57 protein-coding genes, 1 tRNA gene and 4 pseudogenes (2 of these 62 cut by a window edge) are annotated in these 55,469 nt (G+C 71.3%); 26 read left to right on the top strand and 36 right to left on the bottom strand.

Translation table 11 applies throughout. The annotated features are described in order from the left end of the window. The 3 genes from AC0665_RS32480 to AC0665_RS32470 all read left to right on the top strand — a co-directional run. A protein-coding gene (locus AC0665_RS32480; RefSeq protein WP_478706404.1) for a glycosyltransferase family 4 protein crosses the window boundary here: on the top strand, positions 1–712 show its 3' portion. It extends 554 nt beyond the left edge of the window; only the last 712 of its 1,266 coding nucleotides appear in the window; its start codon lies off the left edge, out of view; the stop codon is at positions 710–712. After that, positions 709–1,599 carry a transferase gene (locus AC0665_RS32475; protein ID WP_478608462.1) on the top strand — a complete coding sequence of 297 codons (891 nt, stop codon included), beginning with the start codon at positions 709–711 and terminating at the stop codon, positions 1,597–1,599. The genes AC0665_RS32480 and AC0665_RS32475 overlap by 4 nt, the downstream gene beginning before the upstream one ends. A 190-nt stretch (positions 1,600–1,789) precedes the next feature. Further along, positions 1,790–2,449 carry a YceI family protein gene (locus tag AC0665_RS32470; RefSeq protein ID WP_468412550.1) on the top strand — a complete coding sequence of 220 codons (660 nt, stop codon included), beginning with the start codon at positions 1,790–1,792 and terminating at the stop codon, positions 2,447–2,449. A 15-nt stretch (positions 2,450–2,464) separates the two neighbouring features. Here the strand turns inward: AC0665_RS32470 and AC0665_RS32465 are convergent, their stop codons facing one another. The 6 genes from AC0665_RS32465 to AC0665_RS32440 form a co-directional block, all read right to left on the bottom strand. Beyond that, the gene (locus AC0665_RS32465) at positions 2,465–2,962 is read right to left on the bottom strand and encodes a molybdenum cofactor biosysynthesis protein (RefSeq protein WP_478608465.1); all 498 of its coding nucleotides are present in this window, start codon (positions 2,960–2,962) and stop codon (positions 2,465–2,467) included. Between the two features lie 85 nt (positions 2,963–3,047). Further along, entirely contained in the window at positions 3,048–4,049 is a 1,002-nt protein-coding gene (locus tag AC0665_RS32460; RefSeq protein WP_478608883.1) for an MASE1 domain-containing protein, read from the bottom strand. 60 nt (positions 4,050–4,109) lie between these two features. Then, entirely contained in the window at positions 4,110–4,940 is an 831-nt protein-coding gene (locus AC0665_RS32455; RefSeq protein ID WP_468412546.1) for a PP2C family protein-serine/threonine phosphatase, read from the bottom strand. A gap of 159 nt (positions 4,941–5,099) precedes the next feature. After that, entirely contained in the window at positions 5,100–5,882 is a 783-nt protein-coding gene (locus AC0665_RS32450) for a DUF817 domain-containing protein (protein WP_478706403.1), read from the bottom strand. Positions 5,883–5,909: 27 nt separating this feature from the next. Continuing rightward, positions 5,910–6,524, bottom strand: a complete 615-nt coding sequence (locus AC0665_RS32445) for a hypothetical protein (protein WP_478706402.1) — start codon at positions 6,522–6,524, stop codon at positions 5,910–5,912. A 19-nt stretch (positions 6,525–6,543) separates the two neighbouring features. Further along, positions 6,544–7,542: an inorganic phosphate transporter gene (locus AC0665_RS32440; protein WP_478706401.1), complete on the bottom strand. Its 999-nt coding sequence runs from the start codon at positions 7,540–7,542 to the stop codon at positions 6,544–6,546. A 140-nt stretch (positions 7,543–7,682) separates the two neighbouring features. Here AC0665_RS32440 and AC0665_RS32435 point away from each other — a divergent pair, with 140 nt between their 5' ends. Then, positions 7,683–8,303: a DUF998 domain-containing protein gene (locus AC0665_RS32435; protein WP_478706400.1), complete on the top strand. Its 621-nt coding sequence runs from the start codon at positions 7,683–7,685 to the stop codon at positions 8,301–8,303. Between the two features lie 78 nt (positions 8,304–8,381). After that, a complete protein-coding gene (locus AC0665_RS32430) occupies positions 8,382–9,587 on the top strand; it encodes a glycoside hydrolase family 64 protein (RefSeq protein ID WP_468412536.1) in 1,206 nt (401 codons plus the stop codon). Positions 9,588–9,740: 153 nt separating this feature from the next. Here AC0665_RS32430 and AC0665_RS32425 read toward each other — a convergent pair whose 3' ends face one another. From AC0665_RS32425 to AC0665_RS32415, 3 genes are all read right to left on the bottom strand, one after another. Beyond that, the gene (locus tag AC0665_RS32425; protein ID WP_468412534.1) at positions 9,741–10,166 is read right to left on the bottom strand and encodes a DUF6003 family protein; all 426 of its coding nucleotides are present in this window, start codon (positions 10,164–10,166) and stop codon (positions 9,741–9,743) included. A gap of 106 nt (positions 10,167–10,272) precedes the next feature. Then, the gene (locus tag AC0665_RS32420; RefSeq protein WP_478706399.1) at positions 10,273–11,637 is read right to left on the bottom strand and encodes a Fic family protein; all 1,365 of its coding nucleotides are present in this window, start codon (positions 11,635–11,637) and stop codon (positions 10,273–10,275) included. 123 nt (positions 11,638–11,760) lie between these two features. Continuing rightward, a complete protein-coding gene (locus AC0665_RS32415) occupies positions 11,761–12,549 on the bottom strand; it encodes a restriction endonuclease (protein ID WP_468639761.1) in 789 nt (262 codons plus the stop codon). 1,244 nt (positions 12,550–13,793) lie between these two features. Here AC0665_RS32415 and AC0665_RS32410 point away from each other — a divergent pair. After that, positions 13,794–14,198: a DUF6193 family natural product biosynthesis protein gene (locus AC0665_RS32410; protein WP_478706398.1), complete on the top strand. Its 405-nt coding sequence runs from the start codon at positions 13,794–13,796 to the stop codon at positions 14,196–14,198. Positions 14,199–14,278: 80 nt separating this feature from the next. On the opposite strand, the pseudogene AC0665_RS32405 reads toward AC0665_RS32410, so the two are convergent. Beyond that, positions 14,279–14,541, bottom strand: a pseudogene (locus AC0665_RS32405) (FAD-linked oxidase C-terminal domain-containing protein); the annotation flags it as partial. A 194-nt stretch (positions 14,542–14,735) separates the two neighbouring features. After that, on the bottom strand, positions 14,736–16,070 hold the full coding sequence (locus tag AC0665_RS32400) for an alpha/beta fold hydrolase (protein ID WP_478706397.1): 1,335 nt from the start codon (positions 16,068–16,070) through the stop codon (positions 14,736–14,738). A gap of 68 nt (positions 16,071–16,138) precedes the next feature. Here AC0665_RS32400 and AC0665_RS32395 point away from each other — a divergent pair, with 68 nt between their 5' ends. Further along, a complete protein-coding gene (locus tag AC0665_RS32395) occupies positions 16,139–16,747 on the top strand; it encodes a TetR/AcrR family transcriptional regulator (RefSeq protein WP_478706396.1) in 609 nt (202 codons plus the stop codon). Positions 16,748–16,859: 112 nt separating this feature from the next. Here AC0665_RS32395 and AC0665_RS32390 read toward each other — a convergent pair whose 3' ends face one another. The 4 genes and pseudogenes from AC0665_RS32390 to AC0665_RS32375 form a co-directional block, all read right to left on the bottom strand. Beyond that, positions 16,860–17,060, bottom strand: a complete 201-nt coding sequence (locus tag AC0665_RS32390) for a hypothetical protein (protein WP_478608898.1) — start codon at positions 17,058–17,060, stop codon at positions 16,860–16,862. Positions 17,061–17,239: 179 nt separating this feature from the next. Then, a pseudogene (locus AC0665_RS32385) lies at positions 17,240–17,386 on the bottom strand (LLM class flavin-dependent oxidoreductase); the annotation flags it as partial. A 203-nt stretch (positions 17,387–17,589) separates the two neighbouring features. Beyond that, positions 17,590–18,111, bottom strand: a complete 522-nt coding sequence (locus AC0665_RS32380; RefSeq protein ID WP_478510733.1) for a DUF4232 domain-containing protein — start codon at positions 18,109–18,111, stop codon at positions 17,590–17,592. A gap of 259 nt (positions 18,112–18,370) precedes the next feature. Continuing rightward, positions 18,371–18,811 carry a MarR family winged helix-turn-helix transcriptional regulator gene (locus tag AC0665_RS32375; protein WP_468639775.1) on the bottom strand — a complete coding sequence of 147 codons (441 nt, stop codon included), beginning with the start codon at positions 18,809–18,811 and terminating at the stop codon, positions 18,371–18,373. A gap of 99 nt (positions 18,812–18,910) precedes the next feature. Between AC0665_RS32375 and AC0665_RS32370 the strand changes: the two genes are divergently transcribed. The 3 genes from AC0665_RS32370 (at position 18,911) to AC0665_RS32360 (ending at position 21,348) form a co-directional block, all read left to right on the top strand. Further along, on the top strand, positions 18,911–19,570 hold the full coding sequence (locus tag AC0665_RS32370; RefSeq protein ID WP_478608491.1) for a maleylpyruvate isomerase family mycothiol-dependent enzyme: 660 nt from the start codon (positions 18,911–18,913) through the stop codon (positions 19,568–19,570). A gap of 137 nt (positions 19,571–19,707) precedes the next feature. Next, on the top strand, positions 19,708–20,454 hold the full coding sequence (locus AC0665_RS32365; RefSeq protein WP_478608494.1) for an SDR family oxidoreductase: 747 nt from the start codon (positions 19,708–19,710) through the stop codon (positions 20,452–20,454). Positions 20,455–20,694: 240 nt separating this feature from the next. Then, a complete protein-coding gene (locus AC0665_RS32360) occupies positions 20,695–21,348 on the top strand; it encodes a TetR/AcrR family transcriptional regulator (protein WP_478510728.1) in 654 nt (217 codons plus the stop codon). Between the two features lie 93 nt (positions 21,349–21,441). Here the strand turns inward: AC0665_RS32360 and AC0665_RS32355 are convergent, their stop codons facing one another. After that, positions 21,442–21,840 carry a YybH family protein gene (locus tag AC0665_RS32355; RefSeq protein ID WP_478608497.1) on the bottom strand — a complete coding sequence of 133 codons (399 nt, stop codon included), beginning with the start codon at positions 21,838–21,840 and terminating at the stop codon, positions 21,442–21,444. A gap of 131 nt (positions 21,841–21,971) precedes the next feature. Here AC0665_RS32355 and AC0665_RS32350 point away from each other — a divergent pair, with 131 nt between their 5' ends. Both AC0665_RS32350 and AC0665_RS32345 read left to right on the top strand, forming a co-directional pair. After that, positions 21,972–22,268 (top strand): hypothetical protein, encoded by a 297-nt coding sequence (locus AC0665_RS32350; protein ID WP_478608499.1) that lies wholly within the window; start codon positions 21,972–21,974, stop codon positions 22,266–22,268. A gap of 132 nt (positions 22,269–22,400) precedes the next feature. Then, a complete protein-coding gene (locus AC0665_RS32345) occupies positions 22,401–23,528 on the top strand; it encodes a DNA alkylation repair protein (RefSeq protein WP_478706395.1) in 1,128 nt (375 codons plus the stop codon). A 142-nt stretch (positions 23,529–23,670) separates the two neighbouring features. On the opposite strand, the gene AC0665_RS32340 is transcribed toward AC0665_RS32345, so the two are convergent. The 4 genes from AC0665_RS32340 to AC0665_RS32325 form a co-directional block, all read right to left on the bottom strand. Beyond that, positions 23,671–24,477 (bottom strand): leucine-rich repeat domain-containing protein, encoded by an 807-nt coding sequence (locus tag AC0665_RS32340; protein ID WP_478608505.1) that lies wholly within the window; start codon positions 24,475–24,477, stop codon positions 23,671–23,673. A 159-nt stretch (positions 24,478–24,636) separates the two neighbouring features. Continuing rightward, the gene (locus AC0665_RS32335; protein ID WP_468412497.1) at positions 24,637–24,759 is read right to left on the bottom strand and encodes a hypothetical protein; all 123 of its coding nucleotides are present in this window, start codon (positions 24,757–24,759) and stop codon (positions 24,637–24,639) included. A 125-nt stretch (positions 24,760–24,884) separates the two neighbouring features. Then, on the bottom strand, positions 24,885–25,115 hold the full coding sequence (locus tag AC0665_RS32330; RefSeq protein WP_468412495.1) for a hypothetical protein: 231 nt from the start codon (positions 25,113–25,115) through the stop codon (positions 24,885–24,887). A 112-nt stretch (positions 25,116–25,227) separates the two neighbouring features. Then, on the bottom strand, positions 25,228–26,664 hold the full coding sequence (locus AC0665_RS32325; protein WP_478608508.1) for an amidase: 1,437 nt from the start codon (positions 26,662–26,664) through the stop codon (positions 25,228–25,230). A 109-nt stretch (positions 26,665–26,773) separates the two neighbouring features. On the opposite strand from AC0665_RS32325, the gene AC0665_RS32320 reads away from it, so the two are divergent. From AC0665_RS32320 to AC0665_RS32310, 3 genes are all read left to right on the top strand, one after another. Next, the gene (locus tag AC0665_RS32320; protein WP_478706394.1) at positions 26,774–27,625 is read left to right on the top strand and encodes a helix-turn-helix domain-containing protein; all 852 of its coding nucleotides are present in this window, start codon (positions 26,774–26,776) and stop codon (positions 27,623–27,625) included. A 377-nt stretch (positions 27,626–28,002) separates the two neighbouring features. Then, entirely contained in the window at positions 28,003–30,600 is a 2,598-nt protein-coding gene (gene rph, locus AC0665_RS32315; protein WP_478706393.1) for a rifamycin-inactivating phosphotransferase, read from the top strand. A gap of 132 nt (positions 30,601–30,732) precedes the next feature. Then, entirely contained in the window at positions 30,733–31,620 is an 888-nt protein-coding gene (locus AC0665_RS32310; RefSeq protein ID WP_478706392.1) for an alpha/beta hydrolase, read from the top strand. A 103-nt stretch (positions 31,621–31,723) separates the two neighbouring features. On the opposite strand, the gene AC0665_RS32305 is transcribed toward AC0665_RS32310, so the two are convergent. Then, positions 31,724–32,089 carry an STAS domain-containing protein gene (locus tag AC0665_RS32305; RefSeq protein ID WP_468412485.1) on the bottom strand — a complete coding sequence of 122 codons (366 nt, stop codon included), beginning with the start codon at positions 32,087–32,089 and terminating at the stop codon, positions 31,724–31,726. Between the two features lie 221 nt (positions 32,090–32,310). Between AC0665_RS32305 and AC0665_RS32300 the strand changes: the two genes are divergently transcribed. Continuing rightward, a complete protein-coding gene (locus tag AC0665_RS32300) occupies positions 32,311–32,781 on the top strand; it encodes an ATP-binding protein (protein WP_478608520.1) in 471 nt (156 codons plus the stop codon). Here AC0665_RS32300 and AC0665_RS32295 read toward each other — a convergent pair whose 3' ends face one another. Together AC0665_RS32295 and AC0665_RS32290 are read right to left on the bottom strand one after the other, a co-directional pair. After that, entirely contained in the window at positions 32,782–33,255 is a 474-nt protein-coding gene (locus AC0665_RS32295; protein ID WP_478608522.1) for a hypothetical protein, read from the bottom strand. It abuts the gene before it with no gap. A gap of 32 nt (positions 33,256–33,287) precedes the next feature. Further along, positions 33,288–33,776 (bottom strand): TetR/AcrR family transcriptional regulator, encoded by a 489-nt coding sequence (locus AC0665_RS32290; protein ID WP_478608885.1) that lies wholly within the window; start codon positions 33,774–33,776, stop codon positions 33,288–33,290. A 352-nt stretch (positions 33,777–34,128) separates the two neighbouring features. Between AC0665_RS32290 and AC0665_RS32285 the strand changes: the two genes are divergently transcribed. The 5 genes and pseudogenes from AC0665_RS32285 to AC0665_RS32265 all read left to right on the top strand — a co-directional run bounded on the left by AC0665_RS32285 (position 34,129) and on the right by AC0665_RS32265 (position 37,637). Beyond that, a complete protein-coding gene (locus AC0665_RS32285) occupies positions 34,129–35,328 on the top strand; it encodes a bifunctional class I SAM-dependent methyltransferase/NUDIX hydrolase (RefSeq protein ID WP_478706391.1) in 1,200 nt (399 codons plus the stop codon). A 123-nt stretch (positions 35,329–35,451) separates the two neighbouring features. Then, a pseudogene (locus AC0665_RS32280) lies at positions 35,452–36,084 on the top strand (MBL fold metallo-hydrolase); the annotation flags it as partial. A gap of 178 nt (positions 36,085–36,262) precedes the next feature. Then, positions 36,263–36,772 (top strand): peptide-methionine (S)-S-oxide reductase MsrA, encoded by a 510-nt coding sequence (msrA, locus tag AC0665_RS32275; RefSeq protein WP_468412475.1) that lies wholly within the window; start codon positions 36,263–36,265, stop codon positions 36,770–36,772. 308 nt (positions 36,773–37,080) lie between these two features. Further along, positions 37,081–37,343: pseudogene (locus AC0665_RS32270) on the top strand (aldehyde dehydrogenase family protein); the annotation flags it as partial. Between the two features lie 102 nt (positions 37,344–37,445). After that, positions 37,446–37,637: a hypothetical protein gene (locus AC0665_RS32265; protein ID WP_478608528.1), complete on the top strand. Its 192-nt coding sequence runs from the start codon at positions 37,446–37,448 to the stop codon at positions 37,635–37,637. 133 nt (positions 37,638–37,770) lie between these two features. Here AC0665_RS32265 and AC0665_RS32260 read toward each other — a convergent pair whose 3' ends face one another. From AC0665_RS32260 to AC0665_RS32210, 11 genes are all read right to left on the bottom strand, one after another. After that, positions 37,771–38,331, bottom strand: a complete 561-nt coding sequence (locus tag AC0665_RS32260) for a CGNR zinc finger domain-containing protein (protein ID WP_478608531.1) — start codon at positions 38,329–38,331, stop codon at positions 37,771–37,773. Positions 38,332–38,576: 245 nt separating this feature from the next. After that, positions 38,577–39,386 (bottom strand): endo alpha-1,4 polygalactosaminidase, encoded by an 810-nt coding sequence (locus AC0665_RS32255; protein ID WP_478608534.1) that lies wholly within the window; start codon positions 39,384–39,386, stop codon positions 38,577–38,579. Then, positions 39,383–40,045, bottom strand: coding sequence for a spherulation-specific family 4 protein (locus AC0665_RS32250; protein ID WP_468412467.1), 663 nt, complete (start codon positions 40,043–40,045; stop codon positions 39,383–39,385). Before AC0665_RS32250 ends, AC0665_RS32255 begins: the two co-directional genes overlap by 4 nt. Continuing rightward, entirely contained in the window at positions 40,042–40,944 is a 903-nt protein-coding gene (locus AC0665_RS32245; RefSeq protein ID WP_478608536.1) for an NAD-dependent epimerase/dehydratase family protein, read from the bottom strand. Before AC0665_RS32245 ends, AC0665_RS32250 begins: the two co-directional genes overlap by 4 nt. A 7-nt stretch (positions 40,945–40,951) precedes the next feature. Beyond that, positions 40,952–41,665, bottom strand: coding sequence for a nucleotidyltransferase family protein (locus AC0665_RS32240; protein ID WP_478608538.1), 714 nt, complete (start codon positions 41,663–41,665; stop codon positions 40,952–40,954). 67 nt (positions 41,666–41,732) lie between these two features. Continuing rightward, the gene (locus AC0665_RS32235) at positions 41,733–42,734 is read right to left on the bottom strand and encodes a GDP-mannose 4,6-dehydratase (protein WP_478706390.1); all 1,002 of its coding nucleotides are present in this window, start codon (positions 42,732–42,734) and stop codon (positions 41,733–41,735) included. Positions 42,735–42,771: 37 nt separating this feature from the next. Then, a complete protein-coding gene (locus AC0665_RS32230) occupies positions 42,772–44,190 on the bottom strand; it encodes a hypothetical protein (protein ID WP_478706389.1) in 1,419 nt (472 codons plus the stop codon). Then, positions 44,187–45,704, bottom strand: coding sequence for a GT4 family glycosyltransferase PelF (gene pelF, locus AC0665_RS32225; protein WP_478706388.1), 1,518 nt, complete (start codon positions 45,702–45,704; stop codon positions 44,187–44,189). The genes AC0665_RS32230 and pelF overlap by 4 nt, the downstream gene beginning before the upstream one ends. Before the next feature lie 98 nt (positions 45,705–45,802). Then, the gene (locus tag AC0665_RS32220; protein ID WP_478706387.1) at positions 45,803–47,929 is read right to left on the bottom strand and encodes a hypothetical protein; all 2,127 of its coding nucleotides are present in this window, start codon (positions 47,927–47,929) and stop codon (positions 45,803–45,805) included. 397 nt (positions 47,930–48,326) lie between these two features. Further along, positions 48,327–48,854, bottom strand: coding sequence for a hypothetical protein (locus tag AC0665_RS32215; RefSeq protein WP_363119650.1), 528 nt, complete (start codon positions 48,852–48,854; stop codon positions 48,327–48,329). A 326-nt stretch (positions 48,855–49,180) separates the two neighbouring features. After that, the gene (locus tag AC0665_RS32210; RefSeq protein WP_478706386.1) at positions 49,181–49,705 is read right to left on the bottom strand and encodes a P-loop nucleotide/nucleoside kinase family protein; all 525 of its coding nucleotides are present in this window, start codon (positions 49,703–49,705) and stop codon (positions 49,181–49,183) included. Between the two features lie 94 nt (positions 49,706–49,799). Between AC0665_RS32210 and AC0665_RS32205 the strand changes: the two genes are divergently transcribed. Continuing rightward, positions 49,800–49,874 (top strand) — tRNA-Leu (locus AC0665_RS32205). A 46-nt stretch (positions 49,875–49,920) separates the two neighbouring features. Here AC0665_RS32205 and AC0665_RS32200 read toward each other — a convergent pair. After that, on the bottom strand, positions 49,921–50,439 hold the full coding sequence (locus AC0665_RS32200; RefSeq protein ID WP_478706385.1) for a cupin domain-containing protein: 519 nt from the start codon (positions 50,437–50,439) through the stop codon (positions 49,921–49,923). Between the two features lie 481 nt (positions 50,440–50,920). Here AC0665_RS32200 and AC0665_RS32195 point away from each other — a divergent pair, with 481 nt between their 5' ends. From AC0665_RS32195 to AC0665_RS32185, 3 genes are all read left to right on the top strand, one after another. Continuing rightward, entirely contained in the window at positions 50,921–53,002 is a 2,082-nt protein-coding gene (locus tag AC0665_RS32195; protein WP_478608550.1) for a SpoIIE family protein phosphatase, read from the top strand. A 62-nt stretch (positions 53,003–53,064) separates the two neighbouring features. After that, positions 53,065–53,586 (top strand): hypothetical protein, encoded by a 522-nt coding sequence (locus AC0665_RS32190; RefSeq protein ID WP_478706384.1) that lies wholly within the window; start codon positions 53,065–53,067, stop codon positions 53,584–53,586. Positions 53,587–53,716: 130 nt separating this feature from the next. Further along, on the top strand, positions 53,717–54,571 hold the full coding sequence (locus tag AC0665_RS32185; protein WP_478706383.1) for a phosphotransferase: 855 nt from the start codon (positions 53,717–53,719) through the stop codon (positions 54,569–54,571). 39 nt (positions 54,572–54,610) lie between these two features. Here AC0665_RS32185 and AC0665_RS32180 read toward each other — a convergent pair whose 3' ends face one another. Beyond that, a complete protein-coding gene (locus tag AC0665_RS32180) occupies positions 54,611–55,036 on the bottom strand; it encodes a VOC family protein (protein WP_468638820.1) in 426 nt (141 codons plus the stop codon). 140 nt (positions 55,037–55,176) lie between these two features. On the opposite strand from AC0665_RS32180, the gene AC0665_RS32175 reads away from it, so the two are divergent. After that, a protein-coding gene (locus AC0665_RS32175; RefSeq protein WP_478608556.1) for an MmpS family transport accessory protein crosses the window boundary here: on the top strand, positions 55,177–55,469 show its 5' portion. The gene runs 118 nt beyond the window's last position; only the first 293 of its 411 coding nucleotides appear in the window; its start codon is at positions 55,177–55,179; its stop codon lies off the right edge, out of view.

Raw genomic sequence — 55,469 nt, 5'->3', positions numbered from 1 at the left:
CGTCCCGGACCCCGTCCTGCCTCCGGCCGACAGCACCGCCAAGGTCGTGGTCGCCGCGGGCCGCCTGGTCCCGGTCAAGCGCTACGACCTTCTCATCGAGGCGTTCGCCCAGGTCGCCGCCGCGCATCCGGACTGGCAGCTGCGCATCTACGGCAAGGGCGAGGAGCAGCCCAGGCTGCGGGAGCTCATCGAGCGGCTCCACCTGTGGAACAACGTGTTCCTGATGGGCGCGGCGACCCCCATGGAGGCCGAGTGGGCCAAGGGCTCGATCGGCGCGGCCGCGTCCAACTTCGAGCCGTTCGGCATGACCATCGTCGAGGCGATGCGCTGCGGACTGCCCGTCGTCAGCACCGACTGTCCCTACGGCCCCGGCGAGATCATCCAGGACGGGTCCGACGGGCGGCTCGTACCGGTCGGGGACCGCGACGCACTCGCTGCGGCCCTGCTGGAACTCGTCGGCGACGACGAGCGCCGCCGCCGCATGAGCCGGGCCGCCCTGGACCACGCACGCCGCTTCGCCCCGGGCCCCGTCGTCGCCCAGGCCGAACGCCTCCTGGAGACGGCCGCCGCGGCCAGAAGAGGCGGCCATGCGGCCGCACCACACGACCACCGCACCCGCGGCGTCCTGGCCGGCCGGGGTCACGCCGCCCGTGACGCCGCCCACGCCGCCGCCACCGGCGTACTGCGCTCGATACGGAAGGGCCGCCGATGAACACCCCGGAGAACCGCACGACCGGTACGCACGAGGGCCTGACGCCGAAGACCGAGCAGGACACGGGGACGAGCCCGCGGCACGGCGGCGCCGATCCGGAGCCGCGCGCCGACTGCGTGATCGACACAGACGGCCGGATCACCTTCCGGCTGCCGCCCGGCCCTGCTGCTCACCCCAGGCTGCTCCTGCGGCTGCGGCCCAAGAAGGGCCGGGCCGAGACCGCCCCCGATGACCTCGAACTGAAGCTCGACCAAGCCGACGGCCACCGGCACGCCGTGCTGGAACCGCACCCGGCTCTCGCCGAAGGCCGCTGGGACGTGTACCTGCTGCCCGAACCGGATGCCGAGCGCCGTCGGCTGCGCCCCGGCCTGCGGGATCTGCGGGCCCTGGTCGACGGGCACCTGCGCGACCGCACCTCGCCGGTCGCCGTCAGGATCCCCTACGTCACGAAGGACGGCTTCCTCGCCCTCAGGGCGTGGCGGCGCACCGCCCACGCGGAGGCCCGCGCCATCGACGTCACGGAAGGGGCCGTCGACGTCACGGCCCGCCTGCACGGTGCGGAACTCGGCGAGGACGCCACCGTGCGGCTGCGCCTGCGGGGCACCGACACCGTACGGACCCTCCGCCCCCGCACCGACGGCGACGGCAGGGGCTTCTCCTTCACCGTCGGCCCCGGGGAGCTGACGGGCGACGGCGGGGGCGCGGCCCGGATCTGGGACGTCTTCGTCCGGCCCGCCTCCGAGGCGCAGCCGGTCCGGGTCGGCCGGCTGCTCGATGACGTGGCGGACCGCAAGCACGTGTTCGTCTATCCGGCGATCACGGCGGACGGCGCCACCCTGCGCCCTTACTACACCGTCGACAACGACCTGGCGATCGAGGTGACGTGAGGCCATTCGCCGAAATGCCCGACATGGAAATTCCCGGATTCCGGATGGCTGTTCCGGTGAGGGGCCGGGACAGTCATGTGTGGGTTTTGTGCGAAGCGGCGGCAAAAGGTGGGGCGGGGACTCGTTCTCAACAGCCGTACATCGGGCGGGGACTTGCGGCCATAACCAAACTCAAGTACCTAGATGAATCATGAACTTGTTCAACCGTGTGGTGCCGTCCCGGCGGCAGGCACCGCTCCCCCCACAGCGCCCCGTCGGCGCATCGGCGTCCTCCACTGCCGTGCTGCCGGACCCCGGCCTGGCGAATCTGTCCGGCGAATGGGTCGTCGACCCCGCGCACAGCAGGATCGGCTTCTCCGTCCGGCACGCCATGGTGACCACCGTGCGCGGTTGTTTCCTGGAGTACGAAAGCCGGCTCTACTTCGACGCGCACGACCCCACACGGTCACGGGCCGACATCACGCTGTTCACCTCCAGTGTCGACACCGGCGTGGAACAGCGTGACGCGCACCTGGTGGGGCGTGACTTCCTCGATGCCGCGACCTATCCGCGTATGCGCTTCACCAGCACGGCGGTGGAGCAGACGGGCGCCGACCTGTTCAGCATGTGGGGCGAACTGACCATCAAAGGCGTCTCGCGGCCCGTCGTACTCGACATGACCTATATCGGAAATGTCACCGACCCCTTCGGCTATGACCGGGTGGGCTTCGACGGCACCACCACCATCAACCGCTCCGACTGGGGCCTGACGTACAACAGCAGGCTCGCCGAGGGCGGCGCGATGGTGAGCGAGAAGGTGCGTCTGCAGCTCGACATCGCCGCCATCCGCACGCCTCCGACGGGCGGCTGACCGCCCCCGGGCGCCTCACGGCCCGGCGTCGGCACCGGCCACGACCCGGAACGTGGCCGGGCCGAGCGTGAGCACCCCGTCGCTCAGCGGCGTGCACCGCACGCCGCCCCGGCCGCGCAGGGCCCGTTGCGCGCCCGGGCCGATGGTCACGTCCATCCACGCGCAGGGCCGGGCGGGACGCCTCACCGCGAACTCCACCGGCCCCGTGCCGCAGTCCAGCGAGACCGTCGCCCCGACGAAGGAGTCGATGTCGACGCCCCTGAGCAGGATGTTCCGGCGGGTGTGCCGCAGGTCGGCGCCGGCCGGAAGGCTCTCGGAGGCCATGAGGGTCACCGCCGCGTTCCGGTGGGCGGGCCGGGCGTAGTAGCGGTCGCCCAGGAGCCCCAGGTGGCGGCGTACCTCCACGCGGGTGACCCGCTCGTCGGCCGGTCCGGGGGACGGCCCGTCGGACGGCCGTCCGGCCAGCCGGTGCGCGGGCGACACCAGCAGTTGCAGCACCTCCACCTCGGCCATGACGCCACCCTACGTCCGGGGGTGACCGCCGTCGGCCGTCGAGGTGCGTCGGCGGCGCCAGGACGCCGGGGTGCCGCCCGACTGATCACTCCTCGGGTCGCCGCACGGGCCTGCCGTCCTCCACCGGGGCCCGGGCGTCCGCCGCCTCGCCCGCGGTGAGGTGCTCCAGGACTTCCACCAGCTCCTGACAGGCGCGCTCCACGGAACGCCGCGTGAGGATCTGCTCGGTGATCACGGCCGACAGGATCAGGGCCGTGAGCGCCATGGCCCCGTTGAAGGCCTGGAGCTTCATCATCACCTCGACCCGGCTGAGCCGTTCGAACGGCCCGACCCGGTCGGTCGCCGCAACCGTGGTCATGATCGAGGCGAACAGCGCGCACATCAGGCTCCCGGCCAGCTGGAAGCGCAGAGCCGCCCAGATCAGCAGGGGGTAGATGAGGAACAGCAGGCTGACCGAGCTCTGCGCGGCCAGCGGCACCAGACAGCAGGCGATGACCGCGAGCCCCGTGGCCTCCTTCCAGCGTGACAGGCGCAGTGGCAGTCGCACACGGGACAGCAGGAGCAGGATCGGGGTGACGATCAGCACGCCCATGGCGTCGCCCACCCACCAGGCCAGCCACACCGCCCAGAAGCCCGACCACTCGATCCGGCCCGTGGCGATGAGGATCCCGGCGCCGGTGGTCGAGCTGATCAGCATGGCGGCGAAGGCGCCCAGGAACACCAGGGCGAGACCGTCCCGCAGCCGCGTGAGGTCGGTGCGGAAACCCGCCCGCCGCAGCAGCAGGTAGCCGACGACGGGGGCGGCGGTGTTGCCCGCCAGGACGCCGAGAGCCGACGGCGTCAGCGAGGTGAGGGACATGATGATGAAGAGGGCGCCCAGGGCGATCCCCGGCCAGCAGCGCAGCCCGAGGATCAGCAGGCAGGCGACCGAGACGCCGGTGGGAGGCCAGATGGGGGTGACGACCGCCCCCTCCACGACCAGTTCCCGCAGCAGCCCCAGCTCGCCGGAGACGTAATAGCAGGCGGCGACGACCGGCGTCTGCAGAGCGATGACGACCGGCGTGCGCAGATCCTGGCTACCCACCACAGCAGCCATGAGACACCGGCACCGCCGCCCGGGCGAGGCGGGAGCGGGCGTCGTGCGGCCCTATGGCTGAGCGTCCGGCCCGTCGAGCCCGACGACCAGGACGGCCGCGTCGTCGTCGTGGCCCACCCGCTCGGCACCCTTGATCACGGCCGCCGCGAGCGCGTCCACGTCCATGCCCGCCACCGCCGCCGTGCCCGCGAGCCGTGTCACCTGGTCGAGTCCTTCCTCCAGCCGCATCGACGGCCCCTCCACCACGCCGTCCGTGAGCAGCACGAACACCCCACCCGTCGCGAGTTCGTACCGGGTCACCGGATAGGGCGTCCCGGCCTGCACCCCGAGGGGCGGACCGCCCTCGTCCTCGGTGAGGCCGGACTTCCCGTCCGGTGTCGCCCAGACGCACGGCAGATGTCCGGCCCGCGCGCTCTCCAGCACGCCGGCACACGGGTCGAGCCGCATGAAGGTGCAGGTGGCGAACAGGTCGGAGCCCAGGGACAGCAGCAGATCGTTGGTCCGGGCCAGCACCTCGCCCGGATCGCTGGTCACCGAGGCCAGCGCCCGCAGCCCGGCCCGGACCTGCCCCATGAAGGCGGCCGCCTCGATGTTGTGGCCCTGGACGTCCCCGATGGCCAGACCGATCCGGCCGTCACCCAGCGTGAAGGCGTCGTACCAGTCACCGCCCACGTTGAGGCCCTGGCACGCTGGCGTATACCGCACGGCCAGGTGCAGGCGGCGTGCCCGGGGCAGATCCCGCGGCAGCATGCCGCGTTGCAGCGCGATCGCGAGTTCGACCCGGGACCGCTGCATCTCGGCCTGTGCGCGCGCCTGCGCGGTCAGGGCCCCGAGCCGGGTCAGCAGCTCGTCGCCGTCGTCCGTCGTGCCGGTGCGGGACATGGATCACTCCGGCGAGGATGGCCACGGTGGGTGACGACCGTGGAGGGAATCACCCGATTTATGTCCATAGGATGATACTCAGGTGCGCCCTGCGCGACGACTTCTGGACCTGTGCGACGACTTCACGACCCGGCCGCGACTTCACGGCCTCGGCGGCCCTCACCGCCCCTCCCGCGCCGCCGCGCCGTCCGTACGCCGTCCCACCGCCGCCAGCACGAACGTCACGCTGATGAGCAACGCCCAGGCCCCGAACTTGTGCAGCCCCACCGGTTCCCAGCCGTGCTCCTGGTACGGGTAGCGCCACGCGCCGGCCAGGGTCGCCAGGTTCTCCGCCACCCACAGGAAGAAGCCGATCAGCACGAACGCCGACACCAGCGGCATCCGCCGGCGCACCCCGCGCACGGTGAAGCGCACCGACGTGCCCGCCGTCACCGCCACGAGCAGCCCGGCCAGCACCCAGCGCGCGTCGGGCAGCCAGTGGTGGCTGAAGAAGTTGACGTACACGGCCGCGGCGACCAGGGCCGTCGCACGGGGCCGGTAGCGCACGAGCTCCAGGTCGAACAGATGCCAGGCCCGGCACACGTAGCTGCTCACGGCCGCGTACAGAAAGCCGCCGTACAGCGGCACACCGGCCACCTTCAGCACCGCCGGCTCCGGGTAGCTCCAGGAGCCGAGCGCCACCTTCACCAGTTCGAAGGCCAGGCCGATGACATGGCAGACCGCGATGACGGCGACGTCCCGCCCGCTCTCCCAGCCGCGGGCCCAGAACACCAGCGTGAGCAGGAGCCCGTAGCCGACCAGCAGGTCGTACCGCGCCACCGGCAGGTCGGGCAGCAGCGCGGACGCGGCCACGCCGGACAGCAGGGCGATGGCGAACGCGCACGCCCGCGTCTGCGTCCAGGCGAACGCGAGCAGCGAGCCGAAGGTGCCGGCAGGGATCATGGTGCCCTGTAGGACGGCACCGTGCGCCTACCGGTTGCAGGGCGTCCGCGCGCTCGGCCCGCGGCCGTCCGTGCGGTCCCGTGCCCGGGCGACGGCGTGCCGCAACAGCCGGGACAGCCGCTGATCCGCGTCAGGCGCCGCGCTCAGCACCCGCAGGGCATGTTCGAGTCGCCGCCGCCCCGGCCCGCGCCACCACAGCAGATCGGCGACGCGCACCGCCGGGCCGCCCGCGGGACGCGAGGCGAGCCTCTCCGCTCGGCGGCGGCACGCACAGCCGTGCCGCGCCAGACGCCGCGAACCGGGACGCACCCCGCGGGCCTCGTCCACGACCGCGCCGACGAGCTGCGGCGCGTAACACCGGTCCGGCGGGCGGGCGTCGGCGAGATCGGCGGCCAGCGGCCACAAGGCACGCCGGGCGCCGTCACCGACACGGTCATTGACCACCCGGGCCAGGGCCGCGAGCGCCGGGTGCGTTCCGGCCGGACTGTCGGTGAAAGGACCGCCGGACAGCAGCGCGGCGGCCTCCATGAGACAGGCGCCGTCGTCGGGGTGCAGATGGGCGAATCGCCCGGGCGCGGGGAGGCCGTCCGGGACCCCGGTGGGGGAGTGCGCGGCCGTCCGGCGGCCGGGGAGAGCGGTCATGGAAGGCCTCCCGCTGTGATCACAGACCGGTGACGGCGCGCAGGAGGAGATACAGCGCCGCGGCCGGGATCCCCGCGCCGGGAAAGGTGAGGATCCAGGCGGTACCGATCGAACGGGCCACCTGCCAGCGTACGGCCGAGAAGCGCCGCGTGGCACCGGCACCGAGAATGGCCGCGGTGATCGTCTGGGTGGTGGAGATCGGCGCCTTGACCAGGAACGCGGTCGTGTAGAGGACGGCCGCGGCGGCGCTCTCGGCGGCGAAGCCGCGCGGCGGGTCGAGGTGCACGATGCGCCGCCCCAGGGTGGTGATGATGCGGCGCCCGCCGGTGTACGTCCCGGCGGCCATGGCGACCGCCACGGCGGCGATCACCCACACCGGCACCGAGAAGTCCTCCTGCAGGCCGGCCGTGACCAGTGCCAGCACGATGACGCCCATGGTCTTCTGCGCGTCCTGCAAGCCGTGCCCCAGACCCATGGCGGCGGCGGAGACGGTCTGTGCCAGGCGGAACCGCCGCATGGTGCGCCGGGGCGGCGAGCGGCGGAACAGCCACAGAACGCCCGTGTGCAGCAGGTACCCGAGCACCACGCCGACCAGCGGGGACAGCAGCATCGGCAGGACGACCTTGTCCACGATGCCCGACCAGTGCACCGTGGCGGACGCGGCGAGCGCGGCACCGACCAGCCCGCCGATCAGGGCGTGCGAGGAGGACGTGGGCAGCCCGCGCCACCAGGTGAAGAGGTTCCAGGCGATGGCACCGATGAGCGCGCACAGGACCAGCAGCAGTCCCGAGCTCCCCTGCGGCGCCCCGATGATGCCGCTGCCCACGGTCTGGGCGACCCCGGTACCCAGGAAGGCACCGCAGAAGTTCATCACCGCGGCCATGGCCAGTGCCACACGCGGTGTCAGGGCCCTGGTGGAGATCGAGGTGGCGATCGCGTTCGCGGCGTCGTGGAAGCCATTGGTGAAGTCGAACGTCAGGCCCACGATGATGATCAGCACCACGAGAGTGAGCTCCACGCCGATCACCTTTCACCGCCCGGCCGCACGTTTTTCCATCGTGCGCTTCCTTCGGCGGAGCGGAGGGTGCGACTACGCCACGTGGGGCGCCGCCTTCGCGGGAACGCGACGCCGACGAAGGCCCGTTCTACGGTGTCCTGATGCGATCTGTTCCTTTATGGGTGCTGGTGTCGTCGGGGTGCGCGCCGGTCTTCCTGATCATGGGGTGGCTGGTGGCGGCGTCAGTGCAGGGACCTCCCTACGACCCCGCCGCCCAGACCATCAGCGTCCTGGCGGCTCCCGGCAACGAGGGGTCCTGGGTGATGACGGTGGCGTTCATCGCCCTGGGGTTCTGTCATCTGCTGACGGCCTGGGGGTTGCGCCCGGCCGCGACCGCGGGGCGGATGGCCCTGGCGGCCGGGGGAGTGGCGGCGCTGGCGGTGGCCGTGTTCCCGGCCCCGAGCAGCGGTGGTTCCCTGAGTCACGGCTCGGTGACCGCCGTGGCGTTCGCCGTTCTGGCCGCATGGCCCGTCCTGGCCGCCAGGGGCGGTGCCGCCGTGCCGTGGGCCCTGCGCCCGTTCCCCTCCCTGGGGGCCACCGCCGTCATGGCGGCAGGCGCGGCCTGGTTCCTGATCGAGCTCCACTTGCACGGCGTGGCGGGCGTGGCCGAACGCGCCGTGACCACCATGCAGTCGGTGTGGCCCTTCGTCGTCGTCCTCTCCTGTCTGCGCGCCTCCCCGCGCGCGGCTGCCCGGCCTGACCGAGGACGCTTCAACCATTGACAGGTCCGGACCAAAGCGGAACGCTGAGAGCGCTCTCACGCACTCACGAATCGGCCAACCGTCGAACGGAGACAGAGCGTGTTCCCCACTCTCAAACGCCGGGCCGCGGCTGTGGGACTGACCCTTGCCACGGTCCTCGCCGGCTCCCTGCTGGCGACCGGGACGGGCGCGCCGGCCCACGCCGCCGTCCCCGCGACCATCCCCCTGAAGATCACCAACAACTCGGCCCGCGGCGAGCAGCTGTACATCTACAACCTCGGCACGGACCTCGCCACCGGACGCCAGGGCTGGGCCGACGCGGGCGGCACCTTCCACCCCTGGCCGGCCGGAGGCAACCCCCCGACCCCCGCCCCCGACGCCTCGATCCCGGGCCCGGCTGCAGGGCAGTCGGCGACCATCCGCATGCCGAAGTTCTCCGGCCGCGTCTACTTCTCCTACGGTCAGAAACTGGTCTTCAAGCTCACCACCGGAGGCCTGGTCCAGCCCGCCGTGCAGAACCCGACCGACCCCAACCGGAACATCCTCTTCAACTGGTCCGAGTACACGCTCAACGACTCGGGTCTGTGGATCAACAGCACCCAGGTCGACATGTTCTCCGCTCCCTACGCGGTGGGAGTGCAGCGGGCCGACGGAAGCACCGTGAGCACCGGGCGGCTCAGGCCCGGTGGGTACAACGGCTTCTTCAACGCCCTCAGGGGACAGCCCGGCGGCTGGGCCAACCTGATCCAGACCCGCCCCGACGGCACCGTGCTGCGGGCCCTGTCGCCGCTGTACGGACTGGAGACGGGCGCCCTGCCGGCCACCGTCATGGACGACTACATCAACCGCGTGTGGCAGAAGTACTCCACCTCGACCCTGACAGTCACCCCGTTCGCCGACCGGCCCGGCACCAAGTACTACGGACGGGTCTCCGGTGGCGTCATGAACTTCACCGACAGCGCCGGGACCGTGGTCACCAGCTTCCAGAAGCCGGACGCCTCTTCCGTCTTCGGCTGCCACCGACGGCTCGACGCCCCGAACGACCAGGTGCGCGGCCCGATCTCGCGCACCCTGTGCGCCGGCTTCAACCGCTCCACCCTGCTGGTCAACGCCAACCAGCCCGACGCCGGTTCCGCCGACTTCTACAAGGACGCCGTCACCAATCACTACGCGCGCAAGATCCATGCCCAGATGGCGGACGGAAAGGCGTACGCCTTCGCCTTCGATGACGTGGGCCACCACGAATCACTGGTGCACGACGGCGATCCGCGCCAGGCCTACCTCACGCTCGACCCGCTGAACTGACGTCCGTGCCCTATGGCGGCTGAAGCGCCGCAGAGCCTTTCGCCGCGTAGGCGACCGTCCTTCACGACCGCGCACGTCGATCGGCCCCGCCAGGTGTTTCCCGCCCGGCGGGGCCGATCGGTCCGTGTCGCGCCAGGGCGGCGCGCCGAGTGGTCACCCGTTCGCGGCGGCGGTCACCGTGGCGGGGTCCACCCCCGTCAGTTCGACGATGCGGTGCGGTGCCACACCGGCGGCCAGCGCGCGTCCGATCAGACCGTCCCGCCCGTCCGCACTGTCCCGGTAGGCGAGCAGTTCCTCCTCCAGCCGGGCCAGCGGCTCCGGTGCCATCTGGTGACGGAGGCGGTTCAGCTCCTCCTCGCTCAGCGGCACCGGCAGCCGTTCCGCTCCCTCGGGCACGGCCGCCGTCTCCTCCGGAGGCAGCAGACGCAGGTGGGGCGAGGTCGGGGTGCTGCCCTGAGCGTCGAGCCAGGCGCGGACGGCGGGAGTCTCCATACAGGCGAGTTCGCCGACGGCGGCGGGCGGGACACCGAGCGGCGCGGACGCGTCGTCAAGCAGGAACAGGTAGGCGTCGTCGGTCATCCACGGCTCCTTGTCGACAGGTGGCTGATCGACATCCCCTTACCCCGCCGAGCCCGGATTACCGCCGGGTCCCACGGATGGGTAAAGCCACCCGTCCGGGGTGTGCTCACCCTGCGGCAGCACGGCGCCGGGTCTCGGCGAGATGCATGTCGATGTACCGGGCGAGGACGAGAGCTTCGCGCGGATCGCCGGCCCGGAAGCTGACACGGCGCAGCAGGGTGACGTCGTCCAGCGTGATGCCCTCCCGGGCGAGGACGAAGAGCAGGGTGAGGAAGGCGGAGCGGGCGTTGCCGTCGTCGAAGGGATGGAAGAAACACACGTCGAGGTAGGCGCGCCCCGCGCGGGCGGTCAGGGGGAGGGGCCGTTCGGCGTCGAAGGCGCTCTCGGCGAGGCAGGCGTCCAGGCGGGCCCGCATGTCGGGGCCGATGCCGTAGCGCTCCCGGCCGCCCTTCGCGAAGGCGGGCAGAGTGCGCAGGGGCGGGAGGTGCGGGGTGCCCAGCACGTGCCGCTGCCAGCGCTGCAACCGCGCGAAGTCGAGGCCGGCGTCGTGGGCGGCGTCCGCCCGCAGTTCCTCCAGCGCGTCGAGCAGACCACGGGCACGCGCCGGGTCCAGGGCGCCGTCGAAGCCGCGGATGTCCTCGGCCGCGCCGTCATGGCACGCCACCACCGGCTCCTCCGTGCCGCTGTCCTGGAGCTCCTGCCACGGCACGCTCGCGCGCACCGCGAGCCAGCGCTCCAGATGGTCCGGCAGCGGCTCGGGAGGCGGCGCGTGGTCCTCCGGCCCCAGTGAGCGCGCGAGCCGCTCGGCGACGTCGTCGACCAGCGTGATGTCAGGGCCGGTCCAGCTTTCGAACCGCCCGCCGATCGCACGGTCGACGAGCTCTTCCGCGACATCGGGCGCCACGGACCAGCGCTCGAGGAACCAGGTGAGCACCTGATGGCAGTGCCCGTGCCAGCCACTGCCGCACCCGGTGCGGTCGGTCACCTGAAGAATCAGATTGCGGGCGGCCCGCTCCCACACGATGCGGTTGTCCTCGACGGTGTCCAGGTCCAGCGGGTACGCGTCCATCCACCCGGCGAGGCTCTCGAGCCAGGCACGCCATTCGCACAGGGCGGCGACCACCCGGGGGAGTGTCTCCTCGGGCGTGGTGATCGAGTCCCGCGGGCAGCACCAGGCGCCCACCGGCCCGCCGTCGAAGTCTCCTTCGTCGTGCGACCAGCGCCAGCCCGCGGCCCAACGGCCGTAGTGCCGGATCAGGGCGTGGGACATGGCATCGGCCCACAGGTCGGCCTCATCCCGGCTCCAGGCGGTCATGACCGGGTCGGCGAAGGGGACATCCGGCCGACGCGGCACACGCCGGGCCGGCCCGAGCGAGTGGACCACGTGCGCCGCCGCGTCCGCGTCGAAGGGATGACGGGCGGGGTCCACTTCGCCCCAGCTCAGAAGCCGTGGCGTCAGATCAGGTGTCACACCGGGAGCATGACACGTCGACCCCGCACCCGATCAAGCGGATTGTCGTCGGCCCCAGCCGGTCCCCCGCTCGCCGGCAGAGCGGGGCGCCCCGAGGATGTGGATGTCGATGAGCGTTGTTCCTCAATACCCGGCACCGGCTGTCTCCCACCCGGCCGCTCCGCCACCCAGGGCGGCCTCCCAGGGGCGGGGGCCGGTCCCCTCCGTCCACGCCTCCAGGGCTTCCCGGTCCACGCACACGATGCCGCACTGGTCGGCGTACTCCACCGCCGGCGCGGTGAAGTCGCTCGTGCAGACGAGCACGGCGACGTCGGCCTCGTGCACGGTGAAGCACGTACCGCCGAAACGCTGGAGGTCCTGGGAACCGACCCGGTGGGACGGGTCGTAGTGCTTGCACTGGACGACGATCCGCCGGCCGTCGGGGGTCGTCGCCACGACATCGGCGCCCAAGTCGCCCGCACCTCCCACGACTTCGACGCCGGAGCAGCCGTCCCGTTCGCAGAGCGCGGCTATCGCCTCCTCGAACTCCTCCGGCGTCAGGGCGTCGTAGTCGACGGCGACCTCCACGACCTCGGTGGCGACCTCGGCGGTCGCCCGAGGGCGGGGAACCACGGGGGCCTCCAGCACCTCGGCGGCCTCCCTCGCCGCCTCGTCGAGCGCTGCCGCGGCCCGGCGGGCCGCTCGTGCCACGTGCACCCGGCGCCGCAGGCCCAAAAGCCCCGCCACGCCTATCACAACCAGCACGAACATCCAGGCGGGACGCCGCTCCACGGCATCCGCCAGCACGCGCGCGGCGAGGCCCAGGAGGCACACGACCACGGCGAGGAACACGAAGAACAAGGCAGTCGACCGAAGATCGAACCGGTACCGACGACGCTTGACGAACGACGTACGACGCGCGGGCACTGTCACGACATCCCCCCTCTTGGGACCACGGCAAGATCACTCCCACCGTCTGCCCAAGATCGCCACCTTCACCGCCGGCACCCGGTGTGTGACATGTCCTCCCTCACCGTTCCCGGACGCGCCACCACCACCAGCGCCCCGCCGTCCACTCGCTCGCCCACCCCGGATCGGGGAGCGTACGGCGCTCGAACTCCGCGTCGATCCGCTCCACCAGGACCCAGATCGGCCCGGGCTCCGCTCGGCAGGCGGCGAAGGGCCTCTTCCAGGTCGTCCCGGCCGTCCTCGATCTCGATGCCAGGGCTCTCGTAAGGACCGGCCAGATACCGCCCCGGTTGCCGGAAGGCCCACTCGAACCGGCTGAGCGCGTCAGCCACGGCGTCGGGCCAGAGTTGCTCGGCCTCAACTCGTCTTATCGCCGCGCGAGTTCGAGCGGAGACGTACGGAATCCGGCGGACCGGCAGATGCTTGCGGGGCCGCCACCGCTCAGCGCGGACGGCCTTCGGACGCCTACGCGGCATTGTCCTTTCGGATCATGAACATGTGGGCATTCTGTCACGGCAGGTATTCGCCGGGGGAGGGAGTTACAGTCGCACGCATGGCACACGCACGCTCCACCGGACCCACGGGCTTCAGGTAGCCGCCAGGAGATACCTGGTGATCGCCGCGAACGGAGATCCCGTGGCTCGCACCGCCCGCCATCTTCCCCCTTCACCCGACCGGAGTGGAGACGACACATCGTCAGGAGGCCCCTGGCGTACGGCCGTTCTCCACGACCTCCGCTACAGCGCACGGTGCTTCACCGAAGCGGCCAGGGAGTCCAGAAAGCCCCGACCCCGAAGAATCCGGCGCACAGTGGAGATCTACTCGTACCCTCGACACCGGCAGGATCGCTCGGTCGCCGAATGGTCCTCGGTGGAAGAGCGCCGGGCGCGGCAGCGGCTGCGTGGTCAAGTCGGCACAGTGCTGCGCCTGGTGAATTCAGCATCGGGCCACATCACGCTCGATGCGGCTGACTTGGTGGACGTTCCCCCGGCGCGTCACCGACGCGGTTCCCTCTGGCTCGCCTGAGGGCTGTCCCCTGAAGTGAGGCGTCAGGGGATGTGCGGCATCGACCTGCGTGGTCGGTGCTGTGGAGAGGAGCTGACTGACGGGGTGGCAGATGCGATGTCGGCGAAGCAGGTCCTCATCGGAGAGGAAGGCGAACGACGACCTGCGAACCAGCCCGTTGTGGAGTCAGCTAATGTCCGAGCATGGTGGAGAAGGACATACGCGGGACAGCGCCAGATGACCCTGTGGCAGCCAAGTGGCAGGACGTGCGGGACATGGACGAGGCCTTCATCGACAAAGACCTGGTAGAGGCCGCATACGCAAACCCCGCCCTCCGGGCTCTGTTTCCGCTGGTCACCCATGGATCGCTGCAGTTCAGCCGGTGCACCCGCTTCCCTTGGTCGCAAGACCTGCCCTCGATCTTCCCCTACGACGGCGAACGGTACTTCCGCGTTCGTCGGCTGCATGAGCCGCTCGGTTCGGGGCGGGAGCAGATCGGTTGCCCTGTCACCGCCGACGAGGCCGTGGAACTCGTAGCCGCGCACCTCCCCCCAGGCTGTGGTCCTGCCCTTGACGGCACGCCCGACGACCTCGAGTCGCTCAGCTGAGTCACCTGGCCCGTCCGGCTGCCGTGCGTACGAGCGGCCGCGGGCCCGGCCGCGCCGGCGGCCGGAGGAACAGAGATCGGTCAGTCGATCAGAACGCCCGGATTGAGGATGTGATGCGGGTCCAGGCGTCCTTGGCGGCGCGCAGCGCCAGTGCGAAGGGCTCCGGGCGTTGCAGGTCGTAGCCGGGCCGGTGGTCGCGGCCGACGGCATGGTGGTGGGTGATGGTGGCACGGTGACGGTGCAGGACCTCGCCCGCGGCAGCCTTGACGTCGTCCCAGATGCCGACCTCCTCGCCGGGGCGGCCTGCTACGGCCACGGTGACATAGGGGGCCGCGCCATCGGGGACCCGCTGGACGCCGACGCGCTCGCCCATGCCTGGCGCGGACTGTGCACCGCGCTCGTCCGCTGGTGGGTCAAACACCCCGACGAGTCACCCGACGCCATGGCCCGGCGCTGCGCCCGGCTCTTCGCGGCCGGCCGCGCCCTCCTCGCGGAGCCGGATGAGTGACGGGCCGGGCGTCACTCATCCGCGCGCGTTCACTCGTGGTCGCGCAGGAAAGCGGGGACGGTCTCGCGAGTCGGGTGGTTCGGCAGCGGCGCCGGTTCGCCCTGGAGAAAGGCGGTGATCACCGCGGCCGCACGGTCGTCGTTGTCGTCGAGGCCGTTCCACATGTGGTGCCCGACTCCGGGCATGTACTGCGTGCGTTCGACGGCGGGGTCGTGGGTGAGGACGGCGGTCGCCCACTGACGGACCTGCGAGGAGCATTCGGCGATCATCAGCATCGCCGGGGTCCGTGATCGACCCAGGCGCGGTGCGATGGACGGGGAGTCCTTGATGGTCTGCTGAATCCGCAGGCTGGCGGCGGGGCTGAAAGAGAAGTTCTGTGCGGTGTCCTCGGTGGGGATGCGGTGCGCGTCGCGCGCGCAGTACGCCGAGGCGGTGTCACTGCCGAGGTCCGCGGCGGTGAAGGCGTTCACGCCCTCGGCCTGTCCGATCAACCCGGTGCCGGGGGAGAGGAGTCCGAGTCGCATGAGGCCGAACGCCACGGCGTAGCGGGGGACATGGGTCGATCGAGGGCCGGTCATGGCCGGCGCGAGTCCGCGTGCGGAGCTTTTGCCCTTGTGGCCGGTGATGTGCGCGGTGGGTCCGTCCATGGGTCCGGGTTCGGCGATGATCGCCCGGTGCAGGCGCGCGGCGATCCGCGGATCGGCCAGGGCCCGGGTGAGCACCGCCCCACCTGCCGAGAAGCCGAGGATGTCGGCCTTGCCCTCGTCCAGGCGGTCGACGAAGGCGGCGAGGTCGCGCACCGACCTGGAGATCGTGTACTGGTCCATGGGGAGCAGGTCGCTCCGTCCGGCACCGGCCGGTTCATAGGCGTAGACGTCATGGCCCTGGCGTGCCAGGAGTCGCAGGAACCGGTGGTCGAGCACCGAGATGCCCCGAACGGGGCCGCCGTTGAGGTACACGAACGGGACGGGGTGTCTGGGCACGCTGCGTGCCGGCGGGTAGTGGTAGACCGCGACTCGGCTGCCCGTGCTCAGCTTCCAGTGCTGCGTGGCCGCGAAGGGCAGGGCGGGCGGGCGTTGCCGTTGCACCGGCACGGTCGGAACGCAGACCGACGCCGTCAACGCCGCGGCGACGGCCACCGGCAACAAGGGCACGAGCCGTGCCGGCCAGGCCCGACGGCGACCCCGCCACAGCGCGAGAGCGCCCCCGGCCCCGATGGCCGTCGACCATGCGACCAGCCCCGAACCCGCTCCGTCCGTCAGGGCGATCAGTGCGAGGAACACGACGACCAGCGCCGCTACGGCGGCCAGGGTCAGCGACAACCGCCCGGTGAAGCGGGCGAGGCGTATGAAGAATGCGGGCACGGCGAACCTCCGACAGTTTCAGAACGTCGTTTCAAAACGACGTTATCAGTAGAGGTAGGCTGCTGTGCGTGGGTAGGCCGAGAACGAACGACGAAGCCGTCCGAGAGCGGCTCGTGAGCTGTGCGACCGAAATGCTCGCCACGCGACCCCGGGAGTCCGTCACGGTTCGCGCCGTGGCGGCCGCCGCCGACGCGTCCACGACAGCGGTGTACTCCCTGTTCGGCGGAAAGGACGGCCTGATCGGCGCCGTACGGGACAGGGCCGTCGCGGGGTTGTTCCAAGAGGTGTCGGCGGTACGCCCCTCAGAGGACCCGCTCGCCGACGTCTACGCGCTGGCCGTCGCCTATCGGCGCTGGGGTCGCGGACACCGGCACCTGTACACGGTGTTGTTCGGCGGCGTGCAGTCCTTCGACCCGTCGGGGGAGGTCGGCGGAAACGACCCGGTCCGTCCGCTCCTCGCGGCGATCGACCGCGCCTTGACGGAGTCCGTCCTCGAAGGCGACGCGACAACGATCGCCCTGTCGCTCTGGGCGGCCATGCACGGGCTGGTGACTCTGGAACTGGCCGGAGCCCTCGGCGGCGCCACGGCCGAGGCCGCGTTCCGGTCGACCATGCACGCCACGCTGCGCGGCTGGACGACCCCCGAGGTGTTCACCGGCCTTCGGCAAGGCGGCTGACTGACGAATCGGTGGCCTGGCCCGTGTGCGGACCTGACCGGTCGGGAGGTCCGAGACCTGTACGGCCCGATGGCCCCACACCCTTGCGGGCCCTACGACCTCGAACGATCGGTCAGATCACCGGCGGCCCCGCCTCGATCCGGCGCAGGACCGGCGACAGGCGGTCCAGGTCGGTGCCGGTCCGGATCTGGCGCTCGTCCCACCAAGCGGCGCCGGCGTCGCGCAGCGGGCCGATGACGTCCCTGGCCGACTCCGGGGACGTGGCACCGCCGAGCACGAACTCGAAGGCCGATCGGCCTCGGCCGTACGGCACTTGCGTACGTAGGCGACGAGATCCCGCCCTTCGGCCACCTCGGGAACGTGCCCGTGCCGGGCCGTCTCGAAGAGGGGTACCGCACGGCCCCACCGCGCTGCCCGCCGCATCGGAGGGCGACGTGGCCAGAACCCGCCGGTCCACACCGGCGGGCCGGGCTTCTGCACGGTGGCGGGCAGCAGGGTCACGTCCCGGGCCCGGTAGTGCCGGCCGTGGTGGTCCACCGGCTTGCCGGACCAGACGCTCCGGAGCAACTCCAGCCCCTCGTCCAGTCGTTCGGCGAGGACGGTTGGGGATGTTGCCGGAGAAGCGCATCCCCGCAGCATCGGCAACCGGCCCCTCGAGGGCAATCGGATTCCGGTCCGGTTGGACGCGTCGCCGCCCTGCCGTATCCGAGGCCCGGCGCATCGCCGCCGGCCCGGGCGGAGGCGGTGACGCCGCGCGGCCATGACATGAGCCGTGCCGCCCCCGGCCGACGATATGTCGCACGGCCAGGGGCGGATCGGGCCTCGGTCCAGACCGCCGGGTCTCAGTCCGAGAAGGGAACGGCGTCGGCGGGATCCGCGTGCCAGTTGGTGGCCACGGGCCGGTCGACCGTGGCCGTGTCGGGGAGGCGGAGGCTGACGGCGTTGCCCTCGTCCCCGGCGACCGAGAGGTGGATCAGGTCGAACTGCTTGCCGTGGTCGCTGCCCGTGGTCATGGGATTGATGCCGGCGTAGGCGGCCTTGGAGCCGGACAGTACGACGTTCTCACTGACGGACTGCTCGGCCGGTCCCACCTCGGTGTCGGGGGAGGAGCCGAAGGAGGCGGACGGGAAGACGCCCTTCAGGTAACAGGTGACACCGGACTTGGCCTTGGCGGTGACGAGGTAGTAGCCGCCCGCCTGCGTCTTCACGCTCACCTTGAAGGTCAGGTCCTTGGTCGCGCAGGCCCGCACGGTGTCGCTTCGGCTGTCGGCGGTGGCAGTGGCGGCCGCGGTGGCCGTGAGGGACACCGCCGCGACGGCGGCCAGGGCGAGGCGGGCGGAGCGGGCGGTGAAACGGGAACGCATCAGATCTCCAGGTGCGAAGTGGATGGTCCGGCGAGCTGCTCGGACGACCCAAGCCTGTGCCGTGATCCGTCCCATCGGCCACGGATGGCGGCCATGACGGGACGCTGGAACGCTGAAACGGGCTCTGACCTGCACAGACTCCGACCGTCTGGAACGGTGCGCCGGGACACGGTCGTTCACGTCCGCGGTCCGTCGTCCGCCGGAGGGCAGCCTCATTCCGGCGCTCTGCGTCTCTCCGGGCGCGTGCTTCGCGTCCCCTTTAGGCCCACGGGTCGGTGATCTGCCGGAGCAGGGTGAGGGCTTCCCGCAGCTGCTTCATCCGCCGCTTCCCGAGGTGCTGCTCCCACTCCTTCTCCACCTCGGCGACCACCGCGTCGGCGACCTCCTTGGCCGCCCGGGCCTTCTCCGCGCCGCGAACCAGCCTGGCCCGTCGGTCGGTCGGGTCGGGCACGCGGGTGACATAGCCCGCCTTCTCCAACTGGTCGACGAGGAAGCCCGCCGTCTGCTTGGTGATCTGGGCCTGCTCGGCGAGCTCGGTCAGACGGGTGCCCTCGGGGCCGATGCGCTGCATGACCCGCGCCTGAGCGGGCGTGAAGTCGTCGAAGCCGGCCTCGGCGAGCGCGGCGAAGACACGGTTCTCCAAGGCCCGGTACGGCAGGAACAACAGCACGCCCGTGTTGAGGCCGCTCTCCGTCACCATCGCCCGCCCTCTTTCCGCACCCTGGTCGCGGCACGCCGCGCCTCCCTTGACACTGGTCAGAGTGCCTGACTACTTTGGTCAGAGGAGCTTACCATTTAGGTGGGTGATGTCGTGGGTGCGGTGCTGGACATCGACGAGCTCTGGCGGATCGTCGATCAGGAGCGGACGAACCTGGCCGACCTGCTGGACGGTCTGAGCCCCGACGAGTGGGAGACGCGCACGCGCTGCGGGGACTGGCGGGTGCGGGACGTGGCCGCGCACCTGACCATCGCGGCGCGCTACTCCCGTGGGCAGGTGATCCGGGAGATGGTCCGGGCGCGCGGGAACTGGAACCGGATGATCCACGACTCGGCGGTGCGTGAGGGGTCGTTGCCCGTCGCCGAGATCGTCGCGAACCTCCGCTCGATCGTCGGCTCCCGCCGGCTGGCACCCGCCACCTCGCGCCGCGAGCCCCTCCTCGACCTCCTGGTGCACGGCCAGGACATCGCCCTCGCGCTCGGCCGGACACGTCCGATGCCCCTTGCCGCCGCTCGTGACGCCGCCGACCGGGTATGGACCATGCGCTTCCCGCCCCGCCCCTGGCCTCTGCCGAAGGCCCGGCTCGTCGCGACGGACATCGAGTTCACGCGAGGGTCCGGCCAGGAGATCCGCGGCCCGATCGCCGCCCTGCTCCTGCTGCTCACCGGCCGCCCGGAAGCGGCCCGGGAATGGGCCGGGCGCACGGGGGAGCCCTGGACAGGGGCCGCGACTGCGGCGTGAGGCCTCCCGTCCTACGTGCACGAGCTGCCACGGGTCCGCGCGTGCGAAAGGAGCTACCGCGGACAGAGATGTGGACAGGTCGTCCATATTCTGTTTATATGGACTCAGCGTCCACTTCTCATGGAGGAGCAAGACTCATGACCAGCACATCCCGCACCGACCGCCGCGTCGCCCTCGTCACCGGCGGCTCCGGCGGCATCGGCAAGGCAGTGGTGGAGCGGCTCGCCGCGGACGGCTTCGCGCTCGCCGTGCACTACGCCGGCAACAAGGGCAGGGCCGAGGCCCTCGTCGAGGAGATCACCGCGTCCGGCGGCCAGGCCGTCGCCGTCAGTGGGGACGTCGGCGAGGAGCAGGAGATGGAGGCGGCCTTCGACGCCGTGGAGGCGGCGTTCGGCGGGATCGACGTGGTGATCAACACCGCCGGGATCATGGTGCTCGCACCGATCGCCGAGCTGAACCTCGACGACCTCGACCGGATGCACCGCACCAACATCCGCGGCACCTTCGTCGTCGCCCAGCAGGCCGCCCGCCGGGTACGCAGGGGCGGCGCGATCATCAACGTGTCCACGTCGGTCACGCGCACCCAGCTCCCCACCTACGGCGCCTACGTCGCCAGCAAGGCCGCCGTGCAGAGCATCGGGCTGATCCTCGCCCGCGAACTGCGCGGCAAGGACATCACCGTCAACACCGTCGCGCCCGGCCCGGTCGCCACCCCGCTCTTCCTCGAGGGCAAGGACGAGACCACCGTGGCCGACTTCGCCAAGGCCACCCCGCTGGAGCGGCTCGGCGAACCGCGCGACGTCGCCGAGTCGGTCGCCTTCCTCGCCGGCCCGGCCCGCTGGGTCAACGGACAGGTCCTCTACACCAACGGCGGTCTGGCCTGACCCCGCGAGCCGCCCGCCTCGCGAACCCGCGCCGCACCCTCCGCAGGGGCAGCCCGTCATCCCACGCGACGAGGGGCAGTCCGTCCTCCCACGCGACGTCGGGCAACTCGTGCGCGTCGAGGAAACCGACGACGCCCGCCGGGGTCCTCCGGCCCACCGGCCGAGCCGGTGCCCGGACCGCATGACGATCACCCGGCTTCCTAGACTGATCCGACCGGGACCACACCAGGGAGAGACATCGTGACCAAGCAGGCCGAGGGAGCCGCCGAACGCCCGGCCCGCGGGCGCGGGCGCCGCCCGGCCGACGAGGTCCGCGCGGACGTCTTCCGCGTGGTCGGCGAGGTGCTCCTGAAGGAAGGCATCGCCGACCTGACCTTCGAACGGGTGGCCCGCCTGTCGGGTGTCAGCAAGACGACCCTGTACAAGTGGTGGCCCTCCAAAGGCGCCCTCGCCCTGGACGGCTACTTCCACGCCGTCGAGGAAACCCTCGCCTTCGAGGACACCGGCGACATCCGCGCCGACCTCACCCGCCAACTGCGGGCGTTCGCGCACATCATGACCGCGACGCCGGCCGGGCGGGTGGTGACCGAGCTGATCGGGCAGTCCCAGACCGACGAGGACCTGGCGACCGCCTTCCGCTCCCTCTACTCCTCCGAACGCCGACGGCTGGCGGGGGAGCGGCTGTCGCGTGCCAAGGAGCAGGGCCAGATCCGCGAGGACATCGACGTCCAGGTCGTCGTCGACCAGCTTTGGGGCGCCGTCTACCACCGGATGCTGATCCCGGACGAGCCCGTGACCGACGAGTTCGTCGTCGCCCTGGTCTCCCATCTCATCGACGGCATCAGCCCGCCTCCCGGGCACACCGATGGCGGGGAGCGCACAGCGCGGCATTGACGCTGCCCGCGACGGTGGTCACAGCACCGCCGGTCGCGGCGTGGTGACAGCCCCCGCAGTCCGGGCACCGGAACGGCGCGTCCGCCCCTCCGCCTACTCGGCCACGGTGTCGCCGTGCCGATGGGCCACCTTCCACCCACCGTCCTCACGGCGGTACACCTGAGTGACCCGCAGCGTGTAGCCGCGCGGTTCCCCGTCGACGGAGACCGAGGTGTGCTCCAGGCCGGCCGTGTAGGCCATGTCTCCCGACACGTCGAGCGCCTGTAGTTCGAACACGTACGACGTGCAGTCGGAGAAGCTCCTGGCCAGGGCGGTGAAGAGCTGGTCGATCTGCTGTCGCCCGTAGGCGTTGCGCCACGCCCCCAGGACACTCACGGGCTCGTTGCGCGACCAGAGGGCCCGGCGGGGAGCCGCGTCGCCGTTGTGCAGGGCCAGCTCGGCCTCGTAGAGGGCGGTCTCGACCCACACCAGGAAATCGTCACGGTCGGTCATGCCTTCATCATGCGGCGACGCCTGGGCGAACCGCGATTTCGGACGAGCGGCACGCGGTCGCACGGCGCCCAGACCACCCCTCGCGCCCTCGGCGGACCCCCGTTGTCGGTGGTGGGTGGAAGGCTGGCCCCATGAACGGCGATGAGCAGCTGCTGCGCGGCCGGGTGTACGGCCATGACCACGACGACCCCGACCCGGGCCCCCGCCCGGGCCAGACGTACGCCCACCTCGTCGGCGGCCCGCTGGACGGACTGCTGCTGGACGTCACGGGCTGGACGCCGGACGAGATGGCCACCGGAGCCGCCCTGCCCACCGAACTCGGGCAGTTCCCCGGCGGTCGCGCGCTGTACGAGCCCCGCAGCGACGCACCACGGGCACCGGGCCCGGGAGTGACCTGCCGCTTCTACCACTGCGGGGACAGCCCCTGACCGGCCCGGACACGGACGCGACATCCGGCGCCCGACCGCACGTCCTGCTTCCGGAACGCGAACCGCGTGCCCACCGGCTCACCCGGACCGATCACCACCGAGCCGCACCACCCCCCACACGGAAGAAGCCGCATGCCCACCGCCGACGAACTCCTCGGCCACGACACCGTCCAGCACCTCATCGACGCCGTGCGGACCGCCGTTCCGGACGCCGACCTGAAGTCACTGCGCGCGGCTTCGCGGCAGATCGCTCCGCTGTCCCTCAGGGAACGAGCCGACCTGCTGAGGGACGCGCTGCTCACCGACCTCCCCGGCGATTACGCGGAACTGGCCCGGGCCGTTCGCTCGGCACGGGACGACCCGCACTTCACGGGATGGCTCATCTGGCCGGTCACCAGCGCTCTCGCGACCCGCGCGGTCCAGGACGGCGGCGTCGCCGCGTTCGACGACGCGATGGCGCTGCTGGCCGACCTCACCGGGCGTCTCACCTCGGAGTTCGCCATCAGGACACTGCTGCGGCACGACCTCGACCGCGCCCTCGGCATCATCAGCGGCTGGCCCGGCTCGGCCGACGCCGACGTCCGCAGGCTCGCCTCCGAGGGCACCCGCCCCTACCTCCCCTGGGCGGTGCGGGTGCCGGGCCTCATGGCCCGGCCGGGAGTAACCGTGTCGCTCCTGGACGCCCTCTACCGGGACGAGAGCGACGATGTGCGCCGCTCGGTCGCCAACCACCTCAACGACCTCAGCCGCGACCACCCCGACCTCGTCCTCACCACCGCCCGCCGCTGGCTGAACGACCCGGACGCCGCCACGGAACGCCTCGTACGTCATGCACTGCGCACCCTCGTCAAGCGCGGCCACCCCGCCGCACTGGAACTGCTCGGCTTCGCCCCGGCGGCGCTCCACATCGACGGACCTCATCTCGACCGTGGCAGCGTCCCGTTCGGCGGCAGCGTCCGTTTCACCGCTTCGATCCACAACACCGGTGACGCCCCGGCGCGGCTCTCGATCGACTACATCGTGCACCACCGCAAGGCCAACGGCGGCCAGACCGGCAAGACCTTCAAACTCACCACCCGCACCCTCGCCCCCGGCGAGCGTACGCAGGTGACGCGGGAGCACTCCTTCCGCCCGGTCACGACCCGACGCTACTACCCAGGGCGGCACGCGATCTCCCTGCAGATCAACGGAGTGGAGACCGCCCGCGCCGACTTCGAACTGACCGACGGCACCGCACCATCAGGCCCGGGACCGAGCTGATGACCTGCGATCTTCGCCGGTCGCCCGGACGGAGTCCACCGGCAGGTCGCATGCCCAGCCACCAAGCGCGGCAGCTCATCACGGCGCTCGACGCCCTGGACCGCACCTTCGCCTTGAAAGACCCTTCCGAACACCCCACGGATCAATCGGAGGCCGGCCGGTCGACTCGGCCTCCTCGGTGAGGTGTCGGGAGATGCCCCTCGGCGCCCTCGGGCAGTTCGGCCACACACCGCTGCGAGCAGGCGTTCACGAGGAGCGGGAGCACGTCGGTGGCCACGCGCCGTGAGAGCCACACTTGGTGCAGTCCGCCGGGCGGGACCGGACGGGCGCAGACACCGCACCCGTCGACGGCCGTGGTGCCCCAGCGCCGGGGATCGAGATCACGCAGGTCGATGTCCGTCCCGGCGCCCGGGGAGAGCGGAAGCCGCGGAAATGGTGGTCGCAGCTTGTCGTTGCCGAACAGGGCCCGGGTGCTCACCGTGCTACGGCTCAGCTTCCGGCACCGAGTGATCTCATACGGAAACCAGTGCAACCGGTAGGAGGTGTACGGAGTGAACTCCTCCAGGCCGGTCATGGCCCCGATCTCGGGCGGGATCCGGACCAGGTTGCTGCCGTAGAGCACAAGGTGCCTGACCGCCGTCAGCTTGGCGATGCTCGGCGGCAAGGTGATGATCTGCCGCCGGTGCTCGGGACTCAACTCGGTCAGAGGGCGGAACTCCTCGCGTCCGTCGGCGGCGGCCTCCTCGACGAGCTCCAGGAGCCGCTGCCAGCCCGGCGCCGAGGTGTCCTGCCGTTCGGCGTGGAAACCGACCCGCGCCCGCGGGTGCGGCCTGGACTGGTCGAAGCACGAGCATCCGTCCGCCCTCCGGGGCCCACCCCCAGCATGCGCAGGATCGGACGTGTCGCCCCAGCGGTTCACAAAGAGCCGCGGCTCTCCCTCGGCTGTCATGGACGCCAAGATACGGACGCCCCGGAGTTCCCGCCCGGAGGGATGTGCCGAAGCTTGATAGGGGACGCGGATCGGGGGTACCTGCGTCGGCATGGCCTCGGAAAACGATCACGCTGAATCCGTACGAGCCCTGCGGCAACTGCGCAGGATGCGCACCTTCTATGCCGGGGGCGCCGTCTTGTGGGCCGCTACGGCCACGTCGGCGGGGTGGGACAGTCCCGGGAGCCGGCAGATGTGGGTCTCCGTGGTGCTGCTCATGGTCTTCGCCGCTCTGCTGGGCATGACGTCACTGTGGCTGTGGCGCCAGCAGGCTCGCCGTTCGGAGGAGCCCGTTCACCATGCCGCTCCGCGCAGGACGGCCTGGCGCCGTCACGCCAACGCCTGAGGGCCACGGACCCCGACCGCGCCTACGGGTTCGGAGCATCGCCCGCCACGCGTGCCGACCGCGGCCCGTCGTCCGCTTCCGAGCCCGGCCCGAAGTCACCCGGGCGGTCGCTTCGAAGTTGCTCGTAGCGCTGCACATAGGCGTCGACGGCCTGGTGAACCGTGCAGCCCCAGGTCTCGCGGATCGTCGCGATCGCGGCGATGCTCCGGTGCGCCAGGATGTCGTGGTCCACACTCGCGGGCAGTTGGTCCATGGGCGTGAGGCTACCGGGACGAGGAGATCGGTCTCCGCCGAACGGCCGAACCCTTCAAGCGCTTGCCCTGCCCTGCCGGTTGGCCGGGCAGGGCAGGCGCTGTCGTACCCGGTCAGCCGACGGGCGGGCGACGATCGGACCAGGGCAGTGCCCGCTCGATCAGACGCGCCACCTGAAGCAGAAGGTCCTCACGCCAGGGCGCGGCCACGATCTGGACGCCCACCGGAAGGCCGGTGGCGAGGTCATGGTGGACGGGGACGGAGATCGCCGGTTGGCCGGTCACGTTGAACAGCGAGGTGAACACGCCCATGGGGTAGCTGTTCCGCAGCGCGGCCGACGGATCCTCCTCGGTACCGGCCCGCCAGGCGCCGATCGGCGGCGGCAGACACGCCATCGTGGGAGTGACCAGCAGATCGAAGCCGGCCACGAAGCCCTCGACGACCCGTCGCGACAACCGCTGAGCCCTCAGCACCGCTTGCGCGTAGCCCCAGGAATCGATCGATCGCGCCGCCTCCCGCAGAGCGCGGTTGTGCGGCTCGACACGGTCCGGATCGGCCAGCGGGACCCCCGCGCCGCCGATGTTCCACAGCGTGGTGAACGCCCCGACCAGCTCGTCCGTCGAGGGCAGTGGAAGGCGGGTGTCGACGATGTGGTGGCCGGCCGCTTCGAGCGCGCCGAGCGTGAGACGCACGGCCGTGAGGCAGGCCGGGTCCACGCCGACGCCGTCGAGGGGCGAGTCGGTGAGCACCCCGACACGCAGCCCGGCCGGCGGCTCCGTCGCCGTCGCCGCCGCGAAGGACTCGCGCCGGGCCGGTGGTGACCACCACGCGGCCGGGTCGTGACGGGCGACCACGTCGAGCACGGCCGCGGTGTCCGTCACGGAGCGGGTGAGCACACCGCTGGTGGCGAGGCCCTCCACGAGGACGGTCTCCTGACTGATGAGGCCGCGGGTGGGCTTGAGCCCGACGAGGCCGTTGCACGAGGCGGGGATCCGTATCGACCCGCCGCCGTCCTCGGCGTGCGCGAGGGGCGCCATCCCGGCGGCGACGGCCACGCCGGCGCCACTGGAGGAACCTCCGGGGGTGCGTCGCGGGTCCCAGGGGTTGCGCGAAATGCCCAAGGCCTCGCTCTCGGTGAAGGGCAGCGACCCGAACTCGGAGGTGGTGGTCTTGCCGAGCAGCACGAACCCGGCGTCCACGAACCGCCGTACGACCGGGTCGGACGCCGCAACCGGAGTCCGGTCGGTGCCCGCGGAACCGTACGTGGTGGGCCAACCGGCCACGTCCATGAGGTCCTTGATTGGCAGCGGGACACCGAGGAACGGCGGAAGGTCATCGGGTGAGGCGGCACGTGCGACGGTGTCGGCGGCTTCGGCCGCTGCCTTGCGGACGTCGTCGTCGGCCCGGTGGCAGAACGCGTTGAGCCCGGGGTCGAGTTCGTCCATGCGGCGCAGGTAGCAGTCCGCCACTTCGACCGGGCTCACCTCCTTGCGGCGGATGGCCGAGGCGAGCGCGACGGCCGTGGTACGGGGGTCGGTCGGCGAGGGCATCACAAGCGATCCTTTCGGTTCGGGACAGTGCCTGACCGTCAGGGTCACCGCTGCCGCGAGCCGGGTCTTGGACGAATGTCGCGCGGGGCCGAGTGCGTACCCTGGCCGTATGCGATCCGCCGAACAGGCACTCGACGCTGCCGCGGTGTGGGACATCGCCACTCCGATGCGGCCCTCCGCGCTGCACGGCCTGAGCATGGCCGGGTTCCGCGCCCGTACCGCTGACCCCCTTGACCTGAGGGTGGTGCCGTACCCGGCCGTCACGGTGGCGGTGGACCTCGGCGACCACCCCCTCACCGTCGAGGACGAAGGCGGCGGGCGGCACGAGGGCGGCGTCGTCGTCGGGCTGGCACCCACCGGCGTCCACGGCCGCGGCCACGAAATCGAGTGTTTGCAGCTGCGACTTTCGCCGTTGATGGCGTACGCCGTGCTGGGCGCGTCCGAGGACCTGGGGCGAGCGGTCGTCCCGCTGCGCGACCTGTGGGGGCCGGAGGCAGAGCGCACCCGGGAGAGGCTGTGGCTCGCGGAGTCATGGCACGACCGGTTCACGCTCGCCGAGGCCGCGCTCGCCCGGCGCTGTGCGGAGGGTCGGCGGGCGGACCCGGAGGTGGCCCACGCCTGGCGGCTGCTCGTCGCACACCGGGGGCGGATCCGGATCGAGCACCTGGCCGCCGAGACCGGGTGGAGCCGTAAGCGGTTGTGGTCGCGGTTCCGTTCCCAGATCGGCCTCAACCCCAAGCGCGCCGCCCAGCTGGTCCGTTTCGACGACGCGGCCCACCGTCTGGCCGCCGGACAGAGCGCGGCACAGGTGGCCGCGGAGGCCGGTTACGCCGACCAGTCGCATCTCCATCGCGATGTCAGGGCCTTCGCCGGCGCGACGCCCACGGCTGTCGCCGGCGCGCCGTGGCTCGCGGTCGACGACATCGCGTGGGCCGCCCCCGCCTACCTCAACGGCGCGTGATGCCCGGGCGTGACGGGCGTGCTTAGCGATCGCGAAAGTGGCGGTCATGTCTCAGGGAACGTGTGCCGTTCCAGCGGACGTTCCCGCACCCCGACCAGGATCCGGCACCCCATCGGGATTCGGCACCTTGAAGCGGGTTCCGGCACACGACGCATCAGGTTCCGGCACACGACCGAGGACTCGGCACACGACAAAAGGCAAGGAGTCCTCTCCTTGCCTCTCCCAAGGTATAGCGCATCGGGGGGCTTGCGGCAAGGCCCCCGTGACGGCGCAGAATCATCGCCCTGAGCCACAACCTGCGGAAACGGGGACATGAGGGTGCGTGTGTTGGATATGAGGAGCTGCCCGACCAGCGGTGCGGCGGGGGAGGTGTCCCGATGACCGGACGACTCGTCCTGGACCTCCGAGAGGTCGACGAGACACAGATCGCGGTCGTCGGCGGCAAGGGTGCGCACCTGGGCACGCTGTCCCGGATCGAGGACGTCAGCGTGCCGGGCGGTTTCGTCGTGACGACGGAAGCCTTCCGGCAGGTCATGGCGGAAGTTCCCTCCATCAGGGCCCAGTTCGAGGAACTGGCGGGCCTGGCGCCCGACGACCGGGAGGCGGTCCGAACGCTCAGCGCGCGGATGCGCCGCATCATCGAAGGTATCGCCGTGCCGGGCGAGGTCGCGGCGGCGGTCACCCGCGCGCTCGCCGGGCTCGGCGAGGAAGCCGCCTACGCCGTCCGGTCCAGTGCGACGGCCGAGGACCTGCCGACCGCCTCGTTCGCAGGCCAGCAGGACACGTATCTGAACATCGTGGGGCGGGACGCGGTCCTCCGGCACATCAGCCGGTGCTGGGCCTCACTGTTCACCGAGCGGGCGGTGACGTACCGTCAGCGCAACGGCATCGACCACCGTGCGGTCCACATGGCCGTCGTCGTGCAGCGGATGGTCTTCTCGGAGGCGGCCGGCATCCTGTTCACGGCCGATCCCGTCACGGGCAACCGGAAGGTCGCCACCGTGGACGCCGGTTTCGGGCTGGGCGAAGCCCTGGTCTCCGGGCTGGTGAACCCGGACGTCTTCACGGTGCGGGACGGCGAGATCGTCGCCCGGACGATCGCCGCCAAAGAGCGTGCCGTCGAGGCCTTGCCGGACGGCGGCACACGGGACGTGGTGATCGACTCGCAGCGGCAGGAGCAGCCGGCGCTGACGGATGCGCAGGCCCTGCGGCTCGTGCGGCTCGGGCGCCGGATCGAGGCGCACTTCGGCAGCCCGCAGGACATCGAATGGTGCCTGGCCGATGACACCTTCCGGATCGTGCAGAGCCGGCCGATCACGACGCTCTTCCCCATCCCGGAGCCCGGCGACGAGGAGAACCACGTCTACGTCTCCGTCGGGCATCAGCAGATGATGACCGACGCGATGAGGCCGCTGGGGCTCTCGCTGTGGAAGCTGACGGCCATGGCACCGATGCGCGACGCCGGCGGGAGGCTCTTCGTCGACGCGACGCGCGCGCTGTCCTCTCCCACGAGCCGCGCCAACCTCCTGGACCTGGTGGGGCGGTCCGATCCGCTGACCAGGGACGCCCTGGAGACGGTCCTCGACCGTGACGGCTTCCTCCCCTCGCTCCCCGACCCGGAGCCGGGCGGCCGCCCGCCCGGTCGCGCGTCCGACCCGGTCGAGACCGACCCGGCGGTCGTCACCCGGCTGATCCAACGCAGCGAGGAGTCCGTCGCCGCCCTGCGGCGCGACATCGCCACCAAGAGCGGACCGGAGCTGTTCGACTTCCTGCTGGAGGCCTTCGAGGAGCACAAACGGGTCCTCACCGACCCGTTGAGCTACCAGGCCATCATGGCGGGGATGGAGTCCACGTGGTGGCTCAACGACCACCTGCACGAGTGGCTGGGCGAGAAGAACGCGGCCGACACGCTCACGCTGTCCGCCCCCGACAACATCACCTCGGAGATGGGCCTGGCACTGCTCGACGTCGCGGACGCGATCCGGCCCCATCCGGAAGTGGTGGCGTTCCTGCGGAACGTCGAGGACGACGGTTTCCTCGACGAGTTGCCGAAGCTCACGGGCGGGACCGAGGCGCGTGACGCCATCGAGGCCTATCTCGACCGGTACGGCATGCGCTGCGCCGGCGAGATCGACATCACCAGGCCCCGCTGGAGCGAGCGCCCCGGCACACTCGTCCCGGCGATCCTCGACAACGTCAGGAACTTCGAACCGGGCGCCGCCGCACGCCGCTTCGAGCAGGGCCGGCAGAAGGCGCTGGAGAAGGAACAGGACGTGCTGGCCCGGCTCCGGACTCTGCCCGACGGGGAGAGCAAAGCCGACCGGACGAAGAAGATGATCGACCGCGTCCGCACCTTCATCGGCTACCGGGAGTACCCCAAGTACGGCATCATCAGCCGCTACTTCGTCTACAAGCAGGCCCTCATGGCGGAGGCCGAGCGCCTCGTGGAGGCGGGTGTGCTCCGTGAGCGGGAGGACGTCTTCTACCTCACCTTCGACGAACTCCGCGACCTCGTACGCTCGCAGCAGGTGGACGACGGACTCGTCCGGCAGCGCAAGGAGGACTTCCGGTCGTACCAAGCGCTCACTCCGCCCCGGGTCCTCACCTCGGAGGGCGAGGCCCTCAACGGCGCGTACCGGCGCGATGACGTGCCGGCCGGTGCCCTGATCGGCCTGGCGGTGTCCGGCGGGACCGTCGAGGGGCGGGCCCGCGTCATCCTGGACATGGCGGACGCCGATCTGGAGCCGGGCGACATTCTGGTGACGGCCTACACGGATCCCAGTTGGTCACCTCTGTTCGTCGGGATCGCGGGCCTGGTGACGGAGGTCGGCGGGCTGATGACCCACGGCGCGGTGATCGCCCGGGAGTACGGCCTGCCGGCCGTGGTGGGCGTGGGGCAGGCCACCCGGCTGATCAAGGACGGCCAGCGGATCCGCGTGCACGGAACCGACGGGTACATCGAGATCCTGCCCTGACCCTTGGGGCATGACCACGACCGGTGGGGCGCGCGACGTGCCGGCTCCGCGCCCCACCGGCCGTCAGCGCCCTGTCATGAACGACTGGCCGAGGGGCACGAGCACTGCGACGTCCGGAAGCGGGGAGGCTGCGTGTTCGACGGTTTCGAGCTGACGCGATGCGAAGGGGACGGGGTCCGACTGCGGGTGCGTCACGGCGGCGAAGGCCCCGCGGTGCTGCTGCTGCACGGCCATCCACGGACGCACGCCACCTGGCACCGTGTCGCTCCGCTGCTGGCCGTGGCCGGCCTCACCGTGGTCTGCCCCGATCTGCGCGGCTACGGACAGTCCGACAAACCCGCCTCCGACCCGGAGCACCGTCCGTACTCCAAGCGCGCCATGGCCCGTGACTGCCTGGCGGTCATGCGCCGCCTCGGGCATGAGCGGTTCGCTGTCGTCGGGCACGACCGGGGCGCATACGTGGCCACCCGCCTGGCCCTGGACCATCCGGCGGTCGTGTCCACCGTCAGCGTGCTGGACGCCGTGCCGATCGGCGAGGCCCTGCGGCGCTGCGACGCGACGTTCGCCGCGAGCTGGTGGCACTGGTTCTTCCTCGGCCAGACCGACAAGCCCGCCGAACGCCTCATCAACGCCGACCCCGACGCCTGGTACCGCGCCACCGGCGACCAGATGGGCGCCGACGCCTACGAGGACTACCGGCGCGCGATCCACGACCCGGCCACCGTGCACGCCATGTGCGAGGACTACCGCGCCGGCCTCGGCGTCGACCGCGAGCACGACGACGCCGACCAGCGGGCGGGCCGGCGCATCTCCCGGCCCCTCCAGGTGCTGTGGGCCACCCGGGACGACATGGCCGATCTCTACGGCGACGTGCTGGACGTCTGGCGCGACTGGGCGGGCGGACGGCTCGAAGGGGGCCCACTCGACTCCGGACACCACATGGCAGAGGAGGCGCCCGAGGCTCTCGCAGCGGCCCTGCTCGGCTTCTGGCGGAGCACCGGGTGGCACGGAGGCCGGTGAAACAGGCCTGACGGGCTCGGGGTCGTGATCGGTACGGCCGCATGCCCGACCGCCGCCCGGCAGCTCACGCAGGAGCGGCGGGGCGGCGGTCCGAGCCCGCGGGTCAGGCGCTCAGGGCCTGCTCGGTGGTGTCGTGGCAGGGGATCAGCGTGTCGACGCCGACCAGTTGCAACACGCGCAGGACGGAGTGCTGGGCGCCGGCGATGCGCACCCAGCCGTCCGCGCCGCTCACCCGCTGGTGGGCGGTGACGAAGACGTTGATGCCGCTGGAGTCCATGAAGGTCACACCGCTCAGATCCGCGACGATCCGCGGCGGCGCCGCACCGTCGTCGACGAGCAGGGCCGCGCTGAGCACGTCCTGGACGTCGTGGTCGATCTCGCCCCGCAGCGTCACGACACGGATGTCTCCTGACATGCGGTGTTCGGCGTGGAGCCGGCCCGGCCGGTTCGCTTCCTCGATCTGGGTCACCGTCTCCTCGAATGTGCTTAGGCTTGCCCGGTCAGAACGTGCGCGACTGATTCTGCCCCACCGCCCCGGCCGGATGCACCCGAGCGGCTGTGCCGAACAACACCCTTGCGGCATGCAGGGCAGCGAAACGGGGTACCGGCGCGCGTGAACGGGGAGTGAGGGCGAGGCCAGTGGGAGCTGATGTCGACGGTGACGGCTGTACAGCACCGGGGGAGCACCTGATGCGTGTCGCATACGCGCTGGGCGGGGAGGACAGCTGCATCGCGGACGCCCGCCATCACGCCGCCGCCTTCCTCGACCAGGCCAGTGACGATCATCACGTGACCGTTTCCGCCCGAGCGCGGGACCTCACCCAGCTGGTCGTCAGCGAGCTGGTCACCAACACACGCAAGTACGCTCCAGGCCCCGTCCTGCTGGAGCTGTGCATCACGGCCCGCGCCGTGGAAGTTATCGTGTGGGACAGCGACCCGACGGTCCCCACGGCCCGGGCCGCCGACCCCAGCAGGATCGGCCAGCACGGCCTGGAGATCGTGAAGGCCGTGGTCGAGGACTTCGAGGTGCGGCAGGAGCCGGTGGGCAAGCGCATCACCGCCCGCATCGCGCTGGCCGACGGCCCCGACGGCGGCCCTCGGGGCGGGGTTCCGGGCGGCCGGGACGAAGCTGTCGGGCCGTCGACGGACTTCTGCGCGTGATCAGCCCAGGTTCTGGTGGGCCCACGCGGAGACGCCGCTCAGCCGGGCCGCGGCCTTGACCGGGGTGCCGGTCAGGGTGGGCTGGTCCACCTCGAAGTCGTGACCGGTGAGGCCGCTCTCCTCTTCGACGACGCGGGCGATGCGGTAGGCCCGTTCCATGACCTGAAGTGCCGCCGGTCCCGAGTAGCGGTAAGCGACCTCGATGCCGGCGGTGTCCCCGCAGTAGTCGAGCTGCACGCGTCCGGGCGGGCCGACCGTCTCGAGGGTGAGGCTGTAGGGGTAGGTCTCCGACTCGACGGGCCCGATCTCCTGTGAGACCCGGTCCACGATGCGCCGCCACGCGGCGAGTTGCTCCTCGGTGGGGTGGAACCGCGGCAGCTCGGCATCGGGATCGAACCCGGCGTGCATACGGTCGAGAGTCTCTCGGACCGTCAGGCCCGGCTGCACGCGTACGAGCGTGATGTCATAGGTCACCGACCGAAGGTACGCCCGGCGCGCCAGGGCCGTCAGGGTGTTCCGAGGCCCCGCAGCAAGGTGTCGACCACGATGTCCGCCGCCCGCGCGGGGCTCAGGTCCGGCATCTGCCGCGACACGAGGTGCATCAGCTGGGGCAGCAGCGCGTCCGCCCACCCCTCGGGGAGGTCGGGGCGCAACAGCCCTTCGTCCGTGGCGCGTTGCAGGAAGACCGCGACTTCGCGGACGCAGGCGTCGCGGCGCTCCCGGACGGAGTCGTCGGCCAGCATGCGGGCGAGGTCGACGGGCCAGGTGCGGTTGACGGCGATGATGTTCTCGACGTAACGGTGCAGCGCGACGGCGACGGGGGCCTCACGCAGCCGGGCGTCCTCGATCGCGTGCTCGATGGCCTGGAGGCGCGAGGCGTAGATCGCGGCGAGAAGATCCTCACGGGTGGCGAAGCGCCGGTAGACGGTGCGCCGGTCCACGCCCGCCTCGGCGGCGATCCTCGCGATGCTCGCGCCCGGATCGGCGGCGAGCATGCGCGCCCCGGTGGTCAGGACGGCTTCCAGGTTGCGTGCTGCGTCGGCTCTCACCGCACCGAGTCTAGCGACGGCTGTGGAATCTGAGGCATCTAGCGCCTCATTCATGTGGACAAGTTCAACTTAATTGCTACATCAATGTGGCGGTTACTGGGATCGCGTTGCTGTTCAATGCAGTAGACGGCGACGAGCCACGGTCGGGGCGCACTCGATCACGTCGGCGACCTCGATGGTGTGAGCGTGGGCACGCGGGGACATGAACCGATGCAGCGAGCCGGAGGACATCGCCCGGCGGCGAGCAGACCGACGTGACGAGGCGGCCCGGTGACGGGCGGTCCGAGGAGGGGACGCCATGACGACACCCGACACACCCGGCACGGCGACGACACCCGACACAACCGGTGCCGAGCGGGTCAACGCGGCGATGTGGCACACCTACGGGGCGCACCATCTCGACCGGGCCACCCCGCTGCCCGAGGTGGACGAGATCGCCTGGGGCCCGGGGGGAACAGGGCCGGGGGACGCCGTTCTCGGCGATCTGGCAGGTCTGCGCGTGCTCGACCTGGGCTGCGGCCCCGGCCGGCACGCCGCCCACCTGGCCCGTACCCATCACGCCGCCGTGGACGCCGTCGACCGCTCACCGACTCAGATCGAGCGTGCCCGGGCACGCTACGGCGACCTGCCGGACCTGCGGTTGATCCAGGCCGACGCCGTCGGGCATCTGCGCACCTCGGCGCCGTACGACGTGATCTACTCCCTGTCCGCCGTCCACTTCATCGACCCGCACCGACTGCTGCCCGCACTGGCGGCGGCCCTCAAGCCCGGCGGACGGCTCTGCTTCACCGTGCTGCACACCAACTCGTCCGGGAACGGCCCCTCTTCGGAGGTGAAGCCCCGCCCGGAGATCCTGCGTCTGGCCGGCGGCGGCGAACTGACCGGGCACATGTGGGTGCTCACCACCCGGCTGTGGACGGACCTGCTCGCGCGGTACGGGCTGCGCACCGAGGACGTGACCGTGCTGGACGCGCCCGAGGAGGGCAACCAGGCCTCCTATCGGCTCTTCCAGGTCAGCAGGCCGGCCCGGATCACCTCTCGTCCCCGTACTGCCCAGCCGCCCGTCGCACACGCGGCGGCCGGGGTCGGCGCGGTGCTGGTGGGACCGCGTGGTCTGCTGCTCGGCCGCCACCGGCGCGGGACCCTCGAACTGCCCGGCGGCACGGTGGAGCCGGGCGAGTCGCTGGAGGAGACGGTCGTGCGCGAACTGGCCGAGGAGACCGGCCTGCACGCGGACCCGGCCGACGTGCGCCTGCTGGGCATGCTCCTGGACCAGGTCGGCGGCGTCGTCCGCATCACGTTCGGCGCGCTCGTCACGCGGTGGCGCGGCGAGCCCGCCGACCAGCCGGACGAGCGGGTCGGCGACTGGGGGTGGTGGCCGCTGGACGCGCTGCCGCAGGGCCTGTTCGAATGCAGCGCCCAGATCCTCACGGTCTGGCGCCCCGACCTGCCCATCGACCATCCTCCCGCCGCCTTCACCCCCTTCGCCGAGTCGTGAAGAACGTCCCACGCAACCGCCGCCCATGCCCTGCCGGTCGAACGGGGTGCCCATGACCCGGAGCGGTCTCCGGGGCGGCGACCCGCCTGGTCGTCGGCCGTCCTCGGTGACACCATCTGTGGGATGTCCCCCTCCCTTCAGGTCGGTCCGTACACCGTCATCGCGCTCGCCGACGGCATGGGCCCCTTCTTCTCCGCCAGGTCGACGGTGTTCCCCGAGGCGACCACCGAACAGTGGGCCGCGGCCGACCGGTTCGATCCCGGAGCGGTCGACGCCGAGGGGCGCTGGCGGCTCCAGTTCCGCGCGTTCGCGATCCGCAGCGACCAGGGTGTGACGCTGGTCGACGCGGGGATCGGCCCGGCCGGCGGCCCGGTGGCCTCGTGGGCGCCTGTACCCGGGGCGCTTCCGGCGTCCTTGGCCGCCGCGGGTATCGAACCGTCCGAAGTGGACACCGTGGTGCTCACACACCTCCACACCGACCATGTGGGCTGGGCCGTCGTCGGCGGCGAGCAGTCGCGGCCGTTCTTCCCGAACGCCACCTACCTGTTGCAGCAGGCCGAACTCGACGCGATCGAGGAGATCAACCCGCAGCTGCGGTCCACCGTGATCGACCCGCTCCACCAGGCCGGTCTGCTACGGCTGCTCGACGGTGACACCCCGCTGCGCGGCGGCGAGCGCGTGCTCGCCACGCCCGGTCACACACCCGGCCACCAGAGCGTGCTCGTCTCGTCCGGGCGTGAACTGGTCGCCGTCACCCGCTGACGGTGGGCTGGGGCTGCCAGCGGCTGCCCTTCTTCTCCCTATACGTCACTACTCTGGCTGGTGACGGGATGGTCGGGCAAGTTCGTCACCTGTCAGAATGGTGACTGTGGGTCCGATCGGTGTGCGAGGCTGGACTCGCGTGGACGGATTCGGACGAGAAAGGTGAAGGGCCATGAGTGATGTCGAGGAGAGGGCGCTGCTGGCGGGCGGCTGCTTCTGGGGCATGCAGGAGCTGATCAGGTCGCTGCCCGGAGTGATCCGCACCCGGGTCGGTTACAGCGGTGACGACGACAAGCCCCACGCCACCTACCGCGACCACGGCAAGCACGCGGAGTCGATCGAGATCGTGTTTGATCCGACGGCGACCGACTACCGCGCGATCCTGGAGTACTTCTTCCAGATCCATGACCCCACCACGAAGAACCGCCAGGGCAACGACATCGGCCTGAGCTACCGTTCCGCGATCTTCTACCTCGATGAGGAGCAGCGGCGCGTCGCGGAGGACACCATCGCCGATGTCGAGGCGTCCGGGCTGTGGCCGGGCCGCGTGGTCACCGAGGTCGTGCCGGCCGGTGCCTTCTGGGAGGCCGAGCCTGAGCACCAGGACTACCTCCAGCGCTACCCGGAGGGTTACACCTGCCACTTCCCGCGCCCGAACTGGCGGTTGCCCAGGCGCGGTTAGTACAGGAAGCCGACGTGGCCGGGAAGGGTGACGCCCTTCCCGGCCACGCGTCGTTCTGGGGATCTCGCCGGGGGAGCGGATCGCGGTCCTGCGGCGGTTCAACGCGCTGCGCGAGGAGAACGCGGAGAAGGTCGCGCGCCTGATCTCGCTGGAGAACGGCTCGGCCGCGTGGTTCACCCGGGCCGGCCGGCCGGGCCTGCCCCGGCAGGCCGACGCCTATCTGGAGGCGGCGGCCACGTTCGGCTGGGAGGCGACCCTGGCGCCCTCCGGCCCGGCCTCCCCGGTGCGCAGCGTGGTACGCCGTGAGGCTGGTCGTCATCGCCTACGACGAGGACGACGCCGTCCGGATCGCCAACGACTCCGACTACGCCTGTCCGGCGGTGTCTGGTCGGCCGACGAGGCGCACGCCCTGACGGTCGCCCGTCGCATCCGTACCGGCACCGCCACGGTGAACGGCGCCTCCGTGGCCTTCGACGGCCCGTTCGGCGGCTTCAAGGTGAGCGGCATCGGCCGCGAGTACGGGGTGGTGGGTCTCGGGTCCTACACCGAGTACAAGACCATCACCGTCTGACGAGGGCCGCACGGCATTCGTCACCGGTTTGACAGGTGACGCTATGAAGGGCATGCTGATGTGGTCCGAGGCAGCAGTGTGATTCCGAAGTGGAGACCGGTCATGGGCGAGAACGTGTCGATGGACCCCGCCACGGCCGCACGGCGAGCGCGGTTCGGCAAGCTTCCCGAGCGCGTCCGCTTCGAGGACATGGCCGAAGAGGTGAAGGCCACGCCGGGTGCCGGGGGAAACACGTACCAGCCCGAAGGCGCGTGGAAGTACTACTCGTGCCTCGCGCTCGACCTGGGGCTGTAGACCCGAGTCCCACCCGCACACAAGCCGGGGAGCGTGGTCAAGGGCAACTGGGCGGACGCTGCGGGGAGTTGCGGTCTGTCCGGTTCAACCCTGCTGTCATGTTCACGGGTTATGGCCCCGCCCGGTCGGCCGGTCAGTGCGACGCGGCGGGCGAGGTCTTCTTCCGTGCGCGATACGCCGCGGCCTTGATCTTGTTGCCGCACGACTCCATGCCGCACCACTGCCGCCGCATCCCGCGCGAGCGGTCGATGTAGACGCGTGTGCACTCCGGGTTCCCGCACTCCTTCAGCAGGGGGACGTCCGGGCCGCTGAGCAGCTCGACGGCCTGCCGGGCCACGGTGGCCAGAGCCTGTTCCGGGGTCGCGTCGGTGTGCCGGCCGCTCAGGGTGAGCTGCGGTGTCGCCGGCGCCTTGCGTGCCGCGGCGTTCAGCACCGCGAGCGCCTCGCGATCGAAGTCCTCCCCGAGGCGGCGGTTCGTGACGAGCCGGTAGATCACCTCGCGCACGGTGATCGCCTCCCGGACGTCGTCCTCCTGGCCGGGGGTGATCGTGTCCACGAGTCCGGACTCCAGATACCAGGCGTTCAGCCGCTCCGGCGTCGCGAACATCTCGAACCGTGCCGAGCGCCGGGCGCGCAGTGTGGCCGCGAAGTCCAGGGCCGGGTGCCCGCAGACGAAGGCATGGTCGGGATTCACATCACCATCCTGACAGGTGACTCCAGTGCGGGCAAGCAGCGTCACGGCCCGGGGTGGTGGCGCCCGGAGTCACGGGGCGGGCCTGGTGCGGTCCTCGGGACGAACAGGCTCAGCCGGAAGGTGGTCGGGTGGGCCAGACGTCCGCAGAGGTTGTCCATGCGGACTGCCCTTCCGAGCCCCCTTTCACCGGATCGAGAGCCGGTGAAAGGGGACAGACGCGGAGTCGAACGAAAGGGCGCGTCAGGTCAGCACGGTCTCCGCCACACCCCGAGGTCCGGCTTCTTCACCATCGACGACAGTCTCAGCCTCCGTGACTCGGCGCAGAAACGGCTCCGCGGTTCCGCGTACTCCACGTGGAACACCGCCTTGCCGGCCGCGACGAAGGGGGAGAGCTCGCCGCACTCGTCGTACTGGGCGCACTCCTCGTTGACCGCGAAGTCGAAGTGGGCCACCAGCTGCGGAATCTGCGGGAGGTCGTTCTTCAGCCCCACCGACAGCCCTCGGTCGTGGGCGATGGTCGCGATCATGCGGTTGTACCGGAGCTGGTCGCGGGCGGTGAGCGGGAAACCGGTGTCGTTGCCGTAGCCCTCCATCAGGTCCGGCTCCACCGCGTCGAAGCCCTTGTCGCGGCACATGTCGAACCGGCGTTCCATGATCGGCCGCAGGACGGACAACCGCCGGATGTCCAGCCAGCGTTCCCCCGCCCAGCCGTTGGGCTCGCCGAGCACCGAGCGCGGGAAGGCGTCCCGGTCCGGCCGGAAGTCCTCCCACGCGCCGACGTTGACGTAACAGATGACCTTCCTGCCGGCACGGTGCAGCCGGGCCACGTCGGCCGCGGTGTTCTCGAAGCCGTCGATGTCGTAGACGGGCACGTCGGCCGACGGGTCGACCTTGCCGTCGAGTTGCCATTGCCAGGCCAGCCCCGGGCGGGGTTTCCACACGGCCCCGGACGGTCGGGGAGTGGCGGGTCGCTCCACGCCGCCGGAGCAGCCCGCCAGCGCCGCCGCCGTGAGCGCGACCGCCAGGACGGCGCGGACGAGAGCACTCCTGCTCACCGCTCCGCCCCGGTGAGGGCGGGCGTCAACTGGGCCCAGGGGTTGGGTGGTTCGCCCGTCACCGGGCCGCAGACCGCCGCCCCGCGCTCGTGAGCGGTGCGCACGGCGAGGGGAACGAGCGCCTCGGGCACCCCGTAGACGAGGTGGCACAGCCGCTCGGGTGGCAGCCGCGCGGTCCACGCCGGCCGGCTGAAGGCGGAGACGTACGTCGACCAGGCGCCCTCGAAGGTGACGGTCAGGTCGGCGAGCCGAGCGTACCCCGGGGCCGGATGGACGCCGGGGTTGAGGACGACCGTCCCCGCACCCAGGCGCCGCAGTGTGCGCACCAGCCGGCGACAGCCCGGCAGCCCGTCGGCGGTCGCCGTCACCCGGTCGAGGAAGCAGCCGTCCGCCGCGTACCACTCCCGGTGCCGGCGCACGTCCTCGGCGATGTCGGCCGGGTCGCGCACCCCGTAGTCGGTGTCGACATAGCCCAGCAGACGCGCCCCCGCGGCCCGCAGCGCACCGGCCGCGGCGGTGAACGCCGGGTCGGGGGCCGCGCCGGGGCCGCTCGCCGGGTTGAGGACGACACCGTAGGTGCGGGGCGCGGCGGTGATCAGCCGGTGCCAGGCACCCGGGTCCTCGGCCGGATGGACGTACAGCGGAATCAGCAGGTTCACGGTGTACGGCCGCCTTCCCACAGTGTGGCCAGCGCGTCATCCAGGGAGTGCAACGGGAGCCAGCCCAGGGCCTGTTCGGCGGCGGTGATGTCCGAACACTGCCACGACACCCGCGCGGAGCGGGCCGAACCGGCCGAGCCCGCCGTTGTCTCCTCGATCCGGCCGCGGAACCCGGCCAGGTCGACCAGGCCCCGCACCAGGTCGCGCACCGGTACGGCCCGGCCCGCGCCGATGTTGAGCACGGGAGGCAGCGGGCCCGGGGCCGTGGCCGCGAGCACCGCCGCCCGCGCCACGTCGCGCACGTCGACGAAGTCGCGATAGGCGGACAGGTCACCGAGCCGCAACACCGCCTCCGGGGCACGGCCCGCCTCGCGCAGCAGTCCGGCGATCCGGCCGGGCAGCCCCGTGGACGGCGCTCCGGGACCCACCGGATTGCCCACCCGCAGCACCACCGCGTCCAGCCCCGAGGCGGTGACTGCGACCGTGCCGGCGAGTTTGGTCGCACCGTATGGACCGACCGGGCGGGTGGCCGCCGACTCCGTCACGGGGGCGCCCGGCGCGCCGGGGCCGTACTCGGCGGCGGAGCCCAGATGCACCAGGCGGGCCGCCGGGGCCGCCTCGCGCAGTGCCGCGCACAGCACCGCCGGACCGCGGGCGTTGACCTCGGCGAGGGTGACGGCATCGCCGCCGGTCGCGCCCGCGCAGTTGACGACCACGTCGGGCGCGGCGGAGGTGAGGGCCTTGGCCAGCCGCTCCGGGCGGACGCAGGCCAGATCGACCTCGAGGTCGGCGGCCGGTGACCGGCCGCCGCCGAGGACCTGCGCGCCCGGCAGGGCGCGCAGTCGCCCGGCGACGTGCGCGCCGAGGTAGCCGGTGTGGCCCAGGACGAGGATGCGCATGACGTGCTCAGGCTCCCTTGAGCAGCAGCGACTTGCGGGTGGTGAACTCGGCGTTGGCCCGGTCGTAGTCGTCCGGACGGCCGATGTCCAGCCAGTACCCGTCGAAGTCGTAGGCATGCGGCTGGTTGTCCCTCCTGAGCAGGTCGAGGACCAACTCGTCGAAGCCGAGCGGCAGTCCGGGCGTGTAGCCGTCGAGCGTGGCGCGGGACAGACCGTAGACGCCCATGGAGACGCGGTAGTCCATGCTGGGCTTCTCGGTGAACGCGACGACCTTGCTCGCGTCGGTGGTCAGCACCCCGAAGTCGATGTGCACCTTGCGGGCGTAGGTGGCGATGGTCAGCGGGGCGCCGGACGCACGGTGCCGGCGCAGGACGTCGGCGTAGTCGAGGTCGGTGAGGACGTCGCCGTTCATCACCAGGAAGGTCTCGGGCAGGCGGTCGCGCAGGTTGAGCAGGGGGCCCATGGTGCCCAGCGGGTTCTCCTCGGTGGCGTAGTCGACGGCCAGGCCCCACTGGGAGCCGTCGCCGACGTAGGCGCGGATGATCTCGCCGAGGTGGCCGATGGCGATGGTGCAGCTGGTGAAGCCGGCCGACGAGAGCTGGCGCAGCACGATCTCCAGGATCGCGTGCTGGTCGCCTATGGGCACGAGCGGCTTGGGCAGCGCGGTGGTGTAGGGCCGCAGCCGGACGCCCTTGCCTCCCGCCAGGATCACTGCGTGCATGGGGCTCCTCCTTCGTGAACGCTTCGTGGACGTGCGCAGACGGGACGGACGAGATGCGCTGTGCGGGTCAGATGTTGTAGATGCCGGTCTTGTAGCGGGCGAGGTTGGCCGGGTCGCGGAAGAACTCCACGGTGTGCGCCAGGCCTTCCTCCAGGCTGTGGGCCGGCTGCCAGCCGGTGGCGGCGGCGAGCCGGCTCGCGTCCGCCACCAGCCGCATCACCTCGGAGTTGGCGGGGCGGATGCGGGCGGTGTCCTCCCGGACGTCGAGTACGGTGTCCATGACCTTGCCGATCAGCGCGACCAGGTCGCCGACCGAGATCTCCCCGCCGGTACCGGCGTTGAAGGTGCGGCCCACGACCCGTTCGGCGGGGGCGGTGCCGACGGCGAGGAAGGCCTGCGCGGTGTCCTTGACGAAGGTGAAGTCCCGGGTGGGCCGCAGGTCGCCGAGGGTGATGGTGCGTTCTCCCGCCGCGACCTGACCGATGACGGTGGGGATCACCGCCCGCATCGACTGCCGCGGCCCGAAGGTGTTGAAGGGCCGCAGCGTGACGACCGGCGTGTCGAAACTGGCGTGGTAGCTGTCGGCCAGCCGGTCGCCGCCCGCCTTCGAAGCGGCGTACGGGGACTGGGTGTTGATGGGGTGGTCCTCGGTGATGGGGACGGTCTGCGCGGTGCCGTAGGTCTCGCTGGTGGAGGTGTGCACCAGCCGGGGCGTGCCCAGGGCGCGCACGGCCTCCAGCACGTTGAGGGTGCCGGTGACGTTGGTGTCCACGTAGCTGTGCGGTGCCCGGTAGGAGTACGGGATCGCGATGAGGGCGGCCAAGTGGTAGACGGTGTCGGCGCCTTCGAGGAGGCCGCGCACGGATCCGGGGTCCCGGACGTCGCCGAGGACGATCTCCACCTGGTCCAGGACGTCCGGGTGCAGGGTCTCCAGCCAGCCGTAGGAGGAGAAGGAGTTGTACTGGGCCATGGCCCGCACGCGGTGCCCGGAGGCGACCAGTGCCTCGGTGAGGTGCGAGCCGATGAAGCCCTCGGCTCCGGTGACGGCGGCGAGCGGTGCGGAGGTCAACGAGGTGATCCCTTCGACGAGGTGCGAGGTGAGCGGGTCAGGCATGAGGGGCGGGCCGGCCGAGCAGCCACAGCGCGCACGCCACCAGACACAGGGCGGCGCCGCCGCAGGCGAGCGGCAGTGCCAGGGCGGTGCCCGGTGGCAGCCGGAACAGGACGACCGCACCGGCCCCGCCGGCCGCCGCGAGGCAGATCCCGGCCGACGACCAGGCCGCACCGAACGCCTGCAACAGCAGCGCGGTCCACAGGACGGCCGCGAGCAGCAGCAGGGCGGCCGGGTCGGCACCGGTGAGCAGGGCCGCGGGCAGCAGCGGTGCGAGATAGGCGAGCAGGCAGAGGCCGAGGATGCCGGCCGAGCGCAGCAGGAACCCGGCGGGTGTGGCGGTGGCGCGCAGCGCGGCCACCGACAGTCCGCGGTAGCGGTACAGCAGCCATTCCGCGGGCCCCATGCTCAGCGTCAGCAAGATCACCGCGTACGGCTCGTCCCGCCCCTCCAGCAGCACCAGCACCCCGGCGGCCAGCCCGAACAGGCCGTACGGCAGTGACCACAGCAGGCGCGGACGGGTGGCGCCGGTGACGGCCGGGACGGCGAGGGCCCCGCGCAGGACCCAGCCGGTGACGGCGAGCGTGGCGAGCAGGGCCAGCAGAGGCAGGGCGGCACGGATCGCCGGGCCGGGTTCCCACCAGGGCAGGACGGCGGCACCCGCCGGCAACGGGCTGAGCGCGGCCAGCAGCAGTCGCTCCCGGCCCAGCACCAGCAGGACCCCGGCGGCCGCCAGGTACGCGGACTGCGCGGCCGCCACCAGGGTCACCGGCCCGCCGTGCGCGGGCAGCGCGGCGACCGCCGTGGCCACCACCGCTCCCAGGGGTGCGCCGGCCAGCAGGGTACGGCCCGCCTCCCGGCGTCCGGTCGCCATCCGCAGGTGCGCGCGGTGGCCGAGTGTCTGCCCCCAGGCCCAGGAGGCGAGCCCGGCCACGATGAGGGCGGGCGCGTGCCCGCCGGCGTTCCACAGCGGCGCGGTCAGCAGGTAGGCGAGCCCGGGCAGGGCGAACAGCACGCCCCGCAGCAGACAGCGCAGCGTGTCGGGGCGCCAGGGGTCGGCCGCCGTGGCGGGTTCGGGGAAGGTGCGCGGCACCCGTTCGTACAGGGCGGAGGCGAGGGAGAACAGGTTCGGGTGGCCGTAGCGTTCGTTGATCAGGGACGCGGACAGGCCCTCCGCCTCCAGGAGCGCGGCCACCTCGTAGGGGTGGACGGCGGGGCCTATGCGGTCGGCGAGTTCTGCGGCGAGTTCGCTGACCGCCTCCTCGTCGGGGCCGCGCCGGGGCAGCCGGATGGCGAGCGTGGTGTCGTCCAGGGCCCAGCGCGGCCGGCGGCGCGGCGGGCGGGTGTCCGCCAGCCTGATGGCCAGGGTGTCCTGTTCGGAGCCCCCGGGTTCGAGGGACATCGGGCCGCTCACAGGGCGAGGCTTCCGGTGCCGTGGACGGCCGGCGTGGCCGTCGCGACCGTCGGCACGACCGTCAACTCCGGCTGCGGATGCGCCAGTTCCAGATAGACGGATCGAAACGTGTCAATGGTCTGCCGGAGGGTGAACTGCTCGATGACCCGCAGCCGGGCCGCCTCGCCCATCGCTCTGCGCCGCTCGGGATCCCCCAGCAGTTCCAGCGCGGCCGTGGCCATGGCGGCCGGATCGCGCGGCGGCACCACGAGCCCGGTGTCGCCGACGGCCTCGCGTACACCGCCCACGTCGGTGGAGACCGTCGCCCGTCCGCAGGACATGGCCTCGATCAGCGTGAAGGGGAAGCCTTCGCTGATGCTGGAGAGCATCACGACGTTCCCGGCGGCGTAGGCGTCCTTGATGTCGTCGACGCGCCCTTCGAAGGTGACGGCGTCGGCGTGTCCCAGCTCGGCGGCCAGGGCCTCGCAGCGCTCGCGGTAGGCCTCGCCGCCCCGCGGCGTCCCGCCGAACATCCGCAGCCGCGCGTGCGGGAGCCGGTCGCGGACGAGGGCGAAGGCCCGGATGAGGGTCTCCAGATCCTTGATGGGGTCCACCCGGCCCGCCCAGCTGAGGGTGGGCGCGTCCGGTTCGGGACCGGCCGCCGGGAACGCGGCGGGGTCCACGCCGTTGTAGACCGTGCGGATCGACTCCGGATCGGCCCCGCCCTCCTCCTCCCACAGCCGGTTGTAGCGGTTGCCCGGCGTGATCAGGGCGGCACGGCGGTAGCTCTCCTGCGCCAGCAGCCGGAAGAAGCCGAGGATCACGGCCTTCACCGGCCAGCGGTAGGGCGCGGTGCGGTAGCCGAGGTAGCGCTCACGCAGATAGACCCCGTGCTCGGTCAGCAGCAGCGGCACACCATGCCGTTCCAGGGCGGCGAGACCCGGCAGGACGGCGACCCCGCCGCTGACCGCGTGCGCGACCCCGCCCTCGGGCACCGGCGCGGCCAGCGGGCGCAGGGCGTGCTCCAGCAGGGCCGTCGCGGTGAGCGCGTCGTGCAGGGAGGGCCGCGCCTCGCGCACGGCGAGACCGGGCCGGTTCCACAGCGCGGTGAGGATCGAGATCGCCCGGTCTTCGCGAAGGAAGGGGCTCAGCGTCCCGTCCGACGCGGCCCGTGCCAGCGCGTACAGGGCGGGGGCGAAGCCGTCCTCGGCGCGTGGGTCGAGCAGGGCGGTCAGGAACTGTTCGTAGGCGGCGGCGAGTTGGTTGCGGGACCGGCCCCGGGGCGGACGGCCCTCGGGCGGGGTGCCCCACATCGGGACGGACCGCACGCTCGAGACGTGCGCGGGCAGCTCCCAGACGACCGGCTCACGTCCGGTGCCGGTGACGGCGATGACGTCGAAGGCGAGGTCGGGCATGCCCTGGACGAGCTGGTCGCACCAGACGCTGACGCCGCCATGACTGTGCGGGTAGGTGCCTTCGGTGAGCAGGGTGACGCGCGTCGCGCCGGTACGGCGCGCGCCCTGAGGAACGGGCATCGTGTGTGCTCCACGGCCGAGGTGTGGGGTGGTTCGGACCGGTCCGGGCCGCCAGGGGGCGGCCGGGACCGTCGGTCGGTCTTGGGCGGGTGCGCCGTTCAGCCGTCTGCGGTGTGGCCCACCGGGTCGGTGACGCCCGCGGGGACACGGGTGCGTGGTGCGGGGCCGGTGGCCGGTGCGGGCTTGGTGGCGCGGGCCGCAGGCCTGGCGGAGGACGCCGGCAGGGTGAGGGAGAGCGGGGTGCCCGTGGCGGGTGTCCAGCCGGACACCGCACCCGCGTACGCCTCTCCAAAGGCGGCGCCGGCCAGCGTGGTGCCGGTGGGCAGGGTCGCGGTGACGGCCAGTCCGGCCGGTGCGTCGACGGTCACCGTGCCGCCGATGCGGTAGGCGGTGATCTTCCCGGCCCGGAGTGCGGCCTGCCAGTCGGCCCGGCGCCTCAGTTCGGCGCCGATGTCCTTCATCCGCGGGTTCACCACGGGGGTGTCCTCGGCGAACAGCGCCGCGTAGCCGTCGAGGACACCGTTGAGCACGGGGTAGGCGATGCGGTCCTCGGCCAGGTTCGACTGGTGGATGAAGTGCGGTTTGGGGTCGTTGGACAGCACGTGCCCGAGGGCGATCCGCGTCTCCAGCGGGACGATGTGGCCGGCGTAGCCGGTGGCGGTGTCCAGGGGAGCCGGCAGGCAGGTGGTGGTCGCCGGGTTGTCCTCGCAGATGCCGCTGCCTCCCTGGGCGCGGCTGAGGTAGATCCAGTTGTACTCGTCGACCTGCTCGGACGCGCGGCCGGCGTTGTAGAAGACGTTCATGGGGTAGCGCGGCACGGTCGTGGCCGGACCGACCCGGCGCTGGTCCGGCTCACGGGAGTTGTCCGAGCCGAGCCAGGCGACGCCGTTGTCGCCGAGGGCCAGAGCGAGGTTGGGGTTGTCCTGCGGCTGCTGCGGGAGCACCTTCATGCCCGAGTGCTCGCCGGTGACCAACTCGTCGTTCACCAACGGCAGTCCGGCGCTCAGACCCCAGACCCGGTTGATGGCGATCTCGTCGGAGATGTCGTTGCGGCTCATCCACCGGGTGCTGCCGTCGGCGTTGGTCGCGCACTTCCACGGCACGACGGAGGTGTCCTGCACACAGCCGAGGAAGGGGTGCGAGTAGGTGTGGTTGATCCAGCGGAACTCGCCGCGCCGCGCGATCAGCCGGTCGGCGAGCGGGTCGGCGCCGTTGTTGTCCTGGCGGTGGTCGACGCTGCCGGCGCCGTTGTAGGCGAAGTCGAGGGTGAAGTCCTTGCCGCGCTGCCATTCGACGGCATGGTCCACGTCGGCGGCCGTCATCCGGATCGGGTCGGGCGTGGCGTTCGGATCCGTGCAGTCGACGTCGCCGGGGGTGCAGTTGAGCGTGCTGTTCCACCGGTCGTCTGCGGCGAACACGTCGTCCACGTGGACGGAGAAGTAGTTCCGTGAGGCGCCCAGGTGCACCCCGCCGGTCATCCACTCCACGATGCCGCGGGCCAGGAGGCGGAACTGCTGCTGGTACTGGTTGTAGACGAACGTGACGACGAGCTCGCGCCGCCCGTCGTGCCGGTACTCGCCCACCAGCGTGCCCTTGGCCGACTGCCCGGGGATCGCCGCTTCGACGTACGGGGTGAAGTCGGCGCCGGTGACGGGTCTCGACAGGTAGGCGTAACTCTCCCCGATGGCGGGGTCGTTGTCCTCGAAGGGCACCGGCCCGTCGAGATAGCCGAAGGGGCCCGACTTCCCGGCGGCGGTCACCTGTGCCTGCTTGCCGTCCAGGCTGCCGGAGTAGCCCCCGAAGACGGGGTACTGCAGTCCGGCTTCGGGACGTGCGTAGGTGTAGGCGTCGACCTGGGGAACGTCGTACGTCCGCTCGTACGCCGCCAGCGCCGCCATCTCGGACGAGCCGGCCGGGAACGGGTTGTCGTTCGGCAGGACGACGGCCTGGAACTTGGCGCGTGGCCTGCCGTCCACGGTGTCCGCGAGGAAGTCGGCGTCGATCACACTCCGGCCGGACTGCGTGAGGTCGATCCGGGTGTACGGCGTGCCGGCCGCGGCCAGTTCGGCGGCTATGGCATCGGTCGACGGGCCGCCGTCGCTCACCACCAGCACCCGCAGGTCGATGCGGGGCGTGGTGTCGGCGTGTGCCGCACCGGCCGGCAGGCCCAGTGCGGCGATGAGCGCGCCCACCGTGAGCACGGTGGTGCGAAAGGTCCGCTTCATGCGGTGAGGTCCCCTCCCCGGGCAGGGGTGAGCACGGCTCCCGTGGAGCGGACGCACCCCCTTGCGTGCCGCCGGCGTCCCCCTCAGAAGCCAGTTCGTCACGCATCCGTTCGCGTCACATAGTGATGTCTCTGTGGAGATTTCGCGGTCATGTTGCGGAACATGACGGAAAAGCGCAGGTGTCTGAAGGGGTACTTCCGGAAGGGAAGCGGACCGTTCCGGCGGTCGGGAGGGGGCGCGCCGGTCCGGCCCGACGGCCCGGTGTGCTGGTCCGGGCCCTGCGCGGCGCACCGGCGGGCCCGTGGGGCCCGCCGGTCGCAGTGCCAGTGGTCCAGACCGGGGCGGCGACCTGGTCATGGAGGTTTTCAGGTCACGGCCGCCGGGCTCCGGACGTGTGTCAGGAGCAGAGGACCCGCGTCACGGGCGTGTAGACCGGGCCGCCGCTGACGTTCGTCGAGTCGCTGAACTCGGCGTAGAAGTACGAGTAGAAGCCGATGTTGCCGTTGCAACCGGAGTCGGGGGCGACGTTCAGCGTCAGGGTGACCGTACGGCTCTGGCCGGGCGGGATGGTGGCGCCGTAGTTGGAGCCGAGGTTGGCCGGGCCGGTCCCGGAACAGGGGGTGGAACCGTTGGCGGTGGCCAGGCTGCACCCGGTGAAGCCGTACTTCAGGTCGGGGCGCTGCGTGGTCAGCCATGTCGGCTCGATCGTCTGGTAGACGAACCAGACGTCCTGGGTGTTGTGGTTGGTGAGGGTCATCGACAGGTTGACCGTGCCGCCGGGCGTGGTGGTGGCGCTGTCGGTGGTGAAGGTGAGCTCCGCCGGGGCCGGGTCGGCCGCGCTCGCGCCGGGGGCCAGGCCGAACACGGTGAGGGCGAGGGCGAGGACGGCACCGAGGCCGAAACGTCTCATCAGGGGTGATCGCATGGCCTGGGAGGCTAGGCAGGGGCCGGACGCGGCGTCTGCCCTGAAGTCGGGGCGCTGCCCGGCGCCCGGCTGGAAGTGTTCATGGCGTGGTCGCCGTGTGAGGGAAATATGGAGACGTGGCGGCTGATGTATTCCCGCAGGCAGCCGGAGTGCGAGGGCAGCGGCACTCGGGCCGGGCCCGGCGGGTTGCTTCGGAAGCGCGAGAAGATGACATTGGCGCATATCGCATGCGACGGGCTTCCGGCGTGCCGATGGGCGCTCGGAACTTCTCGGCCATCCGTTGGTTTCCGGCCTGCGGGGCCTCCACTCCCGCAGGGCTGCCCGACTCACCCCCTGAGTACGGCCTGCGCGATCCGCCGGGCCACCTGGTCGGGGGTGAGGTGGGTGGTGTCGACGACCTCGGCCTCGCTGTGCAGCCAGGTGCGGGACGCCTCGGCGTAGGGCTCGAGATGGGACAGACGGAACGGGGAGGGGCCGAGCACGGTGTCCCCTTCGATGCGCCCGCGAAGGGTGGCCTGGTCCGCGTGGAGCACGAAGTGCCGTACCGGTATGTCGTGTTCCGCGAGGCCCGCATTGATCTCGCGCCAGTACTGCTCGACGAGCACGGTCATGGGCATCACCAACGTGCCACCGGTGTAGTCGAGGACGCGACGGGCGGTCTCGACCACGAGCGGCCGCCACGGCGGCCAGTGCTGGAAGTTGCCCGTCCAGGGCAGCGCCGGCTTGATGTCCATGAGCGTCTCGCCGACCTTCTCGGCGTCGAACACCCGTGAGTCCGGGATCAGTTGCTGCACGAGCGCACTGGTCGTCGTCTTGCCCGCGCCATGGGTGCCGTTGAGCCATACGATCATGGAACACACGCTAGCGGCGCAAGCCGTGGGCTGCCCGGCCGCCTGGGAAACGCCTTGTCGATCACCGCGGACGGCGGATAAGGTCATCGACAAGGCGGGGTCGTAGCACAGAGGTAATGCGCCGCGACAGCATCTCGGAGGACGTCGGTTCGAATCCGACCGCCCCGCCCCCTTCTCTTCGCATGCTCAGGCCCCGAACGGGCCGAACCGACCGGCTACTCCGCTCCGGGCTCGAAGTCTTCCACGAAGTAGCTGTCGTGCCGGATGCGGAAGTGCTTGAGTTCCTCCCCGCCGCGCTGCGCCACCTCCGCGACCTGCTCGAAATACTCCTCACGAGGAGCACCGGGGGAGAAGAGCAGGAGCATGGACATGGGCTCATCGCTCGCGTTCTTGAAGGCGTGCAGACCGCCGACCGGTACGTACAGGAAATCGCCCGGGCGGCCCGTGACCCACTTCTCGCCGTTGTACAGCTCCAGTTGGCCGGACAGGATGTAGAAGGATTCCGACATGGCCTTGTGGAAGTGGGCCTTGGCTCCGGCGGACCGCGCCCCCAGCTCCACCTTGTACAGGCCGAACTCGCCACCGGTCGACTCGCCGGTCGCGAGGTAATGAGTGGAGGAGCCGGGGGAGGAGATGTCCGGCGGGGTGCCGGCCGGGCGGAAAACGGCATTCACCTCGCCTTTGTCACCGTGGTAGCGGGGCTCGGGGTATTCGAGGGGTTCCAGATACGACATCACGCTCTCCTCTTGGCAGGTCCCCAGCATGATGACGCCGGCCTCCGGCATGCGGCATCGGACCTGCGGATGACCTTGGTGCGGCCTGGGCCGACGCCCGGAGACCTAGGGCGCCCGGTGAGGACTGGCGAGCGGTCACCGGCATCGCACGAGTCTGCACACAGCGTCACCGCCGGGACATGAGCCCGGCCGCCCGGGCTGAGCGCAGCTGCGACGGGTCCGCCACGGACTGTCGGTGTGTGGAAGGCTGGAGGCAGGTGCCGACCGTCCCGGTGTGCCGGGCACGGTGCGGCTCCCGCGCCGGTCGCTCCGGCTGTCCCGGTCGGCCGAGGCACGGCACTCTCCCGGCGCGTCCCCTGGCCGTTCGAGGGTCGCGTGGCGCATCGTGAAGAGGTTGCTGACCTGCAAGGCGACCGCCGTACGCGTCTGCTGGTGCAGGCGGGTGCGCCGGTGGGATCGACAGGTCTAAGGGGCGAATGTGATGAGCCGAGCCAATCAGCATCCGGAGCAGGCGGGTGATCCGGAGGAGGCGGCATCCGACCCCAGCGGACTGATGGACCTGCTGGGCGTCGCCGCGGTGCTGGCGGAGGCCGACGGCCGGATCGACATGTGGAGTCCGCAGGCCGAGGAACTGTTCGGATACACCCGCGAGGAAGCGGTCGGGCAGTACGCGGCCACCCTGCTCCTCCACCCCGAACACCGGGACGCGGGAATCAGGCTGTTCGCCGAGCTGATGGTGACGGGCCGCAGCTGGGCCGGATCGTTCCCCATCCGGCTCAAGGACGGCAGCACCCGCACGATCGAGTTCCGCAACATGCGGCTGACCGACAACCTCGGCGACCACTACGCGCTGGGGCTGGCCACCGACCGGGCCACGGTACGGCAGGTCGAGCGCAAGGTGGCCCTGTCCAGCCAGCTGGTCACCCAGGCGCCGATCGGCCTGTCCGTCCTGGACACCCGGCTGCGGTACGTGGCCGTCAACGGCGCCCTGGCCTCGATGCACGGCGTACCCGAGGCCGAGCACGTGGGCCGCCCCTTCCGGGAGATCCTGCCCGGTGCGCCCTTCACGACCACGGAGAACCAGATGCGCGAGGTCCTGCGCACCGGTCTGCCCTTGGTGGACGAGCAGGTGGTGGGCCGTACCCGCGCCGACCCCGACCACGACCACGCCTGGGCCGTGTCGCTCTACCGGCTGGAGGACCAGAGCGGGCACGTGCTGGGCATCGCCAACGTCGTGGTCGACGTCACCGACCGGTACGAAGCGGCCAGACAAGCCGACCGGGCCCAGCAGCGCCTGCGCCTGATGGCGGACGGCTCGGCCCGTATCGGCACCACCCTGGAGGTGGAGCGGACCGCCCAGGAACTGGCGGACGTCCTGGTGCCCGACCTGGCCGACATGATCGCCGTGGACATCCTGGACTCCGTCCTGCGGACGGGACGCCCCGACACGGGCGAGGGCCCCGCACTGTTCCGCGCACTGGCGGTGAAGACCGCCTACCCCACCGCCGCCTCCGAGGCGATCATCGCCCCCGGGCACCTGACCACCTACCACGCCGACCATCCGGCCGCCCACTGCCTCCGCACCGGCAAACCTCTGCTGACCACCCACATCGACAGCGGGGAGCTCAGCCGTATCGCGGCCGACGAGGCCGCCGCCGGGCTGCTCGCCGAGGCCGGTGTCCACACCGACCTGGCCGTCCCGCTCATCGCCCGCGGGCAGATCATCGGCGTGATGGGCCTGGCCCGCGCCCGCAATCCGCAGCCGTTCGACGAGGACGACCTCACCCTCGCCTGGGAGCTGGCCTCGTCCGCCGCGCTGAGCATCGACAACGCCGTCCTCCACCAGCACATCCGCAGCGCCGCCGAAACCCTTCAGCGCAGCCTGCTGCCGCAGCCCTCGCCCCGCCGTCCGGGCCTGGAGATCGCTGCCCGGTACCGGCCCGCACAGGCGTTCAGCGAGGTCGGCGGCGACTGGTACGACGTCATCCCCCTCAGCGGCGACCGAACCGCCCTGGCCGTCGGCGATGTCATGGGCAGCGGTATCCCGGCCGCCACCGCCATGGGCCGGCTGCGCACCGCCACCTCCACCCTCGCCGACCTCGACCTCGCCCCGAGCCGGATCCTCACCCACCTCGACCGCATCACCCAGGGCCTGGACCCCTACTTCGCCACCTGCCTCTACGCGGTGTACGACCCGAGGCGGTGCCGCGTGCAGCTGGCGTGCGCCGGCCATCTCCCCCCGGTGCTGGTGCGGGCCGGCAGACCACCGGAGCTGCTCGACCTGCCCACGGGCACCCCGCTGGGGGTGGGCAGTGGCCCCTTCGAGACCTCCTCGGTGGTCATGAACCCCGGCGATCAGCTCGTGCTGTACACCGACGGGCTGGTGGAGACCCGCGACGACCCCATCGACAAACGCCTGGACGATCTCCTGCGACTGCTGTCTCCGCCGTGCCGCTCGGCGGAGGAGACCTGCGACCGGCTGCTCCAGGAGCTTCGCCACCCCGCCGACCACGACGACGTCGCACTGCTCATCGCGTACGCGCAGCCTCTGACCGCGGTCTGAGTGCGGGACACTGTCCTGAGGTGTGCTACGAGACGGGGGGTCGAGACGTGTGCAGGATGGACATGGCCGCCAAGGAGGCGGCGATCGCCCGGTTCCTCCAGGAGTATCCGCAGGCGGCTGACGTCGGCCGCGGGCATCCCGCGCTCGACGGCTGTGAAGAGATCCGCTGGTCGCGGTTCCCCCAGTGCCCTGCCGCCCTCCCGGTCCTGCTGTACGGGCTTCTCGACCCGGCAGCCGCCATCGAGGCCCAACGGGTGCTCACCAACACGCTGTTCACCATCGTCGGAATGAACCCGGCCGTGCCGCACGTTCTGCCGTTCCTGCTCCGTCTGGCAGACGACCCGCAGGTCCCTGAGCGGTCTCGCCTGATTGAACTTCTGACGACGGTGGCGGACGACTCCGAGCCGGTCGAGACCACCAACGAAGCCCTGGTGCAGTGGTTCGGCAGCGACAGCGAACATCCCGAGCGCGAGCAGTGCAGGGCGGTGTTCGCACAGCACGCGCACATCGTCGAGACACTGCCGGCCGGCCTCATCGACCCGGCCCGCCATGCGAGGCTTCGGCAAGCTGCCGGCCTTGTCTGAGACGCAGCGTCCAGGACACGAGTAGGGCGGCCAGACCCGGAAGGCGGATGCCGACTCCCTTGATACGGTGCGCGAGTCGCACCACTCGGAGAACTCACGGCGGCGTTCACGGTGAGAGGGGCACTCGACGATGCAGGCGTGCGAGGCACCGCGGGCGATCGCCTCGGCCGTGTCGATCGCCTCGTCACTCGGCCTGACAGCAGACGACGCGATCGTCCTCCATGACTCGAACAAGCTGACTGTGCGTCTGCTGCCCTGCGACGTCCTGGCCCGAGTGGCACCCGTGGCGCAGCAGGTCGCACGGTTTGAAGTCGATCTCGCTCTGCGGCTCGCCGGGCCCGGTTGCCCCGTCGCCGCTCTCGAACCGCGCGTGGAGCCCGGGGTGTACGAGCGGGACGGCTTCGTGGTCACCTTCTGGACCTACCACGAACCCACGTCACCTCATGAGATCGCGCCGCTCGACTACGCCGACGCGCTCGAGCGATTGCATGCCGGCATGCGCACAATCGACATCCCGACGCCACGCTTCACGGACCGGGTCGAGCAGGCCCAGCACCTCGTGGCGGACCGCGACCGCACCCCGGAGCTCGGCGACGCGGACCGGCGACTGCTCGGCGACACGCTACGAAGCATGAAGCGAAGGATCCAAGAGCGCGGCGGCGCCGAGCAGATGCTGCACGGCGAGCCGCACCCGGGCAATCTGCTCACCACGCGTGGCGGGCTGCTGTTCGTCGACCTGGAGACGTGTTGCCGCGGGCCTGTCGAATTCGACCTCGCCCATGCGCCCGAGGAGGTCAGCGCGCACTATCCGGGTCTCGATCAGGACCTGCTGCGCGCCTGCCGAACCCTCGTGCTGGCGATGATCACGACGTGGCGCTGGGATCGAGGGGACCAGTTCCCGGACGGCCGCCGACTGGGCACGGAGTGGCTGAGCCGGATCCGGGCCGGACTCGACCACAACGGCTCTGCCGCCGACGGCTGTTGAGGGCAGGGCCGCCCAGGCCCGGCCGAGGACGACGTGGACTCACGCGACAAAGATGCAGAACGGATGGCCCGCGGGGTCGGCGTAGACCCGGAAGGGTTCGTCAGGTCCCTGCTCGTTGTCGGACAGCAGACGGCCTCCGAGACTCAGCACACGCTCATGGTGCGCCCGGAGATCCTCGACTGAGGAGACGCTCAGGTCCAGGTGCAGTTGCTGCGCCACCGGCCCGTCAGGCCAGGTCGGTCGTGTCAACCGGTCGACATGCTGGAAGGCGAGCCGGGGCCTGCCGTCGGGAGTGCGCAGTACGAGCCAGTCCTGGCCGCGTTCGTCGTGCTCACCCGCCTCGGGCGGCTCGTCCCCAGGGCGGTAGACCAGCCCCAGCAACGCACGGTAGAACTCGGCGAGTTCTCGGATGTCGGTGCTGTCGAGCACCACGTGATGCATCGTCAGCGGTCCGGGTGCGGACATGTGATCACCTCCGGCAGTCAGAGTGCCCGGTGAAGAGGTTCGAAACAGTCCGGCGTCAACGGCCCGTCATATCGAATTGACTTTACTTTTCCTTTGCGCTTGGCTGCGGGTCCGACCTTTCATGATCCGGGGGGATCCACATGAGCCGCGCGGTCCGTGCAGCCGTCCACACCATCGCCGTCGCCTCTCTCGCGCTCGGCCTCGGCGCCTGTTCCGAGGCGGTCGACCAGGTCGACAAGGCCGTGGACACCACGTACGAGGTCACCTACGAGGTGACGGGGAAGAACGTCGACTCGATCGAGTTCCACGGCGGCGGTGGCAAGGCCATGAAGCCGAAGGTCGATTCGGTGTCGAAGCCCGAGCTGCCCTGGAAGAAGACGGTGACCTTGCGGGGCATCATGCCCGCGGCCGTCATGCCGGTCGCCGTGGACCC

It is taken from the genome of Streptomyces sp. NPDC043685, from assembly GCF_056436585.1.
This window is presented reverse-complemented; position numbering and strand designations above follow the sequence as displayed.

Bases quoted from the DNA above. Each gene is read 5' to 3' on its own strand.
- AC0665_RS32475 (WP_478608462.1), top strand. From the start codon at position 709: ATGAACACCCCGGAGAACCGCACGACCGGTACGCACGAGGGCCTGACG.
- AC0665_RS32470 (WP_468412550.1), top strand. From the start codon at position 1,790: ATGAACTTGTTCAACCGTGTGGTGCCGTCCCGGCGGCAGGCACCGCTC.
- AC0665_RS32465 (WP_478608465.1), bottom strand. From the start codon at position 2,962: ATGGCCGAGGTGGAGGTGCTGCAACTGCTGGTGTCGCCCGCGCACCGG.
- AC0665_RS32455 (WP_468412546.1), bottom strand. From the start codon at position 4,940: ATGTCCCGCACCGGCACGACGGACGACGGCGACGAGCTGCTGACCCGG.
- AC0665_RS32450 (WP_478706403.1), bottom strand. From the start codon at position 5,882: ATGATCCCTGCCGGCACCTTCGGCTCGCTGCTCGCGTTCGCCTGGACG.
- AC0665_RS32445 (WP_478706402.1), bottom strand. From the start codon at position 6,524: ATGACCGCTCTCCCCGGCCGCCGGACGGCCGCGCACTCCCCCACCGGG.
- AC0665_RS32435 (WP_478706400.1), top strand. From the start codon at position 7,683: ATGCGATCTGTTCCTTTATGGGTGCTGGTGTCGTCGGGGTGCGCGCCG.
- AC0665_RS32425 (WP_468412534.1), bottom strand. From the start codon at position 10,166: ATGACCGACGACGCCTACCTGTTCCTGCTTGACGACGCGTCCGCGCCG.
- AC0665_RS32410 (WP_478706398.1), top strand. From the start codon at position 13,794: ATGGTGGAGAAGGACATACGCGGGACAGCGCCAGATGACCCTGTGGCA.
- AC0665_RS32380 (WP_478510733.1), bottom strand. From the start codon at position 18,111: ATGCGTTCCCGTTTCACCGCCCGCTCCGCCCGCCTCGCCCTGGCCGCC.
- AC0665_RS32375 (WP_468639775.1), bottom strand. From the start codon at position 18,811: ATGGTGACGGAGAGCGGCCTCAACACGGGCGTGCTGTTGTTCCTGCCG.
- AC0665_RS32365 (WP_478608494.1), top strand. From the start codon at position 19,708: ATGACCAGCACATCCCGCACCGACCGCCGCGTCGCCCTCGTCACCGGC.
- AC0665_RS32355 (WP_478608497.1), bottom strand. From the start codon at position 21,840: ATGACCGACCGTGACGATTTCCTGGTGTGGGTCGAGACCGCCCTCTAC.
- AC0665_RS32350 (WP_478608499.1), top strand. From the start codon at position 21,972: ATGAACGGCGATGAGCAGCTGCTGCGCGGCCGGGTGTACGGCCATGAC.
- AC0665_RS32345 (WP_478706395.1), top strand. From the start codon at position 22,401: ATGCCCACCGCCGACGAACTCCTCGGCCACGACACCGTCCAGCACCTC.
- AC0665_RS32340 (WP_478608505.1), bottom strand. From the start codon at position 24,477: ATGACAGCCGAGGGAGAGCCGCGGCTCTTTGTGAACCGCTGGGGCGAC.
- AC0665_RS32335 (WP_468412497.1), bottom strand. From the start codon at position 24,759: ATGCCCAGCAGAGCGGCGAAGACCATGAGCAGCACCACGGAGACCCAC.
- AC0665_RS32330 (WP_468412495.1), bottom strand. From the start codon at position 25,115: ATGGACCAACTGCCCGCGAGTGTGGACCACGACATCCTGGCGCACCGG.
- AC0665_RS32325 (WP_478608508.1), bottom strand. From the start codon at position 26,664: ATGCCCTCGCCGACCGACCCCCGTACCACGGCCGTCGCGCTCGCCTCG.
- AC0665_RS32320 (WP_478706394.1), top strand. From the start codon at position 26,774: ATGCGATCCGCCGAACAGGCACTCGACGCTGCCGCGGTGTGGGACATC.
- rph (WP_478706393.1), top strand. From the start codon at position 28,003: ATGACCGGACGACTCGTCCTGGACCTCCGAGAGGTCGACGAGACACAG.
- AC0665_RS32300 (WP_478608520.1), top strand. From the start codon at position 32,311: ATGCGTGTCGCATACGCGCTGGGCGGGGAGGACAGCTGCATCGCGGAC.
- AC0665_RS32290 (WP_478608885.1), bottom strand. From the start codon at position 33,776: ATGCTCGCCGCCGATCCGGGCGCGAGCATCGCGAGGATCGCCGCCGAG.
- AC0665_RS32285 (WP_478706391.1), top strand. From the start codon at position 34,129: ATGACGACACCCGACACACCCGGCACGGCGACGACACCCGACACAACC.
- msrA (WP_468412475.1), top strand. From the start codon at position 36,263: ATGAGTGATGTCGAGGAGAGGGCGCTGCTGGCGGGCGGCTGCTTCTGG.
- AC0665_RS32265 (WP_478608528.1), top strand. From the start codon at position 37,446: ATGGGCGAGAACGTGTCGATGGACCCCGCCACGGCCGCACGGCGAGCG.
- AC0665_RS32245 (WP_478608536.1), bottom strand. From the start codon at position 40,944: ATGCGCATCCTCGTCCTGGGCCACACCGGCTACCTCGGCGCGCACGTC.
- AC0665_RS32240 (WP_478608538.1), bottom strand. From the start codon at position 41,665: ATGCACGCAGTGATCCTGGCGGGAGGCAAGGGCGTCCGGCTGCGGCCC.
- pelF (WP_478706388.1), bottom strand. From the start codon at position 45,704: ATGCCCGTTCCTCAGGGCGCGCGCCGTACCGGCGCGACGCGCGTCACC.
- AC0665_RS32220 (WP_478706387.1), bottom strand. From the start codon at position 47,929: ATGAAGCGGACCTTTCGCACCACCGTGCTCACGGTGGGCGCGCTCATC.
- AC0665_RS32215 (WP_363119650.1), bottom strand. From the start codon at position 48,854: ATGCGATCACCCCTGATGAGACGTTTCGGCCTCGGTGCCGTCCTCGCC.
- AC0665_RS32210 (WP_478706386.1), bottom strand. From the start codon at position 49,705: ATGATCGTATGGCTCAACGGCACCCATGGCGCGGGCAAGACGACGACC.
- AC0665_RS32200 (WP_478706385.1), bottom strand. From the start codon at position 50,439: ATGTCGTATCTGGAACCCCTCGAATACCCCGAGCCCCGCTACCACGGT.
- AC0665_RS32195 (WP_478608550.1), top strand. From the start codon at position 50,921: ATGAGCCGAGCCAATCAGCATCCGGAGCAGGCGGGTGATCCGGAGGAG.
- AC0665_RS32190 (WP_478706384.1), top strand. From the start codon at position 53,065: ATGGCCGCCAAGGAGGCGGCGATCGCCCGGTTCCTCCAGGAGTATCCG.
- AC0665_RS32185 (WP_478706383.1), top strand. From the start codon at position 53,717: ATGCAGGCGTGCGAGGCACCGCGGGCGATCGCCTCGGCCGTGTCGATC.
- AC0665_RS32180 (WP_468638820.1), bottom strand. From the start codon at position 55,036: ATGTCCGCACCCGGACCGCTGACGATGCATCACGTGGTGCTCGACAGC.